Genomic DNA, 55,770 nt, shown 5'->3' with positions numbered 1-55,770 from the left:
GTGGCGGCGGACGCGAGGTGCTGGCAGGCTCGGCGCCGCTGCTGGGCACTACCCGGTTCCTGGCGCTGAGCGTCTCGGACGCAGCCCAGGACGTGGTGTCCGTAATTCGGGCAGGCGCGCGCGGCTATGTCACCAAGACCATTTCCGGGGCGGAGATCAGCGGCGCGGTACGCCGCGTGGCCGGTGGCGACGCCGTCTTCTCGCCCCGGCTGGCAGGTTTCGTCCTGGACGCGTTCGGCACCGCCCCCGCGGACATCGCCGATGACCAGCTGGACAAGCTCTCGGCGCGGGAGCTCGAGGTGATGCGGCTGATCGCCCGGGGCTACAGCTACAAGGAGGTGGCCAAGGAACTGTTCATCTCGATCAAGACTGTCGAAACCCACGTCTCGGCGGTGCTGCGCAAGCTTCAGCTCTCCAGCCGCCACGAACTGACCCGCTGGGCCGCCGAGCGCCGCCTCCTCTAAAAACGCTCCCGCACATCAGGGCCCTTAAACCCGGACGCTCCCGCAGGTGATGCGCCCTTGCGACGGACGCTCCCGCACATGCGTGCGGGAGCGTCCGTAAGTCTTCTGCAGGAGCTGCGGGAGCGTTCGTAAGTCTTCTGCAGGAGCTGCGGGAGCGTTCGTAAGTCTTCTGCAGGAGCTGCGGGAGGGACGGGAAGGGGCGCCTACTTCGCCTTGCCGAGGAAGTCCTGCAGGCGGGCGACGCCCGTGGCCAGGTCCTCGTCACCCAGCGCATAGGACAGGCGCAGGTAGCCGGACGGGCCGAAGGCCTCGCCGGGCACCACGGCAACCTCGACCTCGTCCAGGATCAGCGTGGCCAGGTCGGCGGACGTGGCGGGCCGCACCGGACCGTTCGCGGACGGGAACTCCTTGCCCAGCAGCGCGCGGACGTCCGCGTAAGCGTAGAAGGCGCCCTTCGGCGTCGGGCATTCAACACCGTCGATCGCGTTCAGGCCCGCCACGATCGCCTTGCGGCGGCGGTCAAAGGCCACCTTCATCTCATCAACGGCGGTCAGCGGCCCGGACACGGCGGCGAGGGCCGCAATCTGCATGATGTTGGAGACGTTCGACGTCGCGTGGGACTGCAGGTTGGTCGCAGCCTTGATGACGTCCGCCGGTCCGATCATCCAGCCCACGCGCCAGCCGGTCATGGCGTAGGTCTTGGCCACGCCGTTGAGGATGACCACCTTGTCGCCCAGTTCGGGAACAGCCGTGGCGATCGAGGTGAACGGCACGCCGTCGTAGGTGAGGTGTTCATAGATCTCGTCGGTGACCACCCACAGCCCCTTGGCCGCCGCCCACTGGCCGATCGCCTTGACCTGCTCCGGCGAGTACACGGCGCCGGTGGGGTTGGAGGGGGAAACGAAAAGCAGGATCTTGGTGCGGTCCGTGAGGGCGGCTTCCAGCTGGTCCACGGTGACCAGGTATTCCTGTTCCGGCCCCGCGAAAACCTCCACCGGCACGCCGCCGCCCAGCCGGATGGCCTCGGGGTAGGTGGTCCAGAACGGGGTGGGAACAATAACCTCGTCGCCCGGATCCAGGAGCGTTGCGAAGGTGTTGTAGACGGCCTGCTTGCCGCCGTTGGTCACCAGCACCTGGGATGCCTCGGCCTTGTAGCCGGAGTCCCGGTACGTCTTGTCGGCAATGGCCTGCTTGAGCTCCGGCAGGCCGCCGGCGGGGGAGTAGCGGTGGTACTTCGGCTGGCTGGCGGCCTCGATGGCGGCTTGCACGATGTAGCCGGGGGTCGGGAAATCGGGTTCCCCGGCACCGAAGCCAATGACCGGCCGTCCGGCAGCCTTCAGCGCCTTCGCCTTGGCATCGACGGCCAGAGTGGCGGATTCGGCTATCGCGGAAATGCGCTGGGAAATGCGGGCAGCAGACATGGGCGGGTCCGTTCTTCGCTTGCAGCTGGAAGGCTGGATGTGGGATTCGACGAAATCTACTCTATGCTGTTCAGCGGATCCCCCGGGGTGCCGGAACGCGAATATGACTGACGGCTGTCAGTTCGTTTTCGCAGGCGCGCAGGGGTCCGCAAGAGGGCCGGTTCGACGTAGGCGCAGTTGTTGCGTAGACTGGTTCTCCGGTGTTGAAAACACGATGATGGCCTGCGCCTCAGGGAAGCCTGCGGAATGCAACGGCCGGAGCCGATTTTCACCCCGAAGGGTAGTGGCGCAATTGGTAGCGCAGCGGTCTCCAAAACCGCAGGTTGCAGGTTCGAGTCCTGTCTGCCCTGCGCATGCTGTTCCGGAATATCCGGAACAAGCGCAGCAACCATGGTTCAGTTCAGAGCCGGGTATCCGATCATTGCGAGGATGAGTGAGGACCAGGTGACCGAAACGGCTGCCAGCAGCTCCAAAGGCCGCCCCGCCAAGAACGCCGTCAAGCCCGGCTTCTTCGCTCGTATCGCTATCTTCGTACGCCAGGTCATTGGCGAGCTGAAGAAGGTCGTTGCACCGACCCGCAAAGAACTGATCAACTACACGATCGTGGTGCTGGTGTTCGTGACCATCATGATGGTGATCGTCACCCTGCTTGACCTGGCCTTTGGGACCGCGGTCAGTTGGGTCTTCGGCGGCACCGCCCCCGCGAACCGCTAAGGCGACCAGTCCGCAGACTGCGTGGAAGAGCCGGGAATCCGGACATTCCGTGGGGTGTGCGGAATTGAGTCATTTAAATAGGCATGTTAGGCAATGAGGAAGCAGGAGACCAAGTGTCTGAGCAGGAGCTCGAGGTAACTGAGACTGAGCTGGATAAGAGCCAGGACGCTGCGGCGGAAGCCGTGGAAGAGTCCGAGGCTGTGTCTGCTGCGCCCGATTCCGACGTCGCTGACGAGGCCGACGAGGCCGTAGCCGCGGAAGACGAGGCAGAGGCAGCAGTCGCCGGCGACGCCGATGCTGAAGCCGGCGACGCTGAAGGCGCCGACGCGCTGGCAGCGGCGGCCGCTAAGGCCGACGTCGACCCCGCCGATGAGTTCAAGGCCAAGCTGCGCCGCCAGGAGGGTGACTGGTACGTCATCCACTCCTACGCAGGCTACGAGAACCGCGTCAAGGCCAACCTTGAGACCCGCATCCAGACCCTGGACATGGAAGATTACATCTTCGAAATCCAGGTTCCGATGGAGGAAGTCGTTGAGATCAAGAACGCTCAGCGCAAGGTCATCAACCGCGTCCGCATCCCCGGCTACGTCCTGGTACGCATGGACCTGACGGACGCCTCCTGGGGCGCCGTCCGCCACACCCCCGGTGTCACCGGCTTCGTGGGCAACGCCCACAACCCGGTCCCGCTGCGCCTCGATGAGGTCTTCTCCATGCTGGCCCCGGTCTTCGAAGAAGAACAGGCCGAGAAGGGCAAGCCCGTCAAGCACGCCGCCGCCCAGGTGGACGTCGACTTCGAGGTTGGCGAGTCCGTCATCGTCAAGGAGGGCCCGTTCGAGACACTGCCCGCCACGATCTCCGAGATCAAGATCGATTCCCAGACCCTCGTGGTGCTGGTGTCCATCTTCGAACGCGAGACTCCGGTCACCCTGGCGTTCAACCAGGTCAGCAAGATCTAGCTGAACCGTAAGATCCAGCTGGACTACAAGAATTCGCCCCGGGCTGCCCGCTTAGCAGCCACGGAGCGGCCGGTCGCCTTGCCATGGCGGCCACCAACCTGAGACACGCTCCTGTGTCCCAGGACGCATTTGAGAGAAGGACCTACATTGGCTCCCAAGAAGAAGGTCACCGGCCTCATCAAGCTGCAGATCCAGGCAGGTGCCGCTAACCCGGCCCCGCCGATCGGTCCTGCGCTTGGCCAGCACGGTGTCAACATCATGGAATTCTGCAAGGCGTACAACGCTGCCACGGAAGCCCAGCGCGGCAACGTTATCCCCGTGGAAATCACGGTCTACGAGGACCGTTCCTTCACGTTCATCACCAAGACCCCGCCGGCTGCAGAGCTCATCAAGAAGGCTGCAGGCGTCGCCAAGGGTTCGGCTACCCCGCACACCGTCAAGGTTGCCAAGCTGACCCAGGCCCAGGTCAACGAGATCGCCACCACCAAGATGGAAGACCTCAACGCCACGAGCCTCGAAGGCGCAGCGAAGATCATCGCCGGCACCGCCCGTTCCATGGGTATCACCGTCGAAGGCTAATAGCCTTCCCGCCGGGCAACCGGCACCACCAAAACATTGAGATGTTGGGAACCCGGCACGGCTAAGCCAGCCGGAATCCTGACTGTGGCAGGGCCCAGCGCGGTCCGCAGACCACAACTGCACAAGGAGAAATAAGCAGCATGGCAAAGCGCAGCAAAGCATATGAGGCAGCCGCAGCCAAGATCGACGCGGAGAAGTTCTACGCGCCGGTCGAGGCAGTGACGCTCGCCAAGGACACCAACCCGTCCAAGTTCGACGCCACCGTTGAGGTCGCTTTCCGCCTCGGTGTCGACCCCCGCAAGGCCGACCAGATGGTTCGCGGCACCGTTATCCTGCCCCACGGCACCGGTAAGACCGCCCGCGTTCTCGTCTTCGCGACGGGCGAAAAGGCTGAAGCGGCAATCGCTGCCGGCGCCGACTTCGTTGGTTCCGATGACCTGATCGAAAAGATCGCCGCCGGCTGGACCGACTTCGACGCCGCCGTCGCCACCCCTGATCTCATGGGCAAGGTCGGCCGCCTCGGTAAGGTCCTGGGTCCCCGTAACCTGATGCCGAACCCGAAGACCGGCACCGTGACCGCTGACACCGCCAAGGCTGTCAACGACATCAAGGGCGGCAAGATCGACTTCCGCGTCGACAAGCACTCGAACCTGCACTTCATCATCGGCAAGGTGTCCTTCGACGCCCTGAAGCTGGCCGAGAACTACGCAGCAGCACTGGAAGAGGTCCTGCGCCTCAAGCCGTCCGCTGCCAAGGGCCGCTACATCCAGAAGGCCACCGTGGCCACCACGTTCGGCCCGGGCATCTCGGTTGACCCCAACGTCACCAAGGTCCTGACCGAGGTCTAAGCCTCACCGGATACACGGCGTCACCAGTTTCAAGTGAAAGGCCGTCCCGCACCTGCGGGGCGGCCTTTCCGCATTTAAGGGCCCATCCAATCCGTGGCGGCGGCATTCCCTTCGCCGCGTTCCTTGGCCGCGGGCCGCCCGCCGGTTAGGCTGTCCCGGTGACTACGCCGCCGTACCGCATAGAACCCCTGTGCCTGCCCGACACGCTCGACTCCGCGGACGCCGGTGCCTTCCTGGAATTCGGCGAACTCAGTGATGCCATGGTGCTGCAGACGTGGGGCTCCTTGGATCGTGCCACACCGGCCGAAGCCCGGCTCCGGTACTGGCGGGACACCGAATACCAGAGGACGCGGCTGTTCTATGTACGCGTCGACGGCCGCATGGTGGCGCGGGCGTGGATACGGTTGGAGCTGCAGGAGAACCTGCGCAGGGCCCTCGGCCATGTCCAGGTGCTGCCGGATTTTGCCGGCCGCGGGATCGGCCGGAGCCTCCTGCAGCATGCCGAATCCCTGGCCCTGGCCGACGGCCGCACCGTCCTGCAGAGCTTTACAGAACACCCCGCCGACTACGACCCGGACGGCCCCGGCATGCTCAGGCCCCTTACTGGCACCGGTGCGGTTCCGGCGGATCAGCGCGGCGTGCGGTTCGCGCAGCGCGCCGGCTACCGACTCGAACAGGTCGAACGGTTCAGCAGCCTGGACGTCCGCGCCGCCGCGGGTGCACTGGACGGGCTCGAACGGGAGGCCCGGGCCAAGGCCAGCGGGTATGAACTGCTGTTCTGGGCTGACCGGTGCCCGGACGAACATGTCGGCCAGCTCGCCCGGCTGATGTCCCGGATGAGCACGGACGCACCGACCGGCGGCCTCAGCAGCGAGGCAGAAACCTGGGACGCCGCACGCGTCCGGCATGTCGAAGACACCTGGCGGCGGGCCGGGAACGATGCACTCGTGGTGGCCGCACGTCACCCGGACAGCGGTGAGCTGGCCGCATATACCGTGCTCGAACTGCCCCGCAGCAAACCGTGGCTGGCTGAGCAGGATGACACTCTGGTCGCTGCGGCCCACCGCGGGCACCGGCTGGGCATGCTGGTCAAGATTGCCAACCTCCGGCGCCTCCACGCGCAGTACCCTGCGGTGCAGCGAGTCAACACGTACAACGCCGCCGAAAACGGGCACATGCTGGCCATCAACGTCGCACTGGGGTTCCGGCCCGCCGGCTATGACGGCGAGTGGCAACGGACTGCCCCCGCGGCAGGCGGCCCCGATTCGGCTGCCGGGAACTGACACCTGGAACTGCACCGCGCGTTGCGACCCTGAGAGCGCTGTGCCCCGGGTAATCAGATGGACATGCTCATTGCTCGCCGGCCACCACGAGGGACATGCTCATTGCTCGGCGGCCACCACGAGGGACATGCTCATTGCTCGGCGGCCACCACGAGGGACATGCTCATTTTTTGTCCTGGCCAGGGGGCATAAGGGCATTATGGTCATCGCTGACAATCAGAGGGGGACATGTCTATTCTTCCCTGACTGCCATGAGGGACATGTCCACTCCGCGTCGGGCACCATAAGGGACATGCTCATTCTTCAGCCGGCCACCACGAGGGACATGCTCATTTTTTGTCCTGGCCAGGGGGCATAAAGGCATTATGTCCACCCGTGGCGATCAGGGCTGGACATGTCCCGGGGTGTCTGCCGGCGGGCCCGTCGCTCCACCGGACGGGCTTCATCAATGCCGGCCGCCCCGGAGCCCGCAGCGTCCGGGAGCCGCCGGGGAGCCGGGCCGCGCAAAACCGGGCGGCGTCACCGATGGAACAGCGGCCCAAACCAGCATATGCTGGCGATTGAAGCCCGGTCTGAGCCGGGCCGAACCGATGGCGGGTGGCGGAAACGGCTGGGATGATGCCCTCTATGGCAAACGATGTACGGATTGAGCAGCTGTGGATCCCCGATTCCCTTGACACACCGGATGCCGCCGACTTTCTCGCCGCCGTCGAAGTGGGGCGAAGGGTGCGGATGCAGACCTGGGGCACCGATGACCTCGCGTACGCGCCGCAGGAGAAGCTTCTTGAGATGGCGGACCCCTACGAACGCCAAGTGATCCTCGTGGCCAAGATCGACGGCGTGATTGTGGGGACAGCGGACATCGCCCTGCCGCTCGTGGACAATCTCGACCTCGCCGAATTCACCCTCGACATCCTCCCGGAATACCGGCGCCAGGGTGTGGGCCGGCAGCTGCTGGAAGCCGCGGAGCATTTCGCCCGGGACGAGGGCCGTCATACGATCCTGATCGACACCAACCATCCGGGTTCCACGCTGCGGGACCCGGAAGCAGAGCAGCTCGTGCCCGGCAGCGGCGTCGGGTTCGTTCCGCTGGGAAGCCGCGACGTGGAATTCGCCCGGCACACCGGCTACACCCTGCAGCACATCGAACAGTTCAGTTCCTGCGCCCTGCCGCTGGACAGCAAACTCGTTGCCGAACTTGAGGCCGAAGCCGAGGAAGCCAATGCCGGCCGCTACCGTCTGCACCACTGGACGGACCGGTGTCCGGAACAGTGGCTCGAGGCCGTTGCCGCGCTGGAGAACCGGGCAGGCGAGGACGACGTGCTGGGAGCGGAGGCCGAGGACATGGTGTTCGACGGCGGTATCCTCCGGGAAGCGGAGGACGTGACCATTGCCCAGGGCCGCCGGACGGTGGTCACCGCCGTCGAGCACATAGCCAGCGGAACCCTCGTTGGCCTCACCACCATCAGCGTCCTGGCGCTGCGCCCGGACGTGGTCTTCCAAGACGACACCGTGGTACTCCAGGAACACCGCGGCAACAAACTCGGCCTGCTCATCAAGGTCGCCAATATGGAACGGCTCAGCGAACAGTTCCCGGACGCCCGGGTCCTGTACACATGGAACGCCCCGGAGAACCGCTACCTCCTGAAGGTCAACCTGCAGCTCGGATTCACGACGGCGGGCGTGACGGGCCTGTGGCAGAAGGAACTGCCCGACTTCGGCCCGACGGTCAGCTGACGGCCCGGGGCCGTGCCGGACGGAGGCTGCCCGCCGGAGGCCGGCTGCCGGACGCTGTCTAGGGCGCCCGATTTGGAACACGCGCGCCGCGTCCCGTAAGCTTGGAGGACCAAAGACCGTCGGTTGTTGGAAATCCACTCTCCCAAGCAAGACTCACTTCTGCAGTCGCGCCGGGAGAGCGCAGTGGATTTCCGGACGAAGGACCCTGAACATAGGGCGGCCGGCGCAGGTGAACGAAGCAAAGCTCCGCGGTCATGGACCGCGTCGAGACAAGCCCCGTGCATCTGCGCGGGGCGTTTTTTAGTTTTAGCTCTTTTGAGCGGGGACCCGGACACACCGGCACTATCCCCGGAAGGAGGGTTATGGCAACGCCTAGCAAGGTTTCAGCAGTAGCTGAGATCACTAACGATTTCAAGGAATCGAACGCCGCTGTCCTGACCGAATACCGTGGGCTCACCGTTGCACAGCTCAAGCAGCTGCGTGTTTCTCTCGGCCAGGAAACCAAGTTCTCGGTCGTCAAGAACACCCTGACCGCTATTGCAGCCAAGGAAGCTGGTGTCGAAGCATTCGACGGTCAGCTCGCCGGCCCCACTGCAATCGCGTTCATCAAGGGTGACGCAGTTGCCGCTGCCAAGAGCCTGACGGATTTTGCCAAGGCCAACAAGCAGCTGGTCATCAAGACCGGCTACTTCGAGGGCAAGGCACTGAACGCCAGCGAAGTTGCTGCCTTGGCAGCACTCGAGTCCCGTGAGCTGCAGCTCGCCAAGGTTGCAGGTATCCTCAAGGCTCCTGCTGCCGCTGCTGTACGCATCATCGACGCACTGCGCCTCAAGCTTGAAGAAGAGAACGGTGCACCGGCAGCAGCCGAAGCACCCGCCGCTGAAGAAGCTCCCGCAGCAGATGCAGCAGCCGAGGCCGAAGCACCGGCCGAAGCCGCAGCCCCCGAAGAGAACTAGTCCTCTTCTCCATAAGACTCCGGTGCGACAGCGAGCCTCAGGGCCGCCGCGCACCACTATAGGAAGGACGCCACACCATGGCGAAGCTCACCAACGAAGAGCTCATTGAAGCTTTCAAGGAACTGACCATCATCGAGCTCTCCGAGTTCGTCAAGCTCTTCGAAGAGACCTTCGAAGTTACTGCTGCTGCCGTTGCCGTTGCCGGCCCCGCTGCTGCTGCAGAAGAAGCTGAAGAGAAGACTGACTTCGACGTCATCCTCGAAGCTGCTGGCGACAAGAAGATCGCAGTGATCAAGGAAGTTCGCGCCATCACCTCCCTGGGCCTCAAGGAAGCCAAGGACCTGGTTGACAGCGCACCCAAGGCTGTTCTCGAAGGCGCCACCAAGGAAGCTGCCGAGAAGGCAAAGGCTCAGCTCGAAGAAGCTGGCGCCCGCGTTACCCTCAAGTAACTTCCGGCGTTCGGCCCTTCGGGGCCAGCACGGCTCGCAGGAAACCCTGTCCACTTCGGTGGGCGGGGTTTCTTGCGTTTCCGGACCGGAATCCACGCCAGCTGCAGCACTCCCGTCGCCGTGGTGAACGGCGGCCAAGGATTTGGCAAAGTTTTTCTGATACCCCTGTCGCAGTTGCAAAGGCGCCCCTAGACTGTGGATTTGTGCCCACCGGCCCCTACGTTCAGGAGTTCACCCACCATGCCGAACCCACACGATGCACCCTCCCGCCGCGCGATGCTTACAGCCGCCCTCGTCGGCGGCAGCGCCGCCGCAGCCGCACTGGCGGGAGCCCCCGCAGCCCAGGCCGCCGGCGAACGGGCCGCCACGGGCAGGCCGGACGGCAAGAAGCAGTTCACGCTGACCGTGCTCGGCACCACCGATCTGCACAACAACGTCTTCAACTGGGATTACTTCAAGAACCTGCCCTATGCCGATGCCGCCGGGAACAAGATCGGAATTGCCCAGGCCGCCACCTTGATCAACGCCATGCGGGCCGAGCGCGGAGCGGCGAACACCTTGACCATCGACGCCGGGGATACCATCCAGGGCACGCCCCTGGCCTACTACTTCGCCAAGATCAAGCCCATCTCGGCCACCGTGAAGCACCCCATGGCGCTGGCCTTGAACGCGATCGGCTATGACGCGGCAGGGCTGGGCAACCACGAGTTCAACTACGGCATTCCACTGCTGCACACCTGGGAAAAGCAGCTGGATTTTCCGCTTCTGGGCGCCAACGTGCACGACGCCGTCTCCGGCCAGCGCGCCTTCACCCCGTACGTCCTGAAGCGGGTCAAGACGGGCAACGGCTGGGTCACGGTGGGCCTGGTCGGGTTCGTGACGCCTGGCTGCGCCCTTTGGGACCGCGACAACGTCCAGGGCAGGCTGGATTTCAACGGCATCGTGGAAGAGGCCAAAGTTGTCATCCCGCAGGTGAAGGCCGCCGGCGCGGACATCGTCATAGTCACGAGCCATTCCGGGGCGACGCCGGGATCTTCCTACGGCGACGCCCTGCCGTTCCCGGAGAACGCCTCCACCCAGCTGGCGGAGGAAGTGCCCGGCATTGACGCCATCCTGGTCGGGCACGCCCACCTGGAAATCCCCGAGCGCTTCGTCACCAACAAGGCCACCGGCAGGCAGGTGCTCCTGACCGAGCCGCTCAAGTGGGGCATGCGGGTATCTGTCATGGACCTCGAGCTCGCCAAGGTGCAGGGGCAGTGGACCGTCACGTCGGCGCATTCGCACCTGCTGGACGCCAAGACCGTGGACCCGGATCCCGCCGTCGTCCGGGCCGTGCAGGCCGGGCATGAGGCCACGGTGAACTACGTCAATGAGGTCATCGGAACCTCCACGGCGCCGCTCAGCACGGCCACCGCCTGCTGGGAGGACTCCGCAGCGATCGACGCCATCAACTACGTCCAGGCCAGCACCATCAAGGCTGAGCTGGCCAACGGTCCCGCGGCCGGGCTGCCCGTGCTGTCCATTGCCGCCGCCTTCTCCCGCGCCGTCGATGTCAAGGCCGGCCCGCTCACCATCCGCGACGTCGCAGGGCTCTACATCTTCGACAACACGCTGCTCTCCATCAAGGTCACCGGGGCCCAGGTCAAGGCGTACCTGGAGTGGTCCGCCCAGTACTTCAAGCCGGTGGCCACCACCACGGCGACCGCCCAGGACGTCACCAATGCGGTGACCGCCACGGCGCCGAACGGCACGCCGGACTACAACTACGACGCCGTCTACGGCCTGGACGCGCCGCTGAACTATGAGATCGACCTCGCCCGGCCGGCCGGGGACCGGATCGTCAAGCTGAGCTACGGTGGCGAGCCGCTGCGGCTCGAGCAGGAATTCGCCCTGGCCATCAACAACTACCGGCAGAGCGGGGGCGGCAACTTCCCGGCCGTGAAGAGCGCGCCCGTGCTGTCCAACAGCCAGCAGGAGATCAGGCAGCGCATCATCGACTACGTCGTGGACCGCGGGACCTTGGACGTCGCCGTGTTCAGCCAGGCCAACTGGCGTCTCACCGTCAACGGGGCACCCCTCACGGTTACGGCCTGACGCCCGGTTAAAACAGCATCGCGGGGTCACGTCGCGCCCATCCCGACCATCCGGATGGGCCCGAGGTGACCCCGCGTCGCTTTTAACCCGTGCGGGCTAGTTCGGCTCGGTGATATCGGCGACGACGGCGCCCAGGGCCGCCACCAGGGCGTCCGCATCCACAAACGCGCTGAAACCGTGTTCCCCGGCGCCCATGGAGATCCGCCGGCCCGTGATCGTTCGGTCGGCGTAGACCGGCCAGGGCCGGGTGCTGCCGAGCGGCGTGATGGTCCCGCGTTCGTAGCCGGTGGCCTCGAAGGCCGATTCCGCCGCCGGGAGCGAGAGCTTGTTGACGCCCAGCAGCGCCCGGAGTTTGGGCCAGGAGATCTGCCGGTCGCCGGGGACCAGGGCGAACAGGAAGCTGCCGTCCTTGTGCTTGACCACGAGCGATTTCACGATGTCTGCGGGCCGGATCCCCAAGATTCCGGCCGCTTCCTCGACGCTGCGGGCGGCGAGGCGTTCGACGATTTCGACGTCCAACCCGCGGGCCGCGGCGTCGGCCAGGAACCGCTCGCGGCCCCCGCCGGCCGTTGTCTGCTCTGTCATCCAAAACCTTTCGTGGCGCTCCTGCATTCTCCTGCGTTCTGCTGCGTCCCCCCGGGGGCCTGCGCGGCTGACGGTTCAGTCGCGGTAGAGCAGCAACGCCTCGCCCTGGCCGCCGCCGCCGCACAGCGAAACGGCCGCCTTGCCGGTGCCCCGGCGCTTGAGTTCGTGGGCCGCGTGCAGGGCAAGCCGTGCGCCGGAGGCCCCGATCGGGTGACCCAGGGCGATGGCTCCGCCATGGATGTTGCACCGTTCCAGCGGGTAGTCGAGGTCCTTCAGCGACTGCACCGCCACGGAGCCGAAAGCCTCGTTGATTTCGATGAAGTCGAGGTCGGCAGCGGACCAGCCGGCCTTATCCAGGGCGCTCTTGATGGCGTTGGACGGCTGGGAATGCAGCGAGTTGTCCGGCCCGGCGACTTGGCCCGGCTTGCCGACCACGGCCAGGTAGTCAAGGCCGTGGTCCTCGGCGAACCTCCGGCTGCAGAGCACGAGGGCCGCGGCGCCGTCGGACAGGGGAGAGGAGTTGCCCGCGGTGATGGTTCCGTCCGTGACAAATGCCGCGCGAAGGCCGGCGAGCGATTCGACCGTGGTGTCCGGCCGGATTCCCTCGTCGGAGGTGACGGCAATCGGGTCGCCCTTGCGCTGCTTGACGCTCATCGCGGCGATCTCGCCGTCGAGGACGCCGTCCTTGGCGGCCCGGGCAGCCCGCTGGTGGGACTGGGCCGCGACCTCGTCCTGGGACGTCCGGTCGATGCCGAGGGTCAGGTTCTTGGTTTCCGTGGACAACCCCATGGACTGCCCGTCGAAGGCGTCGGTCAGGCCGTCGTGTGCGGCGACGTCGAGGGCCTGGACCGTGCCGTACGCCCAGCCCTGCCGGGAACCGGGCAGCACGTGCGGGGCGCGGGTCATGGACTCCTGGCCGCCGGCCACCACCACGGTGGCGTCGCCGCTGCGGATCATCCGGGCGGCGTCGATCACCGCGGTGAGGCCCGAGAGGCAGACCTTGTTGAGGGTCACGGTGGGGACGTTCCAGCCGATGCCGGCGCCGATGGCGCTCTGCCGCGCCGGGTTCTGGCCCGCTCCGGCCTGCAGGACCTGGCCCATGATCACGCTGTCAACCTGGTCGGCCTTGACGCCGCTGGCGGCGAGGGCAGCCCGGATGGCGTGGGTGCCGAGTTCGACGGCGGTGAAGCTGGCCAGTTGCCCGTTCAAGCGGCCCTGGGGCGTGCGGGCGGCGGCGAGGATGACAACATCGTTGTTGTCTGCGGGGTTGCTCATAGTCTTCTCTTCCGATCTGGTTTCGTCTTACGTCTACGTTATCGTGAGCCCCGTCACCTATCCATTCTGCAAGGGTCTCAGCGATGGTCTCAGTAGGGGTCCCACGGAGAACTCCCGTGGTCGCCACGGCGCCGCGCCGCGGGACCGCGCCGGGACTCCGCCAATGTTCCGCGAAAATTCCGCCACATCCACGTGCTTGCAATCCCGCCGGAAGTGGGGTAGACAAGTAGGTTGCTTTGCCGTATCGTAGATATTTGCGTCTTCCCTGTTTACCTTCAGCCTTCATATAGCGGTGGGCTTAGCCTGACAGCTGTTCCATCAATGTGCCGTCTACAACGTGCACCAGCATGGGCAGCGCGGGTCCCGGGTCATATAGCGGAACCGGACTGGTAGCGCTGCGGAGTCATTCTGCAGGGTGCACAACGGGGGAGATCTGACAACGCCTGAAGGTCTGTGGAAGGATCCCTCTTGGTCGCCTCGAGCACCTCTAATGTAAACAACGCTACCGCTATCAATGCCGACAGCACCGACGGTGCAACCCGCCGGCTCTCATTCGCAAAGATTCATGAACCTCTTGATGTTCCGAATCTGCTCGCCCTGCAAACGGACAGCTTTGACTGGCTGGTCGGAAACGAACGCTGGCAGGCGCGCGTAGCGAAGGCCGTCGAAGAAGGCGACCTCAGTGTCGCCACCACCTCGGGTCTGTCCGACATCTTCGAAGAGATCTCCCCGATCGAGGACTTCCAGGGCACCATGTCCCTGAGCTTCTCCGAGCCGGAGTTCGCTGACCCCAAATACACCATGGCCGAGTGCAAGGACCGGGACGCAACGTACTCGGCTCCGCTGTACGTCAAGGCCGAATTCATGAACAACAACACGGGCGAAATCAAGCAGCAGACCGTGTTCATGGGTGACTTCCCGCTGATGACCGAGAAGGGCACCTTCGTCGTCAACGGCACCGAGCGTGTCGTCGTCTCCCAGCTGGTCCGTTCGCCGGGCGCCTACTTTGAGCGCACCGCCGACAAGACCAGCGACAAGGACATCTTCACCGCGAAGATCATCCCGTCCCGCGGCGCCTGGTTCGAGCTCGAAATCGACAAGCGTGACCAGGTCGGCGTCCGTCTTGACCGCAAGCGCAAGCAGTCCGTCACCGTGCTGCTGAAGGCCCTCGGCTGGACCGAAGGCCAGATCCTCGAAGAGTTCGGCCAGTACGACTCCATGCGCGCCACGCTGGAGAAGGACGCCACCGAGACCCGCGAAGACGCGTTGCTGGACATCTACCGGAAGCTGCGCCCGGGCGAGCCGCCCACGGTTGAGGCTGCCCAGTCCCTGCTGGACAACCTGTACTTCAACTCCAAGCGCTACGATCTGGCCAAGGTCGGCCGTTACAAGATCAACCGCAAGCTTGGCATCGACCGCTCCCTTGGCGACAAGGAAGCTTCGGTCCTGCACGTTGAAGACATCGTGGCCATGATCAAGTTCCTGGTTGCCCTGCACGCCGGCGAGAAGACCCTCATGGGCAAGCGCGACGGCCAGGACCACGAGCTCCGCGTCGAGATCGATGACATCGACCACTTCGGCAACCGCCGCATCCGCGCCGTCGGCGAGCTCATCGAGAACCAGGTCCGCACCGGCCTGTCCCGCATGGAGCGCGTTGTCCGCGAACGCATGACGACTCAGGACGTCGAGGCCATCACGCCGCAGACCCTGATCAACATCCGCCCCGTTGTGGCAGCCATCAAGGAGTTCTTCGGAACGTCCCAGCTGTCCCAGTTCATGGACCAGAACAACCCGCTCTCGGGCCTCACCCACAAGCGCCGCCTGTCCGCGCTTGGCCCGGGTGGTCTGTCCCGTGACCGTGCCGGCATGGAAGTCCGTGACGTGCACCCGTCCCACTACGGACGTATGTGCCCCATCGAAACTCCTGAAGGCCCGAACATTGGTCTGATTGGTTCGCTGGCATCCTACGGACGCATCAACCCGTTCGGTTTCATCGAGACCCCGTACCGCCTTGTCTCCGAGGGCGTCGTTTCCGATGAGGTCAAGTACCTCACGGCCGACGACGAGGCCGAGGTCCTGATCGCACAGGCCAACGCCCCGCTCGACGAGAACAAGCGTTTCGCCGAGGAGACCGTCCTGGTCCGTGCCCGCGGTGGTGGAGGCGAGCCCGTGCTGGTTCCCGCCGCCGACGTCGAGTTCATGGACGTCTCCCCGCGCCAGATGGTGTCCGTGGCTACCGCCCTGATCCCGTTCCTCGAGCACGACGATGCTAACCGCGCACTCATGGGTGCCAACATGCAGCGCCAGGCCGTGCCGCTGGTCCGTTCCGAGGCGCCGTTCGTCGGTACCGGCATGGAGCGCGCCGCTGCAGTGGACGCCGGCGACGTCACCATCGCCAAGAAGGCCGGTGTGGTCACCGAGGTCTCCGCTGAGCTGGTCATCATGCTCAACGATGACGGTACGGAAACCAACTACCGCATCAACAAGTTCGCCCGCTCCAACCAGGGCAACTGCTACAACAACCGTGTCCTGGTGAACGAAGGCCAGCGCCTGGAAGTCGGCGGCATCATCGCTGACGGCCCGGCAACGGACCAGGGCGAACTCGCCCTCGGTAAGAACCTGCTCGTGGCATTCATGTCATGGGAAGGCCACAACTTCGAGGATGCCATCATCCTGTCCCAGCGCATCGTGGCCGAGGACGTCCTGTCCTCCATCCACATCGAGGAGCACGAGATCGATGCCCGCGACACCAAGCTTGGTGCCGAGGAAATCACCCGTGACATCCCCAACGTGTCTGAGGAAGTCCTGGCAGGCCTGGACGAGCGCGGCATCATCCACATTGGTGCCGAGGTCGAGGCCGGCGACATCCTGGTCGGCAAGGTCACCCCCAAGGGCGAAACCGAGCTGACCCCGGAAGAGCGCCTGCTGCGCGCCATCTTCGGTGAGAAGTCCCGCGAAGTGCGCGACACCTCCCTGAAGGTTCCGCACGGCGAGTCCGGCACCGTGATCGGTGTCCGCGTCTTCGACCGCGACAACGACGACGAGCTGCCCCCGGGCGTCAACCAGCTGGTGCGCGTTTACGTGGCCGCCAAGCGCAAGATCACCGACGGCGACAAGCTCGCCGGCCGTCACGGCAACAAGGGCGTTATCTCCAAGATCCTTCCGATCGAGGACATGCCCTTCCTTGCCGACGGCACCCCCGTTGATATCGTCCTGAACCCGCTGGGTGTTCCGGGCCGTATGAACGTCGGCCAGGTGCTGGAGACGCACCTCGGCTGGGTTGCCAAGACCGGTTGGAAGATCGAGGGCGAGCCCGAGTGGGTCAAGCAGCTGCCGAACCTGCCGCGCGAGAGTGGCCAGACCACTGTTGCAACGCCGGTCTTCGACGGTGCTCGTGAAGAGGAAATCACGGGCCTGCTCGATTCCACCAACGTCACCCGCGACGGCGACCGCCTGATCAACTCCTCGGGCAAGACCCGTCTGTTCGACGGCCGCTCCGGCGAGCCGTTCCCGGATCCGATCTCGGTCGGCTACATGTACATCCTGAAGCTCCACCACCTGGTGGACGACAAGATCCACGCACGCTCCACCGGCCCGTACTCCATGATCACGCAGCAGCCGCTGGGTGGTAAGGCACAGTTCGGTGGCCAGCGCTTCGGTGAAATGGAAGTGTGGGCGCTCGAAGCTTACGGCGCCGCCTACACGCTCCAGGAACTGCTCACGATCAAGTCGGATGATATCCACGGTCGTGTGAAGGTCTACGAAGCCATCGTCAAGGGCGAGAACATCCCCGAGCCGGGCGTTCCTGAGTCCTTCAAGGTCTTGATCAAGGAAATGCAGTCGCTGTGCCTGAACGTGGAAGTGCTTTCCACGGACGGAACCACAATTGAAATGCGTGACTCTGATGACGCAGTCTTCACGGCTGCGGAAGAACTGGGCATCGATCTGTCTCGTGCAGAGCCCAGTTCCGTAGAAGAGGTTTAGCAGGCTTCCGACGGCGGGCGGTTCCCGTCCGTCGTCGGAGTCCTCCCTCTTCCCGTAACCCAAGACTTCAGAATTTAGAGAACAAGAGAGAACAGGGACCATATGTCCAGCGAATCCTCCTTCGGCCTCATGCAGATCGGCCTCGCCACCGCGGAAGACATCCGTGGCTGGTCGTACGGCGAGGTTAAGAAGCCGGAAACCATCAACTACCGCACGCTCAAGCCCGAGAAGGACGGCCTCTTCTGCGAGAAGATCTTCGGCCCCTCCCGCGACTGGGAATGCTACTGCGGCAAGTACAAGCGCGTGCGCTTCAAGGGCATCATCTGCGAGCGGTGTGGCGTTGAGGTCACCCGCGCCAAGGTCCGCCGTGAGCGCATGGGCCACATCGAGCTGGCCGCCCCGGTCACGCACATCTGGTACTTCAAGGGCGTGCCCTCCCGTCTGGGCTACCTCCTTGACCTGGCACCGAAGGACCTCGAAAAGGTCATCTACTTCGCCGCCTACATGATCACGAGCGTCGACGCCGACAGCCGCCACGAAGAACTGCCCAACCTCCAGGTTGAGCACGACATCGAGAAGAAGCAGCTGATCGACAACCGCGACTCCGACATCGCCACGATCGCCCGCGACCTCGAGAACGAGCTTGCCCGTCTCGAAGGCGAAGGCGCGAAGGCTGCCGACAAGAAGAAGGCCCGCGACTCCGCTGACCGCCAGATGGCGAACGTCCGCAAGCGCGCCGACGCCGAAATCGAGCGCCTCGAGCAGGTCTGGGACCGCTTCAAGAACCTCAAGGTCGCAGACCTCGAAGGTGACGAAGGCCTGTACCGCGAACTGCGGGACCGCTACGGCATGTACTTCGAAGGCTCCATGGGTGCCGAAGCCATCAAGAAGCGTCTTGAGAACTTCGACATGCAGGCCGAGTCCGACATGCTGCGCGACATCATCGCCAACGGCAAGGGCCAGCGCAAGACCCGTGCCCTGAAGCGGCTCAAGGTGGTCAACGCCTTCCTTACCACCAACAACAGCCCGCTCGGCATGGTGCTGGACGCCGTCCCGGTGATCCCGCCGGAACTGCGCCCGATGGTCCAGCTGGACGGTGGCCGCTTCGCGACCTCCGACCTCAACGACCTGTACCGCCGCGTGATCAACCGCAACAACCGCCTCAAGCGCCTGCTTGATCTCGGTGCCCCGGAGATCATCGTCAACAACGAGAAGCGCATGCTTCAGGAAGCTGTTGACAGCCTCTTCGACAACGGCCGCCGCGGCCGTCCGGTCACCGGACCGGGCAACCGCCCGCTGAAGTCCCTGAGCGACATGCTCAAGGGCAAGCAGGGTCGTTTCCGCCAGAACCTCCTCGGCAAGCGCGTCGACTACTCCGGCCGTTCGGTCATCGTCGTCGGCCCGCAGCTGAAGTTGCACCAGTGTGGTCTGCCGAAGCAGATGGCTCTGGAGCTCTTCAAGCCGTTCGTGATGAAGCGCCTGGTTGACCTCAACCACGCGCAGAACATCAAGTCGGCCAAGCGCATGGTGGAGCGTTACCGTCCGCAGGTTTGGGACGTGCTCGAAGAGATCATCACCGAGCACCCCGTGCTGCTCAACCGTGCACCTACCCTGCACCGTCTCGGCATCCAGGCGTTCGAGCCGCAGCTCGTCGAAGGTAAGGCAATCCAGCTTCACCCGCTGGTTTGTGGCGCCTTCAACGCCGACTTCGACGGCGACCAGATGGCAGTGCACCTGCCGCTGAGCCCCGAAGCCCAGGCCGAGGCGCGCATCCTGATGCTGTCCTCGAACAACATCCTGAAGCCGTCTGACGGCCGCCCGGTGACCCTGCCGTCGCAGGATATGATCATCGGTCTCTACCACCTGACCACCAAGCGTGTCGGTTCGGCTGGCGAAGGCCGGATCTTCTCCTCGGTTGCGGAAGCCATCATGGCCTACGACCTCCACGAGCTGCACCTGAACTCCAAGGTCAAGATCCGGCTCGAGGGCTTCGTGCCCTACGCCGGCTGGGAAGCCCCGGAGGGCTGGGAGCCCGGTCAGACCGCACTGGTCGAGACCTCCCTCGGCCAGGTCATCTTCAACCAGACGCTGCCCGCGGACTACCCGTGGGTCGAGGATGTTGCCGACAAGGGCGAGCTGTCCCGGATCGTCAACGACCTCGCCGAGCGCTACCCGAAGGTCGTCACGGCGGCAACGCTGGACAACCTGAAGGATGCCGGTTTCTACTGGGCCACCCGCTCGGGTGTCACGGTTGCCATCTCGGACATCGAGGTTCCCAAGGACAAGCCGGTGATCCTCGCCGGTTACGAGACCATGGCTGCCAAGATCCAGGGCCAGTACGACAAGGGCCTGATCGATGACGACGAGCGTCGCCAGGAACTGATCGAAATCTGGAACAAGGCAACGAACGAGATCGCCCAGGCGATGCGTGACAGCCTGTCCCCGATGAACACGATCAACCGCATGGTGTCCTCGGGCGCACGTGGTAACTGGATGCAGGTCCGTCAGATCGCGGGTATCCGTGGCCTGGTGGCCAACCCTAAGGGTGAAATCATCCCGCGTCCGATCAAGTCCTCCTACCGCGAGGGCCTGTCGGTACTGGAATACTTCATCGCCACGCACGGTGCCCGTAAGGGTCTGGCTGACACCGCCCTGCGTACCGCCAACTCGGGTTACCTGACCCGGCGTCTGGTGGACGTTTCGCAGGACGTCATTGTCCGCGAAGAGGACTGCGGTACCGAGCGCGGCCTGATGACCGCCATCGCGGTGGCCGACGCCAACGGCGTCCTCGTCCTGGACGAGAACGTGGAGAACAGCGCCTACGCCCGCACCCTGGCCGTGGACGTCGTCGACTCCTCGGGCAAGGTCCTGGCAGCGGCCGGCACTGACTGCGGCGACGTCGTCATTGCCGAACTGTTCGCAGCCGGCATCACCGAGGTCAAGGTCCGCTCCGTACTCACCTGTGAGTCCAGCGTCGGTACCTGCGCCCTTTGCTACGGCCGTTCGCTGGCCACCGGCAAGACCGTCGACATCGGTGAGGCCGTGGGCATCATCGCCGCACAGTCCATCGGTGAGCCGGGCACCCAGCTGACCATGCGTACGTTCCACACCGGTGGTGCAGTTTCCGCCAGCGGCGGCGACGACATCACCCAGGGTCTGCCCCGTATCCAGGAGCTCTTCGAAGCCCGTACTCCGAAGGGTGTTGCGCCGATTGCTGAAGCAGCCGGCCGCATCACCATCGAAGAGTCCGAGCGCCAGATGCGCCTGGTCATCACCCCGGATGACGGATCTGAAGAGATCGCCTACCCGGTGCTGCGCCGTTCACGTCTTCTCATCGAAGACGGCGATCACGTCAGCGTCGGCCAGAAGCTCATCAACGGCCCGGTCGACCCCAAGCAGGTGCTGCGCATCATGGGTCCCCGTGCCGCGCAGAAGTTCCTGGTGGACGAAGTCCAGGGCGTGTACCGCAGCCAGGGCATCGGTATCCACGACAAGCACGTCGAGGTTATCGTCCGCCAGATGCTGCGCCGCGTCACGGTCATCGAGTCCGGTGAATCGGACCTGCTGCCCGGCGAGCTCGCCGAACGCAGCCGTTTCGAAGACGCCAACCGCCGCGTTGTGTCCGAGGGCAAGACGCCGGCTTCCGGCCGTCCCGAGCTCATGGGCATCACCAAGGCGTCCCTGGCGACCGAGTCCTGGCTGTCCGCAGCTTCCTTCCAGGAAACCACCCGCGTCCTGACGCAGGCGGCCATGGAAGGCAAGAGCGATCCGCTGCTCGGCCTCAAGGAAAACGTCATCATCGGTAAGCTCATCCCGGCCGGCACGGGTCTCCCGCGCTACACCGAGGTCACCGTGGAGCCCACTGAGGAAGCAAAGGCCAACCTGTTCACCGGCCCCAGCGCATTCAGTGACTTCTCCTACGACAGCCTGGGCGGCGACGGCGCTCCCGAGTTCCACGCCATCCCGTTGGATGACTACGATCTCGGCAGCGACTTCCGCTAACCGCTAGTTCGACGTCGGGCCCCGTCACCACTCTGCATTTCAGCGGAGCGGGGGCGGGGCCCTTCCGTTTCACCCCGTTCAACGATCCATTGCTGAGGTGCGGCCCTTTAGACCCCTCAGAAGGGCCGTACCTCAGCAATGGACGGGAATCGGTGCCGATTAAGGGCTGGGACCCGTCCGTGTTAGACTTGAGACTAATTGTTATTGTGGCAGTGGATGAGTGCGCCGGTGTTAGTGAGACAGCTTGCAGCTGTACAGCTAAACCAGGACGACGTTTCCGGTTTGCAGGGTTCTTGTGCAACGTATGCCACATTTTCGCATGCCTAGGGGCAGTTTGGGTCGAGAGATCGTGGACCCCGGCGTGCGGTCCGACTATTAAGGCTTCGCCTCAGCTGCTCTGGAGAGATCTTCAAGGCTCGAGCGGCGAGGCGCAGCGACAAGAGAGCGTCCGCCAACGGCCGCTCCGGATAAAACGGAGAACACGAGAGTGCCTACGATTAACCAGCTGGTCCGCAAGGGCCGCACGCCGAAGGTCAAAAAGACCAAGGCCCCCGCGCTTAACGGCAGCCCGATGCGCCGCGGTGTTTGCACCCGCGTTTACACGACGACCCCGAAGAAGCCGAACTCGGCTCTGCGTAAGGTCGCTCGTGTGCGCCTCAACGGTGGCATTGAAGTCACCGCTTACATCCCCGGTGTAGGCCACAACCTGCAGGAGCACTCCATTGTGCTCGTCCGCGGCGGCCGCGTGAAGGACCTTCCGGGTGTCCGCTACAAGATCGTCCGTGGCGCCCTCGATACCCAGGGTGTCAAGAACCGTAAGCAGGCTCGCAGCCGCTACGGCGCAAAGATGGAGAAGAAGTAATATGCCTCGCAAGGGTCCGGCCCCCAAGCGGCCGCTAGTTCTAGATCCCGTTTACGGCTCCCCGCTGGTCACCCAGCTCATCAACAAGGTGCTGGTTGACGGCAAGAAGTCCACCGCAGAGCGCATCGTTTACGGTGCCCTCGAAGGTGCTCGCGCCAAGTCCGGCGGCGACCCCGTTGCAGCCCTCAAGAAGGCCATGGAGAACGTCAAGCCTTCGCTTGAGGTCCGCTCCCGCCGTGTTGGTGGCGCCACCTACCAGGTTCCGGTTGAGGTCAAGCCGGGTCGTTCGACGGCCCTCGCCCTCCGCTGGCTGGTTGGCTACTCCAAGGCCCGCCGCGAAAAGACCATGACCGAGCGCCTCCAGAACGAGATTCTGGATGCCTCGAACGGTCTCGGTGCCGCTGTGAAGCGTCGCGAAGACACCCACAAGATGGCCGAGTCCAACAAGGCCTTCGCACACTACCGCTGGTAAAACTTCCCGGACGCCGCCGGCTCGACTGAGCCGGCGGCGAACGTGCAGTCCATCCGAAAGGGAGACACCGTGGCACAGGACGTGCTTACCGACCTTAGCAAGGTCCGCAACATCGGCATCATGGCCCACATTGATGCCGGCAAGACCACTACTACCGAGCGCATCCTGTTCTACACGGGTGTGAACCACAAGATCGGCGAAACGCACGACGGCGCTTCGACGACTGACTGGATGGAACAGGAAAAGGAACGCGGCATCACCATCACGTCTGCCGCCGTGACCTGCTTCTGGGAAAACAACCAGATCAACATCATCGACACCCCCGGCCACGTTGACTTCACGGTCGAGGTTGAGCGCTCCCTGCGCGTCCTCGACGGCGCAGTTGCCGTGTTCGATGGCAAGGAAGGCGTGGAGCCGCAGTCTGAGACTGTTTGGCGCCAGGCCGACAAGTACAACGTCCCGCGTATCTGCTTCGTCAACAAGATGGACAAGCTCGGCGCTGACTTCTACTTCACCGTCGACACCATCATCAGCCGCCTCGGTGCCAAGCCGCTCGTCATGCAGCTGCCGATCGGCGCCGAAAACGACTTCATCGGCGTCGTCGACCTCCTGTACATGCGCGCGCTGGTTTGGCCCGGCGACTCCAAGGGTGACGTCACCATGGGTGCGAAGTACGAGATCCGCGAGATCCCGGCTGACCTCCAGGCGAAGGCCGAAGAGTACCGCGCAACTCTCGTCGAGACTGTTGCCGAGTCCTCCGAGGAACTCATGGAGAAGTACCTCGAGGGCGAAGAGATCAGCATCGATGAGCTCAAGGCCGGCATCCGCAAGATGACGATCAACTCCGAGCTGTATCCGGTGTTCTGCGGTTCCGCGTTCAAGAACCGCGGCGTCCAGCCGATGCTCGACGCCGTTGTGGACTACCTGCCGAACCCGCTCGACGTCCCGCCGATGATCGGTCACGATCCCCGCGACGAAGAGAAGGAGCTTACCCGTAAGCCCTCTTCCGAAGAGCCCTTCTCCGCACTGGCCTTCAAGATCGCCGCGCACCCCTTCTTCGGCCAGCTGACCTTCATCCGCGTGTACTCCGGTCACGTGGAAGCAGGCTCGCAGGTGGTCAACTCCACCAAGGGCAAGAAGGAGCGCATCGGCAAGCTGTTCCAGATGCACGCCAACAAGGAAATGCCCGTCGAGGGCGCTACCGCCGGCCACATCTACGCAGCGATCGGCCTCAAGGACACCACCACGGGCGACACCCTGTGCGATCCGGCCAACCAGATTGTCCTCGAGTCCATGAGCTTCCCGGAGCCCGTGATCTCGGTTGCGATCGAGCCGAACACGAAGGGTGACCAGGAGAAGCTCTCCACGGCCATCCAGAAGCTCTCCGCTGAGGACCCGACCTTCCAGGTCTCCCTCAACGAGGACACCGGCCAGACCATCATCGCCGGCATGGGCGAGCTCCACCTGGACATCCTGGTGGACCGCATGCGCCGCGAATTCAAGGTTGAGGCGAACGTTGGCAAGCCGCAGGTTGCTTACCGCGAAACCATCAAGCGTGCTGTAGAGCGTCACGACTACACGCACAAGAAGCAGACCGGTGGTTCCGGCCAGTTCGCAAAGATCCAGATCGCGATCGAGCCGCTGGACACTGCGGAAGGCGAGCTGTACGAGTTCGAGAACAAGGTCACCGGTGGCCGTGTTCCGCGCGAGTACATCCCGTCCGTCGACGCCGGTATCCAGGATGCGCTCAACGACGGCGTCCTGGCCGGTTACCCGGTTGTCGGCATCAAGGCCACGCTGATTGACGGCGCGTACCACGATGTTGACTCCTCGGAAATGGCGTTCAAGATCGCCGGCCGTATGGCTTTCAAGGAAGCCGCACGCAAGGCGAACCCTGTCCTGCTCGAACCGCTGATGGATGTCGAGGTCCGCACCCCTGAGGAATACATGGGTGAAGTTATCGGTGACCTCAACTCCCGCCGTGGCCAGATGCAGTCCATGGAAGATGCCCAGGGCGTCAAGGTTATTCGTGCGCACGTCCCGCTGTCCGGCATGTTCGGCTACATCGGTGACCTGCGGTCGAAGACCCAGGGCCGCGCTGTGTACTCCATGACGTTCAACAGCTACGCCGAGGTCCCGAAGGCAGTCGCCGACGAGATCATCCAGAAGAACCGCGGCGAGTAGTCCCTAGGACTCATCGCAGCAACAAAAACTCGGGTGCGTCTCCGCCAGCGGAGATACATCTGGTGCAGGCGGCCGGACTTCGGTCAGCTGTAGTCCGGCAAGGCCGGAGTTCGGCCGCCTGCACGAACAGGCTCTAGGCACTAGCATTAGTACCTGAATCTGCAATTTCATCAATCCAAAGCCCCCCAAGTAGACTTACTGAAGTTTCTGCCGCGACAAGCGCGGCCGAAGGGTAAGTCAATTTGAAAACGTTCTAGGAGGAACCTGTGGCAAAGGCAAAGTTCGAGCGGACTAAGCCGCACGTTAACATCGGTACCATTGGTCACGTTGACCACGGTAAGACGACGCTGACGGCCGCCATTTCCAAGGTGCTGTACGACAAGTACCCGACTCTCAACGAGAAGCGTGACTTCGCGTCCATTGACTCTGCTCCCGAAGAGCGTCAGCGCGGCATTACCATCAACATCTCCCACGTTGAGTACCAGACCGAGAAGCGCCACTACGCACACGTAGACGCTCCGGGTCACGCTGACTACATCAAGAACATGATCACCGGCGCGGCTCAGATGGACGGTGCAATCCTCGTGGTTGCAGCCACTGACGGCCCGATGGCTCAGACCCGCGAGCACGTTCTGCTTGCCCGCCAGGTTGGCGTTCCCTACCTGCTGGTCGCGCTGAACAAGGCAGACATGGTCGATGACGAAGAGCTCCTCGACCTCGTCGAAATGGAAGTTCGTGAGCTGCTCAGCTCGCAGGGCTTCGATGGCGATGAGGCTCCGGTAGTCCGCGTTTCGGGCCTGAAGGCTCTGGAAGGCGACCCGGTTTGGGTCAAGTCCGTTGAGGACCTCATGGCAGCCGTTGACGAGTCCGTTCCGGACCCGATCCGCGACCGCGACAAGCCCTTCCTGATGCCGATCGAAGATGTCTTCACGATCACCGGCCGTGGCACCGTTGTTACGGGCCGCGCCGAGCGTGGAACCCTCGCCATCAACTCCGAGGTCGAGATCGTCGGCATCCGCCCGGTCCAGAAGACCACGGTTACCGGTATCGAGATGTTCCACAAGCAGCTCGACGAAGCATGGGCCGGCGAGAACTGTGGCCTCCTGCTCCGCGGTCTGAAGCGCGACGATGTCGAGCGTGGCCAGGTTGTCGTCAAGCCGGGTTCCATCACCCCGCACACCGACTTCGAGGCTAACGTCTACATCCTCTCCAAGGACGAAGGCGGACGTCACAACCCGTTCTACTCCAACTACCGCCCGCAGTTCTACTTCCGCACCACGGACGTAACCGGCGTTATCACCCTGCCGGAAGGCACGGAAATGGTTATGCCCGGCGACAACACTGAGATGACCGTTGCGCTCATCCAGCCCATCGCCATGGAAGAGGGCCTCGGCTTCGCTATCCGCGAAGGCGGCCGCACCGTTGGTTCGGGACGCGTCACCAAGATCCTCAAGTAGTACTTGCTGATCACGGTTTTCTTGGCCGCCTGACGGTCACGGACAACTAAGGGAACAGCCCCGCTGCACTTGCAGCGGGGCTGTTCCTTTTAAGTTCCTGATACCTTTGCAGGAGGGGAAAGGAGCTCACCATGGGCTGGTTCATTTTTCTGCTACTCGCCGCGGTAGTCGTCGCGTTCTTCTGGGCGAAGAGGCACTTCCGCCACGAGATCGAGCGCACCAAGCGCATCACGCGGGCGAACCGCAACCAATAGCGTCCTGCCCGGGCGGCACTCAGGCCCGACGGGCCCGGGCTAGGGCCCGGTACCAGTAGTACGAGTCCTTCGGCGTGCGCTGGAGGGTCTCGAAATCCACATGCACCAGGCCGAAGCGCTGCGAGTACCCGGCAGCCCATTCGAAGTTGTCCATCAGCGTCCAGACGTAGTAGCCGAGCAGGTCGACGTCGTCGGCGATGCCTCCGGGGGACGTGGCATCGACCGCCTGGCCCAGGTGCGCGGCCAGGTAGCTGATCCGGGCGGCGTCCGGGATGGGACCGGTGACGTGATCGGGCTCGGGGAAGCTCGCCCCGCTTTCGGTGATATACAGCGGCGGCAACGAGGCACCGTACCTGTCCTTAAGCTCCCGCAGCAGGATGCCCAGGTGGTCGGGCGCGACCGGCCAGCCGAAGCCGGTGAGCTCATATTCCGGGAACCCGGCAAGGTGGAACGGCACCTTCAGCATCGCCTCCGCCGGACCGGAGGGGCTGTCGCCGCCGCGCCCCGTCGCGACCCTCACGGGGTAGTAGTAGTTCAGCCCGTAGAAGTCCAGCGGCTGGTGGATGGCGGCGAGGTCAGCGTCCGGGATGCTCCGCAGCGAACGAAACCACGGCCTGGCCAGCAGCGGCGGCTTGGGAAAGCGGCCCAGGAGGATGGGGTCCGCGTAGAGCCGGTTCAGCATGACGTCGAACACCTTGGCGAGCAGCCGGTCGGTGACCGAGCCGGACGCCGGGCGGACCGGAGAATGCAGGTTCGTGACGCCGACGGCGCCGCTGACGCCCGCCGCCCGCAGCGCCTGCACCGCGAGTCCATGGCCAAGGAGCTGATGGTGCACCGACGGCAGGGCATCGAAGAGCAGGCCATGGCCGGGCGCATGGGTCCCGAGGGCGTAGCCGTTGAGGGTGACGGAGGCGGGCTCGTTCAGCGTCACCCACTGCGCCACGCGGTCGCCGAACCGTGCACCGGCGGCCGCGCTGTACTCGGCGAACCGTTCCGCCGTCGTACGGTTCATCCAGCCGCCCCGCTGCTCAAGGGGCAGCGGCGTGTCCCAGTGATACAGGGTGGCCATGGGGGAGATGCCGGCGGCGAGCAGCTGGTCGATGAGGCGGTCATAGAAGTCCAGGCCGGCGCCGTTGAAGGGGCCGCTGCCGCCGGGCTGGATCCGCGGCCAGGAGATCGAGAACCGGTAGGAGTCGATCCCGAGGTCGCGCATGAGCCCGATGTCTTCCTCCGCCCGGTTGTAGTGGTCGCAGGCGACGGCGGGGGAGTGCCCGTGCAGGATGTTCCCCGGCTTTTCAGCAAAGGCGTCCCAACCCGAGGGCCCGCGGCCGCCGGCCGCGAGGTTTCCCTCGATCTGGAAGGCCGCGGACGCTACTCCCAGCGTGAATTCCGGGCCCAGGCGTGCAGCGAGGGCCTGAACTGCAAGAGAATCCTGCACCGTCATGCCCCCATCATCCATTCGATGGTCTTTGAGGACAATGTCTGACCGGCCCCTTCACGGGCCTGATTCGCTTCTGCCCGTAAATTCCGGCATACTAGATGAGTTGTTCAAGCGCTCTTTCGCGTCCCGATCCGGATAATGCCGGGTGTCAGGGTCCAGGTGAGAGACCAAACATAACCCACTCCCCATGGAATTGCGGACGCGTATGTGTGAAAACGTACGACACGCCCGACCGCGGGGGTCGGTTACGTCGGCAGGCTGAGGAACCCGGATCCTTCCGGATTCAGCTTGTGCGGCGGGTGGTAGTCACGACCTCAAATGCTTCGGCAGCCATACAACGAGTAAGTAAACAGGGCAGCCCCAAACAGGGGAAGCACAGACTGAAAGAGAGTCAGGCGACATGGCGGGACAAAAAATCCGCATCCGGCTGAAGTCATACGACCACGAGGTCATTGACGTTTCAGCACGGAAGATCGTTGAGACGGTCACGCGCGCAGGCGCAACGGTAGTGGGCCCCGTGCCGCTGCCGACGGAGAAGAACGTTTACTGCGTTATCCGCTCTCCTCACAAGTACAAGGACAGCCGCGAGCACTTCGAAATGCGCACGCACAAGCGTCTGATCGACATCATCGACCCCACGCCCAAGGCTGTTGACTCGCTCATGCGTCTCGACCTGCCGGCCGACGTGAACATCGAAATCAAGCTGTAGGGAGGTGCTGAGAGACTATGACCGCAACCCGTAACGTAAAGGGCCTGCTGGGCACGAAGCTCGGCATGACCCAGGTCTGGGACGAGAACAACAAGCTCATCCCCGTCACTGTGGTCCAGGCTGACTCGAACGTCATCACGCAGCTGCGCAATGCAGAAACTGATGGCTATGTCGCCGTTCAGATCGGCTACGGCCAGATCGATCCCCGCAAGGTCACCAAGCCGCTGGCTGGTCACTTTGAAAAGGCAGGCGTCACGCCTCGCCGCCACGTCGTAGAACTGCGCACTGCAGATGCTGACTCTTACGAGCTGGGCCAGGAGCTCTCCGTAGAGCTCTTCGAAGCCGGCCAGAAGATCGACGTCGTTGGCACCACCAAGGGTAAGGGCTTCGCCGGTGTTATGAAGCGTCACGGCTTCCACGGCGTTGGAGCTTCCCACGGTGCCCACAAGAACCACCGCAAGCCCGGTTCAATCGGTGGCGCATCCACCCCGAGCCGCGTCTTCAAGGGCATGAAAATGGCCGGCCGCATGGGCGCCGTTCGTCACACCACGCTGAACCTCACGGTCCACGCGGTTGACGTCGAGAAGTCGCTGCTCCTGATCAAGGGCGCCGTCCCCGGCSCCCGCGGCCAGGTCGTACTCGTACGCACCGCCGTGAAGGGAGCCTAGTTCAATGACTAGCACTGTCAAGGTTGACCTGCCTGCAGAGATCTTCGACGTACAGACCAACGTGCCGCTGCTGCACCAGGTCGTCGTTGCCCAGCTCGCTGCTGCTCGCCAGGGTACCCACAAGACCAAGACCCGCGCCGAGGTTTCCGGTGCAGGTCGCAAGCCGTTCAAGCAGAAGGGCACCGGCCGCGCCCGTCAGGGTTCCATCCGTGCTCCTCACATGACCGGTGGTGGCGTTGTCCACGGCCCCACGCCGCGTGACTACAGCCAGCGCACCCCCAAGAAGATGATTGCTGCTGCACTGCGCGGCGCACTCTCGGACCGCGCCCGCAACGGCCGCGTCCACGTCGTTGCTGACCTGGTTGCCGGCTCCAAGCCGTCCTCCAAGGAAGCACTGGCAACCCTGCGCGGAGTTTCCGAGCGCAAGAACCTGCTCGTTGTCATTGAGCGCGCCAACGATGTTGCTGCACTGTCCGTGCGCAACCTCGAGGAAGTTCACGTTCTGTACGCAGACCAGCTGAACACCTACGACGTTCTCGTTTCCGACGACGTAGTCTTCACCAAGGCTGCCTACGAAGCATTCGTTGCTGACAAGGTTGCAAAGAACGAGGAGGATGCCAAGTGAGTGCAGCCACCATCAAAGACCCGCGCGACGTCGTGCTTGCACCCGTTGTCTCGGAAAAGAGCTACGGCCTGATCGATGAGGGCAAGTACACCTTCCTGGTGGACCCCCGCTCGAACAAGACCGAGATCAAGCTGGCTGTGGAGAAGATTTTCTCCGTCAAGGTCGACTCGATCAACACCATCAACCGTGCCGGTAAGCGCAAGCGCACCAAATTCGGCTGGGGTACCCGCAAGAACACCAAGCGTGCCATTGTGAGCCTCAAAGAAGGCACTATCGACATCTTCGGCGGTCCGCTTTCATAGCGGAGACCACTTTAACGAGGAAATAAATTATGGGAATCCGTAAATACAAGCCGACTACCCCGGGCCGTCGTGGCTCGAGCGTAGCGGACTTCACTGAAATCACGCGGTCGACGCCGGAAAAGTCGTTGGTACGTCCCCTCCCGAAAAAGGGTGGCCGTAACAACTCCGGTAAGATCACGACCCGTCACAAGGGTGGTGGACACAAGCGCCAGTACCGTCTGATCGACTTCCGTCGCCACGACAAGGACGGCGTCAACGCCCGCGTTGCCGAAATCGAGTACGACCCGAACCGTACGGCTCGGATCGCCCTCCTGCACTACGTTGATGGCACCAAGCGTTACATCATCGCCCCGAACAAGCTGTCCCAGGGCGACTTCGTAGAGGCTGGCGCCGACGCTGACATCAAGCCCGGCAACAACCTTCCGCTGCGCAACATCCCGGTCGGTACCGTAATCCACGCAGTCGAACTGCGTCCGGGTGGCGGCGCCAAGATGGGCCGCTCCGCCGGCGCATCGATCCAGCTCGTTGCAAAGGAAGGCCGTTTCGCCCAGCTGCGTCTGCCTTCCGGCGAAATCCGCAACGTTGACGTGCGCTGCCGCGCAACCGTCGGCGAGGTCGGCAACGCCGAGCAGTCGAACATCAACTGGGGTAAGGCCGGCCGTATGCGCTGGAAGGGCGTTCGCCCGACCGTCCGTGGTGTCGCCATGAACCCGGTTGACCACCCCCACGGTGGTGGCGAGGGTAAGACGTCCGGTGGACGTCACCCCGTCAACCCGAACGGTAAGCGCGAAGGCCGCACCCGCCGTCCCAACAAAGAGAGCGACAAGCTTATTGTTCGTCGCCGTCGTACTGGCAAGAACAAGCGATAGGAGCCTGGACACATGCCACGCAGCCTGAAAAAAGGTCCTTTCGTTGACCAGCACCTCTTTGTAAAGGTAGCCAGGGAAAACGAAAAGGGCACCAAGAACGTCATCAAGACCTGGTCCCGCCGTTCGATGATCGTCCCCGACATGCTCGGCCACACGATCGCCGTACACGACGGACGCAAGCACATCCCCGTGTTTGTCACTGAGTCGATGGTCGGGCACAAGCTCGGCGAATTCGCTCCCACGCGGACATTCCGCGGCCATGTCAAGGACGACCGTAAGGGCAAGCGCCGCTAGGCGCCTGCACTTACGTCAAAGACGAGAGAAGGAAAGCAATGGAAGCCAAGGCAATTGCGCGTCACATCCGCGTAACGCCTATGAAGGCCCGGCGCGTCGTCAACCTTGTTCGTGGTAAGCAAGCGAATGAGGCTCTGGCAATTCTGAAGTTTGCCCCCCAGGCAGCTTCGGAGCCGGTATTCAAGGTAGTTCAGTCGGCAATCTCCAACGCCCGGGTCCTCGCGGACCGCGACGGCGTGGCGTTTGACGAAGGTGACCTCATCATCAGCGAAGCGTTTGTTGATGAAGGCCCGACCATGAAGCGGTTCCAGCCGCGAGCCCAGGGTCGTGCATTTCAGATCAAGAAGCGCACGAGCCACATCACCGTGGTAGTCGCTACCCCGGAGAAAGAGGAGGCTCGCTAAGTGGGACAGAAAGTTAACCCGCACGGGTTCCGACTCGGCATCACCACCGATCACGTATCGCACTGGTTTGCTGACAGCACCAAGGCCGGCCAGCGGTACAAGGACTTCGTTCGCGAAGACATCCGTATCCGCCAGCTCATGTCCACGGGCATGGAGCGGGCCGGCATCGCCAAGGTCGAAATCGAGCGCACCCGCGACCGTGTCCGCGTGGATATCCACACGGCACGTCCGGGCATCGTTATCGGCCGCCGCGGCGCCGAAGCAGACCGCATCCGCGGCGAGCTTGAGAAGCTCACCGGCAAGCAGGTTCAGCTGAACATCCTCGAGGTCAAGAACCCCGAGATGGAAGCTCAGCTTGTTGCCCAGGGCGTTGCTGAGCAGCTGACTTCCCGCGTGGCTTTCCGCCGTGCGATGAAGAAGGCCATGCAGTCCGCGCAGCGTGCCGGTGCCAAGGGCATCCGTATTGCCTGCTCGGGTCGACTGGGCGGCGCTGAAATGTCCCGCTCGGAGTTCTACCGCGAAGGCCGTGTGCCCCTGCACACCCTGCGTGCGAACATCGACTACGGCTTCTACGAGGCCAAGACCACCTTCGGCCGCATCGGCGTGAAGGTCTGGATCTACAAGGGCGACGTCACCGCCAAGGAACTGGCTCAGCAGGCAGCTGCTGCTCCGTCCCGCGGCCGTGGTGCCAGCGACCGTCCGGGCCGCCCGGGTGGCGCTGACCGTGGTGACCGCCGTCGTCGTACCGACCGCCCGGCAGCCGAGGCAGCACCCGCTGCTGAAGCTCCGGCAGTTGAGGCCGGTGCCGCAGGCACGGCGCAGTCAGTAGAAGGAGGACAGGCTTAAATGCTTATCCCACGTCGAGTCAAGCACCGTAAGCAGCACCACCCGGGTCGTTCCGGCGCTGCTACGGGCGGCACCCAGGTCTCCTTCGGTGAGTGGGGCATCCAGGCTCTGAGCCCGGCTTATGTCACGAACCGTCAGATCGAATCTGCCCGTATCGCGATGACCCGCCACATCAAGCGTGGCGGAAAGGTCTGGATCAACATTTACCCGGACCGTCCGCTGACGAAGAAGCCGGCCGAAACCCGCATGGGTTCCGGTAAGGGTTCTCCGGAATGGTGGGTCTCAAACGTCAAGCCGGGCCGGGTTCTCTTCGAACTCTCCGGTGTCAGTGAAGAGGTAGCTCGCGAGGCCCTGCGCCTGGCAATCCACAAGCTGCCGTTGAAGGCACGCATTGTGCGTCGCGAAGGTGGTGAGTAGAAATGGCAGTAGGATCCAAGGAACTTGCATCCGCACAGCTGGACGGTTTCGACAACGAGCGTCTCGTTGAAGAACTCCGCAAGGCCAAGGAAGAGCTGTTCAACCTGCGTTTCCAGTCCGCCACCGGTCAGCTGGAGAACCACGGTCGTCTGCGCGCGGTAAAGAAGGACATCGCCCGCATCTACACCGTGCTCCGTGAGCGCGAGCTGGGCATTCGTGCCGAGGTTGCCGCACCGGTTGTGGAGGCCAAGGAAGAGAAGAAGTCCAAGAAGGCTGCAACCAAGAAGGCTGAAAAGGCTGAAACGGTTGAAACCGAGGAGGATGCCAAGTGAGTGAAAAGGACGAGAACGTGACGGAAACTGTTTCCGACGCAGCCAAGGCTGACGAGCGCGGTTACCGTAAGACGAAGCGCGGCTACGTCGTCTCGGACAAGATGGAAAAGACCATCGTTGTCCAGGTCGAAGACCGCGTGAAGCACGCCCTCTACGGCAAGGTCATCCGCCGCAACGCCAAGATCAAGGCCCACGACGAAGAGAACAGCGCCGGCATCGGCGACCTCGTGCTCCTCGCCGAGACCCGCCCGCTGTCCGCTACCAAGCGGTGGCGTCTGGTCGAGATCCTCGAGAAGGCCAAGTAACACCTGCACCTAGGTGCCTGGTGATACAGCAGAAGCCCTCGTTCCCCTTTGGGGAGCGGGGGCTTCTGCGTTGCCGGCGTGCCCGCGGGCTGGCGCGTGCAGGCGGCCGGGCTGTGATATGGGGATACGCCCAAAACGTGCTAAGATTTTGAGTTTGTATGGCGCATTTTGCGCGCCGTCATCAACCTCGTAAACAATCGTGCCACGGCATAGTGCCCCCTTGCGCCCCGATCCGTCGGAATGCGCCTGGGAAGCAAATGTTTTTGGCACGGGCGTTTAGGCCTGGTCTGGCAAAATCCAGGCAGGTCAAGAGACACCCCGATCAACCGTTCCGCAAGGCTCATTCCGTAGGAAGATTTTCGGTCTGAGAACCAGCGCGACGCAAGGAGTAAATAGTGATTCAGCAGGAGTCGCGACTCAAGGTCGCCGACAACACGGGTGCTAAGGAAATCCTTACCATTCGCGTTCTCGGTGGATCTGGCCGTCGCTACGCAGGCATTGGCGACGTAATCGTCGCTACCGTCAAGGACGCAATTCCGGGCGGCAACGTAAAGAAGGGCGACGTCGTCAAGGCTGTCATCGTCCGTACCAAGAAGGAACGCCGCCGTGCGGATGGTTCCTACATCAAGTTTGACGAGAACGCAGCCGTCATCCTGAAGAACGACGGTGACCCCCGCGGTACCCGTATCTTCGGACCGGTTGGTCGTGAACTTCGCGACAAGAAGTTCATGAAGATCGTTTCTCTGGCTCCGGAGGTGCTCTAGTCCATGGCTAAGATCAAAAAGGGTGACCTCGTTCAGGTCATCACTGGCGCCAAGGCTGAGCGCGGCGGCGACCGTGGCAAGCAGGGCAAGGTTCTGCGCGTATTCCCGGAGTCCAACCGCGTGTTGGTCGAAGGCATTAACCGCGTAACCAAGCACACCAAGGTCGGTCAGTCGCAGCGCGGCACCAAGACCGGTGGCATCGAGGTCGTCGAGGCTTCGATCCACATCTCCAACGTGGCCCTGGTTGACCCGTCCACCAAGAAGCCCACCCGCGTCGGTTTCCGCACCGAGACCGTTGAGCGCGATGGCGTGAAGCGTGAAGTGCGCGTCCGCGTGGCCAAGAGCTCAGGGAAGGACATCTAATGACTGAGACTCTCGAGACTCCGGCAAGCAAGATGGTTCCCCGCCTGAAGACCAAGTACGCCGATTCCATCAAGAACTCGCTGACTGAGGAATTCAAGTACCAGAACGTCAACCAGGTTCCCCGCCTGGTCAAGGTCGTTGTGAACATGGGTGTTGGAGATGCCGCCAAGGACTCCAAGCTGATCGACGGCGCCGTCCGCGATCTGACCCTGATCACCGGCCAGAAGCCGCAGGTAACCAAGGCCCGCAAGTCGATCGCACAGTTCAAGCTGCGCGAAGGCATGCCGATCGGTGCACACGCAACTCTGCGTGGGGACCGCATGTGGGAATTCCTGGATCGTCTGGTCACGCTGGCTCTGCCGCGTATCCGTGACTTCCGTGGCCTCAGCGGCAAGCAGTTCGACGGCAACGGCAACTACACCTTCGGTCTGACCGAGCAGGTTATGTTCCACGAGATCGACCAGGATTCCATCGACCGCGTTCGCGGCATGGACATCACCGTCGTGACCACTGCCAAGACCGACGACGAAGGCCGCGCGCTGCTCAAGGCGCTTGGCTTCCCGTTCAAGACCGAAGACTAATCTAGCTACGTAAAAGGTCCGCCCGCTGGTCCCGAAATTTTTCGGGACGACAGCATGGCGGAAACCGTTATGAGGAAGGGCAAGAGCCCACATGACAATGACAGATCCCGTCGCAGACATGCTTACGCGTCTGCGCAACGCTAACTCGGCATACCACGACTCCGTGACCATGCCGTACAGCAAGCTCAAGGCACGCGTTGCCGACATCCTGAAGGCTGAAGGTTACATCGCCTCCTGGAAAGAAGAAGACGCTGAGGTTGGCAAGAAGCTGACCCTCGAGCTCAAGTTCGGTCCGAACCGCGAGCGTTCCATCGCTGGCGTTCGTCGTATTTCCAAGCCGGGACTGCGCGTTTACGCAAAGTCCACCAACCTGCCGCACGTGCTCGGTGGCCTGGGTGTCGCAATCCTGTCCACCTCTTCCGGCCTCTTGACTGACAAGCAGGCCGGCAAGAAGGGCGTGGGCGGCGAAGTCCTCGCTTACGTCTGGTAACGGGAAAGGAAGAGAATAATGTCACGTATTGGACGTCTCCCCATCACCGTTCCTGCCGGCGTTGAGGTCAAGGTTGACGGCTCTGTCGTCAGCGTCAAGGGTTCCAAAGGCGAGCTGAGCCACACTGTGCCCAGCCCGATCGAGGTTTCCCTGGAAGAAGGCACCCTGACTGTCGCCCGCCCGAACGACGAGCGCGCCTCACGTTCGCTGCACGGCCTGACCCGCACCCTGATCGCCAACATGATCCAGGGTGTCACCGCAGGCTACGAGAAGAAGCTTGAGATTGTCGGTACTGGTTACCGCGTCCAGGCCAAGGGTTCTGACCTGGAGTTCGCTCTGGGCTACAGCCACCCGGTCAACGTCTCGGCACCGAACGGCATCACCTTTGCAGTTGAGACCCCGACCAAGCTCTCTGTTTCAGGTATCTCCAAGCAGCAGGTCGGCGAGGTTGCTGCCAACATTCGCAAGCTGCGGAAGCCGGACCCCTACAAGGGCAAGGGCATCCGTTACGCAGGCGAAGTCATCCGCCGCAAGGTCGGAAAGGCTGGTAAGTAACCATGGCGATCGCAATTAACAAGAAGCGTACGAACAAGAGCAAGTCTGCCCAGCGCAGCCGCCGCCAGCTTCGTATCCGCAAGCGCATCTCCGGTACGGCTGTACGCCCGCGTCTGGTCGTCAACCGTTCCGCACGTCACGTATTCGTCCAGGTTGTCGACGACACCAAGGGCCTGACCGTGGCTAGCGCCTCCACATTGGAAGCCGACCTTCGTGCATTCGACGGTGACAAGACCGCCAAGGCCAAGCGCGTTGGCGAACTGGTCGCCGAGCGTGCCAAGGCTGCCGGTATCGAAGCAGTTGTCTTCGACCGCGGTGGTAACAAGTACCACGGCCGGATCGCCGCCGTCGCTGACGGCGCACGTGAAGGTGGGCTGGCACTGTGACCGAAAATAACGAAAAGGACATTCAGGTGACTGAAGCTGTAGCTGCTCCGGCAACTGAGACCGCTGCGCCTGCTACCACCGACGACCGCCGTGGTGGCGCCCGTCGTGGCGAGCGTGGCGACCGCGGCCAGGGCCGTGGCGACCGTGGCGGCCGTGGTGGCCGCGACGGCGGCCGCGAAGCCGAGAAGAGCCAGTTCGTAGAGCGCGTTGTAACCATCAACCGTGTTTCCAAGGTCGTCAAGGGTGGTCGTCGCTTCAGCTTCACCGCCCTCGTCGTCGTCGGTGACGGCAACGGCATGGTCGGCGTCGGCTACGGCAAGGCCAAGGAAGTTCCCGCCGCCATCGCGAAGGGCGTTGAAGAGGCCAAGAAGTCCTTCTTCCGCGTTCCCCGCATCGGCAGCACCATCCCGCACCGCGTTCAGGGTGAAGCCGCCGCAGGCGTCGTCATGCTGCGTCCGGCTTCCGCCGGTACCGGTGTTATCGCCGGTGGCCCGGTCCGTGCAGTACTGGAGTGCGTGGGCATCCACGACATCCTCTCCAAGTCGCTCGGTTCCTCCAACGCCATCAACATCGTTCACGCGACCGTTGATGCCCTGAAGCGCCTCGAAGAGCCGGCAGCAGTGGCGGCACGCCGCGGCCTCCCGCTCGACGAGATCGCTCCGCCGGCAATGGTGAAGGCGCTCCTGAACCAGAAGGCAGGTGTCTGAGTCATGGCTAAGAACGTGCTTGTCTCCGATGCAAAGTTGGAGATCACTCAGATCAAGTCCGCCATTGGCGGCAAGCAGAACCAGCGCGACACCCTTCGGTCCCTCGGCCTCAAGCGGATCGGACACACCGTTGTCCGCACCGCCGATGCCGTGACCGTTGGAATGCTCAACACGGTTCCGCACCTGGTAAAGGTAGAGGAGGCGAAGTAAATGGCAGAGAAGAACACCGCCGAAAAGGCACAGGGCGCCGCTGAGAAGCAGAACGCACTGAAGGTTCACCACCTGCGTCCCGCCCCGGGTGCCAAGACCGCCAAGACCCGCGTTGGTCGTGGTGAAGGTTCCAAGGGTAAGACCGCCGGTCGCGGTACCAAGGGTACGAAGGCCCGCTACCAGATCAAGGCTGGCTTTGCCGGCGGCCAGCTGCCGCTGCACATGCGCCTGCCGAAGCTGCGCGGCTTCAAGAACCCGTTCCGGGTCGAGTACCAGGTTGTAAACCTGGACAAGCTCAACGAGCTGTTCCCGGAAGGTGGCGCAGTCACCGTGGAGAACCTGGTCGAGAAGGGTGCCGTTCGCAAGAACCAGCCCGTCAAGGTGCTGGGCACCGGCGACATCACCGTCAAGGTTGACGTCACCGTCCACGCATTCTCGGCCAGCGCCGCAGAAAAGATTGCCGCAGCAGGCGGAAGCACCACCGCCCTCTAACCGAGGCGGCGGGGCAGTTGCCCGTTGTTAAAACTCCCGGCACGTGGGGCTCAGGCCCCCGGTGCCGGGAGTTTTTTCATTTTTCGGGCCCCGCCGATTCTTCGCCGGACGCATCCACCCGTTAGACTCGGTTGTTGGGTTTATTTGACCTGCCTCACACAACTTTACTTATTACTCAGGAGGACGCTTGCTTAGCGCATTTGGCCGGGCCTTTCGCACGCCTGATCTGCGACGCAAGTTGTTGTTCACGCTGGGAATCATCACAATCTTCCGCTTGGGTGCCTTCATCCCCTCGCCTGGTGTGAGCTACCAGAATGTCCAGCAATGCTTGCAGAACGGTCAGACCTCGGGCGGTATCTACCAGCTCGTCAACCTGTTCAGCGGCGGTGCATTGCTGCAGGTGTCCATTTTTGCCCTCGGCATCATGCCCTACATCACGGCGAGCATCATCGTCCAGCTGCTCCGGGTGGTCATTCCCCGCTTCCAGCAGCTGTACGACGAGGGCGCATCGGGCCAGTCCAAGCTGACCCAGTACACCCGCTACCTCACGATCGCTCTGGGCTTGCTCAACGCCACGACGCTGGTGTCGCTGGCCCGGTCCGGCCAGCTGTTGCCGAACTGCCAGCTGCCGATCATCCCGGACGACTCCATTGTCACCACCGTCCTCATTGTCATCACGCTGACGGCCGGCACCGGCCTGATCATGTGGATGGGCGAGCTCGTGACGGAGAAGGGCGTCGGCAACGGCATGTCCTTGCTGATCTTCACGTCCATTGCTGCGGGCTTCCCAGGCTCGCTCGGAGCGATCTGGAAGGCCCAGGGTCCCGGTACCTTCTTCCTGGTCCTGATCATCGGCCTGCTCACCGTGGCCCTCGTGGTCTTCGTGGAGCAGTCCCAGCGCCGGATCCCGGTGCAGTATGCCAAGCGCATGATCGGCCGCCGCACCGTCGGCGGAACCAGCACGTACATCCCCATCAAGGTGAACATGGCCGGCGTCGTGCCCGTCATCTTTGCCTCCTCCATGCTGTACCTGCCGGGGCTAATCGCACAGTTCAACCAGCCCAAGGCCGGCGAGCAGATGCAGCCCTGGGTTGAGTGGATCAACAACAACCTGACCAAGGGTGACCACCCGATCTATATGTTGTTGTATTTCGCCATGATTGTGTTTTTCACCTACTTCTATGTTGCGATTACTTTCAACCCTGAAGAGGTCTCGGACAACATGAAGAAGTACGGTGGCTTCATTCCGGGCATCCGCGCCGGCAGGCCGACGGCGGATTATCTTCAGTACGTCCTATCCCGGATCACGCTGGCCGGAGCCTTCTACCTGGGCTTCGTGGCACTGATCCCGCTGGTTGCACTCGTTCTGATCAACGCGAACCAGAACTTCCCGTTCGGCGGCACCTCGATCCTGATCATGGTGGGCGTCGGTCTGGAGACCGTGAAGCAGATTGATGCGCAACTACAGCAACGTCACTACGAAGGGCTTTTGCGATGACGAGAATGTTGATCATCGGACCTCCCGGGTCCGGCAAGGGAACGCAGGCAGAACGAATTTCGGAACGCCTCGGCGTCGTTGCAATCTCCACCGGGGACATCTTCCGCGCCAACGTCAAGGGTGAGACGCCGCTGGGCGTCGAGGCCAAGAAGTACATGGACGCCGGCGACTTCGTTCCGGACAGCGTCACCAACAAGATGGTGCGCGACCGCCTCAGCGAGGACGACGTCGAGCCCGGCTTCCTGCTGGACGGTTACCCCCGCACCACCGCGCAGGTGGACTATCTCGACGCGATCCTCGCCGACACCGACCAGAAGCTCGACGTCGTCCTGCAGCTGACCGCGGACGACGAGGAACTGGTCAAGCGACTGCTGGGCCGGGCGAAGGAGACAGGCCGCAGTGACGACAACGAAGGCGTTATCCGTCACCGGCTGGACCTGTACCACGAGCAGACCGAACCTGTTGTGGCGAAGTACGCCGAGCGCGGCATCCTGACCCAGGTGGACGGCATCGGCGGCATCGACGAAGTCACCGAGCGCGTCATGGAAGCGATCAAGTCGGCCCAGGCCGCCTGATCCACCAAGGCTGACGCACCAGGCTGATGCACCAAGGAAGGGCGCGTTTCGTACCATCGGTACGGGACGCGCCCTTCGCTGTTAAGGGGCATGCCCGCGCGCCGGGCAGGGGGTCCGTTCCGGGCAGACGTGCCGGTACGGGAGAATAGAGCTGAAGACGTGGGTCGATGACCCGAAGCGGAGGCCCGGGAAGGATCAGCCCGGACCGCGAGATGAGAACACTGAGGTAGAGATGGCATTCGGCCAGCCCCGCATTGAATACAAGACCAACGCCCAGATGCGCACCATGCATGAAGCCGGGCTTGTCCTGAGCAGGGCCCTGGATGCGGCCGTTGCCGCCGCAGCCCCGGGTGTCACCACCGCGCAGCTGGACGAGGTGTTCGCCGCGGTGCTGCAGGACGCCGGCGCCAAGTCCAACTTCCTCGGCTACCACGGCTTCCCGGCCACCATCTGCACGTCCGTCAACGAGGAAGTGGTGCACGGCATCCCCGGCGGCCGGGTCCTCGCCGACGGCGACATCATCTCGATCGACGGCGGCGCGATCGTGGACGGCTGGCATTCAGACTCCGCCCGGACCGTGATCGTGGGCACCGCCGATCCTGAAGACGTGCGCCTGTCCGAGGTCACGGAGCAGGCCATGTGGCGGGGCATCGCGGCCCTGGCCACCGGCAAGTTCGTGGGCGATATCGGAGCCGCCGTGGACGACTACGTCTCGTCGGTGCCCGGCAAGCCCCTGGGCATCCTGGAGGACTACGTGGGCCACGGCATCGGCTCGGAGATGCACATGGCCCCGGACGTGCTGAACTACCGCACCAGCCCCCGCGGACCCAAGATCCGGCCCGGGCTGTGCCTGGCCATCGAGCCCATGCTGGTCCGCGGCAGCATCGACACCGCCACCCTCGACGACGACTGGACCGTAGTCACTACGGACGGCAAGCGGTCCTGCCAGTGGGAACACTCCGTCGCCGTGCATGAGAAGGGGATCTGGGTGCTCTCGGCGCCCGACGGCGGCGCCGCGAAACTGGCGCCCCTCGGCGTCGTGCCCGTCCCGATTCCCTAAGTCCCGTCCGCAGCGGTCCAGCGATGCGCTTAACCGCCCGAGATACGAGAAATCCCTGGCGACGCTGGTATTCCAGCGTCGCCAGGGATTCGTCGTATCGTCAGGCAGGGAGCGCAGCCTTAGCTCTTCAGCTTCGGCTTCACGTCCTTGGTGTAGATCCCTTCGAGGGTCGTCTTCAGCCCGGCCATGGTGGCCTTGACGTCGCCCTGCTGGGTGAGGATTGCCGCGGCGGCCTTGGCCATCTCCTGGTCCGCTCCGGGCAGGAACACGCGCGCATTGTCCTGGACGCGGGTCACGGCGACCTGGTCCATGGCGGTCTTGATCTGCGGGGTCTTGGCCAGCACGGCGCCCATGTCAGCCGACCTGCGGGTGGGCATATAGCCGGTGGCCGCGGAGAAGGCCGCCGTGTTTTCCGGTTCGGTGATGAACTTCAGGAACGTCGCGGCCGCGAGCTGGACCTCCCTGCTCACCCCGCTGGGAATGCCGAGCCCGGCACCGCCGGTGGGGCAGACGTCCGTGTCCTTCTTGGGCCCGCCTGGCAGGTAGCCGACGCCGACGTTGAACTTGGCGGACTTGAGCACGCCCAGCAGGTCACCGGTTGAGGAAATGGTCGTGGACGCAATGCCGGCGGCGAAGTCGTCCGCGGCGTTCTTGGAGGAGACGCCGGCCCACTTGTCCTTGTAGACAGAGTCCTGGGCCCACTGCAGGGCCGCCACCGAGTCGGCGGAATCGCAGGTGATGTCCCAGCCGTTGGACCAGCTGCCGCCCCAGCCCCACAGGTTGTTCTGCAGCGTCCAGCCGGCGTAGCCGGCGAGGGCCGGGTACATGTAGGCGTACTGGGCGCCGGAACTGGTCTTGAGCTTCGGAGCCCACTGGCCGAACTCCTGCCAGGTCTTCGGCGCCCGGTCCGGCAGTCCCGCGGCCTTGAAGTGGTCCTTGTTGTAGAAGAAGAGCGGAGTGGAGCGGCCGTAGGGGAGGGCCCACTGCTTGCCGGCGTACTTGTAGTCGGCCACGAGGGACTTCTGGAAGTCGCCGATCTTGAAATCCAGCTGCTTAATCAGTCCGTCAAGCGGGGTGATGCTGCCGTTGGTGTAGTACCGGAACCACCAAACATCTGAGAGCACCACGAGGCCCGGGAGGGTGGACTTCGCTGCTTGCGAGGTCTGGAACTTCTGCGCGATTTCCTCGTAGTTGGCCCCGGCGGTCACGAGGTTCACCTTGATGTCCGGGTACTTCGCCTGGAACTTGTCAATGATCGCCTTTTCCACGTCCTGGGATTTGCCCGGGTGGCTGGTCCAGAAGTCGAAGGAACCGGCGGGCTTCACGCCGGTGAAGTCGACATCGGACGCGCCGCTGGTGGCGTCACCTCCGCTGGTGGACGGTCCGCCGCAGGCAGCAAGTGCCGCTGCGCCGGCGCTGGCGCCAGCCAGTCCAAGGAAGTTTCTGCGGTCAAGATTCATGGCCACGGTGGGTCCTCTCAAAAGAAGTTTTGACTCGGGTTGATGCGGTGGTGGAGGTGCGTTGGAAAGAGTGGGCTTTGCGGGATCAGCGGTTATCCGGTGACGCTGCCCTGGGTGAGGCCGGCCACGATGTAGCGCTGCAGGGCCGCGAAGACGAGGAGAATCGGAACTATCACGAGCATCGCCCCGGCCATGAGGATGCCCCAGCCGGCGCCGTTTCCTTCGGAGTTTTGCAGCAGCGTCAGGCCGACCGGCAGGGTCATCGTCTCGGGACGGTCGGTGATGATGAGCGGCCAGATGTAGTCGTTCCACTCGCTGACCACCGTCACGAGGGCCACGGTGGCTATGGACGGCATCGACACCGGCGCGACCACCTGCCAGAGTCGCCGCCAGTGCCCGGCGCCGTCGATCTCGGCGGCTTCCAGGATGGAGGCGGGCAGGGTCATAAAGTGCTGTCGCAGCAGGAAGGTGCCGAAGGCCGTGCCCAAGCCCGGAAGAATGATTCCCCAGAGGGTGTTTTTTCCGCCCATGCCGGCGATCAGGATGTAGTTCGGCAGGATCGATACCTGCGGCGGCACCATAAGGGCCACCAGGATCAGCACGAAGATGACGTTCTTGAACGGGAAGCGCACAAAGACCAGGGCATAGGCCGTCAGGATGGCCAGGATCACCTTGATGGTGGAACCCACGACGGTGACGATCAGGCTGTTGAGGAAGAACTGACCGAACGGCACGGTGGTCATGGCGGTGCGGTAATTGTCCAGGTTGAGGCTTTCCGGCAGGATCTTGAGGTCCGTGGTGACGATCTCGCCGGGCTGCTTGAAGGAACTGAGCAGCATCCACAGCAGCGGCACGACGACCACGAGGGTTGCCAGGATCAGCGGGACGTAGCCTCCGGCGATCGTCTGGATCAGGTTGGCGCGGGAGAACGGACGGCTGCGCTGCAGGGGGACCTCCGGACCGCCGTCGGGGGTGTACCCGGCACTAGCGGCGGAGTCGGGACTGATTGCGGCGGAGTCGGGACTCACTGCGGCGTCGGGACTGACAGGAGAGAACGTGCTCACGAGTAGTGCACCTTCCGTTCGACGAACCGCAGCTGGAGGACGGTGATGATGAGCAGGATGGCGAAGAGGACCACGGAGATGGCCGCCGAGTAGCCGGCCCGGTTGAAGGCGCCGAAGGCCTGCAGGTAGGCCTCGTAGATCAGCGTGCTGGTGCCGTTGCCCAGCGGCGTCATGATCCTGATCAGGTCAAAGGCCTGCAGCGAGCTCAGCATGGTGGTGATGAGGAGGAAGAACGTGGTGGGGGAGAGCAGCGGCACAGACATGCTGATGAAGCGGCGGAAACCATTGGCGCCGTCCAGCGAGGCGGCCTCCAGCACGTCTTTTGGGAGCGACTGGAGCCCGGCGAGGTAGACGACGGCGCAGTAGCCGAGGTTCTTCCAGACGTAGACGACGATCACCATGACCAGGGACAGTTGGGGATCGTTGATCCACTGCGGGCTCTGCTGGCCGAGGCCGCGGAGCAGCCACGAGAGCACCCCGTAGCCGGGGTCGAAGATGAACAGCCAGACCAGCCCGACGCCAACTCCGCTGAGCACGTAGGGGGCGAAGACGGCGGACCGGGCAAAGGTGGTGCCGCGGACTTTCGAGTTCAGCGCGAGGGCCACCAGCAGCCCGAGGACCATGGAGCCGCCCACCGTGACGATCGTGAAGAGTGCCGTGGTTCCCAGCACAGTGGGGGCGTCGGCGCTGGTGAAGAAGTTGATGTAATTGTCGAGGCCGACGACCGTGGCGGAGGCGGAACCGAGCGTCCAGTCCAGCGTGGAGTAGTAGACGTTGTTGATGAGCGGCAGGTAGGTAAACACCGCGATCAGCGCGAGGTTCGGCAGCGCCAAAGCCAGGAAGACGAAGAAGTCCCGGCGGGTTCGGCCAGACCAGCGGGACCGGCGCGGGGCGGCGTCGCCAGCCTTAGCGACGGCGGGCGGCCGGTCAGTCATTTGTGTGGTCATTCGGGTCTCTAACGGGGCCGGGCCGGCCGATGGCAGGCGTGTGGGCGGGGGACCTAAGCCACTTCAGCACATGCCTAGGCGCGGAAATCCCGCTTCCGGGACTTCCCGGAGTTTGTTGCCCGAGGCTTCCATGTGTGTTCACGCGGTGTTCGCCGAAGAATTCCATAACATTTGTTTTGGACGCCGGTTCAACCCAACTGACTAGCAGTTGGGTGGGGGCGCACAATGGAGCCATGGAAGCAACGGGAGCGATCACGGATGTCGCTGGGGTCCGCGTGGGTCATGTCCAGAGGACCGGCGACGGCTGGCTGAGCGGGGTGACGGTGGTTCTCCCGCCGCCCGGCACAGTGGGCTCGGTCGACGTCCGCGGCGGCGGCCCTGGAACGCATGAGACTGACGCGCTGGATCCCACCACACTGTCCTCGACGGTAGACGCCGTGGTCCTCACCGGCGGGAGTGCCTACGGCCTCGCTGCGGCGCAGGGTGCCCAGCGCTGGTGCGAGGAAAACGGCAGGGGCTTTGCCGTTCCCGGCGGCATCGTTCCGATCGTCCCGGCCGCCGCGATCTTCGACCTCGGCCGCGGCGGCGATTTCTCTGCCCGCCCCGGCGACGCGATGGGCTACGCGGCCACGGCCGCCGCTGCCGCGAATTCGAACGGGCACGACGTCGAGCGAGGCAACGTCGGCGCCGGCACAGGAGCAGCAATCGGCCGCGGCAAGTACAAAGGGGGAGTAGGAACAGCCTCCATCACCCTAGAAAACATCTCAAAAGACGGGCCGGTCGTTGTAGCGGCGCTAGCGGTAGTCAACGCGCTGGGACTGCCCTGGGGCTGGGGCACATCGAGCGAGTGGACGGAAGCCGGCAGCGTGCGTCTAAGCGAGGAACGAGCGAGCACGCAGAGGGTTTCGGCCGCTCGCTCGGAGGGCGAGCCGGAAGCAGGAGGTGACGGGGCGCGCGCTGCGGTGGTCCAGCCGCTCAACACCACGCTCGTCGTCGTCGCCACCGATGCCGTCCTGGACAAGGCCGAGTGCAAACGCACGGCCTCGGCCGCCCATGCCGGGCTGGCCCGGGCCTTGAATCCAAGCCACACGCTCGCCGACGGCGACACCGTCTTCGCGCTGGCGACGGGCGCCGTCGCGCTGGACCGCAGCACCCCGGCGGCCCGGCAGCTAGGGCTTATCACGCTGCAAAGCGCGGCAGCCGACGTCGTCCGGCTGGCCATCCTGGACGGGATATCGCGCGCCGAGGCGGTGACGACGGCGGCGGGGACGCTAGGTGCGTACGGACGCTGAGTGCGCTACGATGGCTGGATTTAACTCCGGATTTAACAATCGGGCCGCAATGGCGTAGTGTTGACTGTTGGTTGTCTGCCCCGTTGTGCCCTTTTGTGGTCTGGTGGCACCAGCCAATCAATCAAAAACGTCCGCGGTCATGGCCGGTGCAAACCGGGAGGCTGCGGCAACAACAGTTAGCGGAGGGTATGGCCAAGAAGGACGGGGTCATTGAGATCGAGGGCGTTGTGACCGAGGCGCTGCCTAACGCGATGTTTCGCGTTGAGCTCACCAACAAGCACATCGTTCTGGCACACATCTCTGGAAAGATGCGCCAGCACTACATCAGGATCCTCCCCGAGGACCGCGTAGTGGTGGAGCTGAGCCCTTACGACCTGACACGTGGTCGTATCGTCTACCGCTACAAGTAAACACTGGGCGGCCAGAGCAACAGCCGAGGGCCGTGTCAGCTGACCAACTGCAACACGCAAAGGAACGCCATGAAGGTCAAGCCGAGCGTCAAGCAGATCTGCGAAAAGTGCAAAGTGATCCGCCGTAATGGCCGGGTCATGGTGATCTGCGAGAACCCGCGCCACAAGCAGCGCCAGGGCTAATTTCCCTCACGGGAAACCCTGGGTTGCTAACCCACGCAAGTAAATAGAAAAGGCAGCACAAGCTGAACTGGGACGTAATGGGCCCGGACAGCTAACCCCCGGTCGGAGGCTGGGGCCGCACTGAACGTGCGGGTGTACTGCCTACGACCTCCGGTTTATACAAGGAGCACTGCCACTATGGCTCGTCTCGCTGGCGTAGACATTCCCCGCGAAAAGCGGTTGGAAATTGCGCTTACTTACATCTATGGCGTGGGCAAGACCCGTGCACACGAAACCCTGACTGCCACCGGCATCAGCGCTGACGTTCGGGTCAAGGACCTGACCGATGCGCAGCTGGTCGAGCTGCGTGACTACATTGAAGGCAACTACAAGGTTGAGGGTGACCTTCGCCGCGAAGTGGCCGCTGACATCCGCCGCAAGGTTGAAATCGGCAGCTACGAAGGTATTCGCCACCGCAAGGGCCTGCCCGTACGCGGGCAGCGTACGAAGACCAACGCCCGTACCCGCAAGGGCCCGAAGCGCACCGTCGCAGGCAAGAAGAAGGCCCGCTAAACCCCGTTTGCCCCCTGGAGTCGCTGACGCGGCTCAAGGAAACCGGCAAATGTGGGCCCAAGCGTAGGCTTTCCCCCAATAACTTTCTGTAGGAGAAAAAATGCCCCCGAAGACTCGTGGCGCGGTTCGCAAGCCGCGTAAGAAGGACAAGAAGAATATCGCGCTGGGCCAAGCGCACATCAAGAGCACCTTTAACAACACCATCGTTTCCATCACGGATCCGAACGGTGCTGTCATCTCCTGGGCTTCGTCCGGTGAGGTTGGCTTCAAGGGCTCGCGTAAGTCCACCCCGTTCGCTGCCCAGATGGCTGCCGAAGCCGCCGCAAAGCGTGCACAGGAGCACGGTATGCGCAAGGTTGACGTGTTCGTCAAGGGACCGGGTTCCGGACGCGAAACGGCCATCCGCTCGCTGCAGGCCGCTGGCCTCGAGGTTGGCTCCATCCAGGACGTCACCCCCAGCGCCCACAACGGCTGCCGTCCGCCGAAGCGCCGCCGCGTCTAAGGCTTTCCAACGCCCAGGAGCTTGCCCGGACCCTCACCGGTCCGGGCAGGCCCGGCCGCGTTAAGTCTTCAGACCGATCTTTCCACCACCTGTGTTGCGTCATATAGCGGATGCTCGCCGAAAGGAAACCTAAGTGCTCATTGCACAGCGCCCCACCCTCTCCGAAGAGGTCGTCTCCGATAACCGCTCCCGGTTCATCATCGAACCGCTCGAACCCGGTTTCGGTTACACCCTCGGAAACTCCCTCCGCCGTACCCTGCTCTCCTCGATCCCCGGTGCCTCAGTCACGAGCATTCGGATCGACGGCGTGCTGCACGAGTTCACCACGGTTCCGGGTGTCAAGGAAGATGTCACTGAGATCATCCTGAACATCAAGAACCTGTCGGTTTCCTCCGAGCACGACGAGCCGGTTGTTGCTTACCTGCGCAAGCAGGGCCCGGGAGTCGTCACCGCCGCGGACATCGCTCCGCCGGCCGGCGTCGAATTCCACAACCCGGATCTGCACATTGCCACGCTGAACTCGAAGGGCAAGTTCGAACTCGAACTGACCATCGAGCGCGGTCGCGGCTACGTTTCGGCAGCTCAGAACAAGTCCGGCGACTCCGAGATCGGCCGTATTCCGGTCGACTCGATCTACTCGCCGGTCCTGAAGGTTACTTTCCGCGTGGAAGCTACCCGTGTTGAGCAGCGCACTGACTTCGACAAGCTCATTGTCGACGTCGAGACCAAGCAGGCCATCGCCCCGCGCGATGCCGTTGCTTCGGCAGGTACCACCCTGGTGGAACTGTTCGGTCTGGCCCGCGAGCTGAACACCGCAGCTGAAGGTATCGAGATCGGCCCGTCGCCGACGGACGCTGCCCTGGCAGCCGACATGGCTCTGCCGATCGAGGATCTGGACCTGACGGTCCGTTCCTACAACTGCCTCAAGCGTGAGGGCATCCACACCGTGGGTGAACTCGTTGCCCGCTCCGAGGCTGACCTCATGGACATCCGCAACTTCGGCGCGAAGTCCATCGATGAGGTCAAGGCCAAGCTGGTCGAACTGGGTCTGTCCCTCAAGGACTCCCCTCCCGGTTTCGATCTCGCAGCACGTGCCGCAGCCATCGAAGAGGACGACGCCGCGTTCAGCGACGACGAGCTCTAACCAACAGATCTTGGCCGGCTGGCTGGATGCACCCTGGCGTGCACAGCCCAACGGCTTCCTATGAGGAGAAATTATTATGCCTACCCCCGCTAAGGGTCCGCGCCTCGGAGGCGGAGCGGCTCACGAGCGTCTTATGCTCGCGAACCTGTCCGCCGCACTGTTCGAGCACAAGCGGATCACCACCACGGTGACCAAGGCCAAGCGCCTGAAGCCGTACGCCGAGCGCCTGGTGACCTTCGCCAAGCGCGGCGACCTGGCTTCCCGCCGCCGTGTACTCGGCCTGATCAGCAACAAGGGCGTCGTCCACGAGCTGTTCACCGACATTGCACAGGCAGTGGAGAACCGCGACGGCGGCTACACCCGCATCACCAAGATCGGCAACCGCAAGGGCGACAATGCTCCCATGGCTGTCATCGAGCTGGTCCTCGAGCCGGTTTCCGCCAAGCAGGCTGTGGTGGCCGAGGCTACCTCCGCCGCGCAGCGCGATGCCGACAAGAAGGACGCCGAGAAGGCCGAAGCCGCTCCGGTTGCTGAGACCGAGGCTGCTGAGACCGAAGAGGCTCCGGCCGCTGAGGTTGCTCCTGAAGCTGCAGCTACCGAAGAGGCTCCGGCCGCTGAGGAAGCAGCCGCTGAGTCCGAGAAGGACGCGAAGTAATTCGCTAAAACCTTCTTATAGACTTAAGTCTATGAACGAGCTCAAACCCGCTGCCCCCGTCTTGGGGGGCGGCGGGTTTTTGCGTATCCGGTTGGATGTGGCGTACGACGGCGGGCCCTTCAGCGGATGGGGAGTGCAGCCGGGCCTGCGCACGGTGCAGGGCGTCCTGGAGGAGGCCCTTGAGCTGCTGATCCGTCGCCCGGTGCGGGTGACCGTGGCTGGCCGGACCGACGCCGGGGTGCACGCCCGGGGACAGGTCGTCCACCTGGATCTGACCGAAGCCGAGTGGCTGGGGCTGAACCGCGGTGCTGAGCTCGATCCCGCCGTCGCCCTGCTCCGGCGGGTGCGCGGCGCCTTGAGCCGAGGCCTGGGGGACCTCAGCGGGTCGATCGAGGTGCACCGGGTCGCCGTCGCGCCCGCAGGCTTCGATGCCCGGTTTTCCGCCCTCTGGCGCCGCTACTCGTATCGGATCGCGGATGGCCCCGCGTTGTGGGACCCGCTGGGCCGTACGTCGACGCTGTGGCACAAGGCCCCGCTCGACGTCGGGCTCCTCAACGAGGGCGCCGCACTGCTGCTCGGGCTGCAGGACTTCCGCTCCTACTGCAAGCCGCGCGAGGGAGCCACCACCATCCGGGAACTGCAGCGCTTCGAGTTCGCCCGGGGGGCCGACGGCGTCATTGTTGCTACGGTGCAGGCCGACGCGTTCTGCCACAACATGGTCCGCTCCCTCGTGGGTTCGGCGTTGTACGTGGGGGAGGGCGTCGAGGCCCCGGGCTGGCTCTACGAGCGGCTGCTCGCGAAGCAGCGCGATGCCCGCTCCGTGCTGGCTGCCCCGCACCCGCTGGTGCTGGAGGAAGTCGTCTACCCCACGGACAGCGGCCTGCTGGCCCGAGCCGAACTGACCCGGGCGCTTCGGGCGTAGATTTCTCCGCAGGCTTTCCCCGCGTTCGCCGGCACGAACCTCCTGGACGCCGGCGGTTCTGCGCAACGCGCCGGCGGGGGCAGCCGAAGATGGGGAAACCCCGACGCGGCCGTCGGCCCGTGAGCCTGGAACTCGGGAGCCTAGAAGGCGGCCGGGGGGCCGTCCGCGGGAAGCTCCAGGGTGAAGGTGCTGCCTTGGCCCGGGCGCGTGCAGCAAGAGATGGAGCCGCCGTGCCGCTCCACGATGGCCTTCGTGATGGACAGCCCCAGTCCCGCTCCCGGAATCGAGCCGTCACGGACCGCGGGGCTGCGGAAGAAGCGGGTGAAGACCCGGCCGGCGTCGGCGGCGGTCATGCCCATGCCGGTATCTTCGACGTGAAGGCGCACCAGCCCGCCGTCCGTGCTGGCGGAGATCCGCACCGACCCGCCATCGGGCGAGTACTTGATCGCGTTGGAAACAAGGTTGTCCAACGCCTGGCTGATCCGCAGCGGATCCACGTTGGCCCAGAGCGGGCCCGGGACGTCCATGGCGAGGCAAACACGGGACGCCTGTGCGTGTGCCTGGGCCGAGCCAAGGCTGGCCTCCACGAGGCCGGCGAGATCCGTGCGGCGGGGGTGGACATGGACCGCGGAGCTGGCGGACATGAGCAGGTCCGACACGAGGGCCAGCAGCCGCTCCGCGTTGCGCTGTGCCACTTCGACGCGGCGTACCGCCGGGCTGTCCAGGCCGTCCGAATCGGCGAGGACCAGGTCCAGGTTGCCGATGATGGACGTGAGCGGTGTGCGGAATTCGTGGGAGACCGTGGAGACGACCTCGTCCTTCGCGGCGAGGGCATCCACCAGGCCAGTGACCTCGTTGAACACCACCACGGCCCCGCGGAAGTCGCCGGCGTCGTTCTTCAGGGGCCGGGCTCCGGTGGAGAGGACCCGGCTGGCTGCCGCTTCGCCGAAACGGACGAGGTAGTCGGCAAAGGACTCACCGGCCAGCGCCCGCCGGATGGGTCGGCGCTCCAGGGGCAGCGGCGTGCTTCGGTCCTGTCCGGTCAGCACGAGCCGGCCTTCCTCCGCCGGCGGCTGCGCCGGCTGTTCCCCCGAACGGGGGGCGGACGCCGCGGATGCTGATTCTTCCAGCTGCGCCTGCCAGCTGTTGGTTAGCAGGCGCCGGCCGCCGGCGTCGACTGCCACGATCCCGACGTCGACAGTGTCAAGAATGGTGTTCAGGAGCCGTTCGCGTTCCCGGCTGTCCTCGAGCAGGGCCTGCAGCTCGGCTTCCTTGGACTCGATCCGCCACTGCTCATGCCGCAGGCGGGCCCGTGCGAAGCGCATGGCCAGGGAGACGGCGAGCATCATCAGCGGGACCAGCACGGCCCCGGCGGCGCGGGCCGCAGGCGGTGCCGTCCGGTCGGTGAGGAGCCACGGCATGGCGGCCAGCAGCGGCACGATGAAGCTGACCGAAAGGCTGGCGGCGGCGGACAGCGTTGAGGCGGAAATCCACACCACGGGAAGGACGGAGAGCACGCCGGGATCCGGCAGGCCTGCTGAGCTGCCCTCCCGGAGGAGTCCGATGGCGACCAGGTCCAGGACGGGGATGACGAGCGGGGCCAGCGGCCCGAAGCGTTGCCAGGGAACCAGGACGCAAGCTGCGAGGACCGCGGCCTGCAGCCCGAGTGCGTACCGGCAGAAGAGGCTGTCGGGCAAGGCCGGCCACGCCGCCGGAGTTGCAAGCACGACTCCGACCATCATGAGGGCCAGCGGCAGCTGGCAGATGAGGACCCGCGCGCGCGGCCCCAACGCCTCGACGTATCGATCCGCGATCCGGATCAGCCGCTGTCTAGCCAAAGACGCCGCGCCCCTTTCTCTTTGCTCCAGTTTTACATCCCGTGTCACGCAAACTTGACACAAATCGAAGTTTTACGATTTCTGTCACTGAGCCGTCGAGATATTGCCCCCCGCGGTGGGTATTCTGACAATGCCGGTGGGGGCCGGCGAGTTCAGTGTTGCGGCCGCAACCGCGGCCGGCAGCGTAGCGTGCCACATGAGGGGGGCCATGACCGACCTGGGAGTCGCCGTCGTAGTAGAAGACGACGAAGATGTTCGGAACCTTGTCGAAGCGGTATTGAGCCAGGCAGGCTTCGAAGTGCATTCGGCGGCCGGCGGTCGGGAAGGGGTCGACGTCGTCCGCGATCTGGAGGCGAGCGTGGTCACCCTCGATGTCGGGCTTCCGGACATCGACGGCTTCGAGGTGCTGCGCCGGATCCGGCAGTTCAGCGACGCCTACGTGGTCATGTTGACGGCACGGACCGACGAGCTTGACACCCTCACGGCGTTTCACACCGGCGCCGATGACTTCCTGGCCAAGCCGTTCCGGCCGCGTGAGCTGCGCGCCCGGGTTGGCGCCATGATGCGCCGGCCCCGGCAGGACATCCAGGCCGCGCTGGCGCCCGTGACGGTTCCCGGAGCGGCTGCGGTCCCGGCCGCGTCCCAGAGCCCGGTGCTGCGCCACCGCGGGCTGGAGCTCAACCCGGAGACCCGAACCGTCAGCGTCGACGGCGCGCCCGTCAGCCTGACCCGCAGCGAGTTTGATCTGCTGCAGGCCCTCCTCAAGGGCGCCGGCGCCGTGCGTTCCAAGGTTGACCTCGTCCGGGTGGTGCGGGGGGATTACTACCGCGCGGACGCCTACATCAGCGAGTCGGATGAACGCGCCGTCGAGGTGCACATCGGAAACCTGCGGCGGAAACTCGGCGAGGACCCGGTGCAGCCGCGCTGGCTGCAGACCGTCCGTGGCGTGGGCTACCGGCTGGCGCCGGAGCAGTAGTCGCGCCGCCGCCCGGCGGCAGTGTGCCCGGCGCGTGCCTGCCCGGCGCGCGGCGCCCGGTTCGCGTGGAGGTGCCAACGGGTCCGGCGCGCCTAGCTTTCCCACAGGACGTAGCTGAACTGCAGCTCGTCAACGGTCTCGCCGCCGCGTTCGGCAACGTCGCACAGGAGTGACAGGGCGTGGTCCACGTCGCCTGCCCTGATGGCGGCCTCGAGTTCGCCGGCGAGCTGGGCCAGGCGCAGGCCGCCGACCATGGCGGAGGAGGTCTTGAGGCTCAGCACCGCATCCATCGAGCCTGCAAGGTCCCTGCGCTCGAGGGCTGAGGCCAGCGAACGGTAGCGCTGGTCCCACATCTTGGTGTAGTCCCTGGCGAAGCCCTTCGCCACCGCCGGACTGTCCAGCTGGGCGCCCAGGTCCTGGAGCGCCGCGGGGTCCACGAGAGGTGCCGTGGCACACGATGCCGGCGGAGCGGACGCGATCAGGTCCTGCGCCGGCAGCCCGGTGGAAGCGGTGGATGCGAGGCCAATGCTGGCATTTCCGTCATCGGGGCAAACGCTGGGGAGGGACATGTGACCACGGTACTTGGTGAGCAGGCCGATACCCCGTAGCCCGGCCTATCCTGCGGAAACCTTGAGGCTATCCCGAGCGGAACCAGTCACGGCCACTATTGCCTCAACCCTTACCGGGCCTATTTTCCTCGACTTCAGTCGGTCCGCACTGCCGTGCGCGACTGGATCGTCGGGCACGCTGCTACTGGCCGCTGAACGTGTCGATGGCGTTGATGACGGCCGGGCCCAGGATGGCGATGAAGAGCACCGGGAAGATGAAGAACAGCAGGGGGAAGAGGATGGTGACCGGCAGCTTCATGGCCTTTTCCTCGGCCCGCTGCCGCCGCTTGACGCGCATCACCTTGGCCTGGATCCGGAGCACCCGGCTGATGGCAATGCCGTAGGTGTCGGCCTGGACCACGGCCTGGACGAAGCTGCGCAGCTCCGGGATGTTGGTCCGTCCCGCAAGGGCCACGTAGGACTCCCGCCGGCTGCGGCCCACCTGCATGTCCTGCAGGGTCCTGATCAGTTCCTCCGCCAACGGACCCTTGCCGTTCTCGCCGGCCCGGGCCATGGCGCCTTCGAAGCCCAGGCCCGCTTCCACGGAGATGAGCATCTGGTCCAGCGTATTGGCCAGTTCCAGCTGCATGGCCTTCTGGCGTTCCTGGCCTTTGCTGTAGAGCAGGAGGTCGGGGATGAAGTAGCCCAGCAGGAACACGAAGATCCCCACGAGCTTGAGGATCGGCGTCGTGCCGTTGGCGCTGATCCAGAAGCCCAGCAGGGCGCCGAGCAGCCCAAGGAGCGGCTTGGCCGAGAGCACGCGTCCGAGCGGCAGCGAGGCGGGGCGCCCGGCCAGGGCGAGCAACCTGTCCAGTTTGCGGACGTAGGCTGCTGGCGTCAGCCGGCGGCCGGCCCGTTCCAGCAGGTTGCTGCGCGTCCGCCGGGTGAGTTCGGCAGGGTCCGTACCCAGCGCGAGTATCTCCCGCGTGGCTCGCTGGGACTTCCGGTCGACGGATAGCAGGGACCACACGAGATAGCCGAGCGGCAGCGCCACCAGCCACATGGCCACGACTACAGCAGGTGCCATGAGTGCCTCAGAACTTCAGGTCGATGATCTTGCGCATCCACAGACCGCCGATGGTCATGAGGATCACGGACGCGGCAATCATGCCCCAGCCCAGCGGGTGGGTGAACATGACGTTCATGTAGCCGGGGTTGACCAGCATCAGCATCAGCACAATCCCGATCGGCATGGCCATGAGGATGTAGGCGGAGAATTTGCCTTCCGCGGCGAGGGATTTGATGTGCCCCTTGATCTCGCTGCGCTCGCGGATGGTCTCGTTGACCTGGTCCAGGACTTCGGCCAGGTTGCCGCCCACCTCCCGGTTGATCTGGATGGCCTGGGCGATCCAGGCGAAGTCCTCGTTCCGCATCCGGTCCGCGGTGTCGCTGAGGGAGGCCAGGAGGTCCCGGCCCAGGCTGGTCTCGGTGACCACGCGGCGCATCTCCTCCGACGTCGGGCTCTGCGATTCGGTGGCCGCGGCGTCGATGGCACGCAGGATGCTGTGCCCGGCGCGGAGGCCGCCGGAGAGCAGCTGAAGGGTGTCGCCGAGCTGCTGGTCGAACTTGGTGCGCCGCTTGCCGGTCAGGAACCCGACCACCAGGTGCCCCACCACCGGGGCCAGGAGTACCAGCACGACCGCCAGCAGCGGGCCCGCGACGATGAAACCGGCGACGGCTCCCGCAACAGCCCCGGCCAGGAGCAGGACGTAGAAGTCCGCCTGGCTCAGGCGCAACCCGGCCTGTTC

The 55,770-nt window shown here is 64.1% G+C and carries 60 protein-coding genes and 1 tRNA gene (2 of these 61 running past the window's edge); 50 read left to right on the top strand and 11 right to left on the bottom strand.

The features are described from left to right. Window positions 1-464, top strand: the 3' portion of a protein-coding gene (locus AB4Y72_RS05255) for a LuxR C-terminal-related transcriptional regulator (RefSeq protein ID WP_441425229.1). It extends 169 nt beyond the left edge of the window; the window shows 464 of its 633 coding nt (coding positions 170-633); its start codon lies off the left edge, out of view; its stop codon occupies window positions 462-464. A gap of 203 nt (window positions 465-667) precedes the next feature. Here AB4Y72_RS05255 and AB4Y72_RS05250 read toward each other — a convergent pair whose 3' ends face one another. Next, on the bottom strand, window positions 668-1,885 hold the full coding sequence (locus AB4Y72_RS05250) for a pyridoxal phosphate-dependent aminotransferase (protein ID WP_441425091.1): 1,218 nt from the start codon (window positions 1,883-1,885) through the stop codon (window positions 668-670). A gap of 277 nt (window positions 1,886-2,162) precedes the next feature. Here AB4Y72_RS05250 and AB4Y72_RS05245 point away from each other — a divergent pair. The 10 genes from AB4Y72_RS05245 (at window position 2,163) to AB4Y72_RS05200 (ending at window position 11,501) form a co-directional block, all read left to right on the top strand. Further along, window positions 2,163-2,235: transfer RNA gene (locus tag AB4Y72_RS05245), tRNA-Trp, on the top strand. Between the two features lie 79 nt (window positions 2,236-2,314). Beyond that, window positions 2,315-2,599, top strand: coding sequence for a preprotein translocase subunit SecE (gene secE / locus AB4Y72_RS05240; RefSeq protein WP_441425090.1), 285 nt, complete (start codon window positions 2,315-2,317; stop codon window positions 2,597-2,599). 113 nt (window positions 2,600-2,712) lie between these two features. Next, window positions 2,713-3,555 carry a transcription termination/antitermination protein NusG gene (nusG, locus tag AB4Y72_RS05235; RefSeq protein ID WP_441425089.1) on the top strand — a complete coding sequence of 281 codons (843 nt, stop codon included), beginning with the start codon at window positions 2,713-2,715 and terminating at the stop codon, window positions 3,553-3,555. Between the two features lie 147 nt (window positions 3,556-3,702). Continuing rightward, window positions 3,703-4,134: a 50S ribosomal protein L11 gene (rplK, locus tag AB4Y72_RS05230; RefSeq protein ID WP_018773647.1), complete on the top strand. Its 432-nt coding sequence runs from the start codon at window positions 3,703-3,705 to the stop codon at window positions 4,132-4,134. 140 nt (window positions 4,135-4,274) lie between these two features. Next, on the top strand, window positions 4,275-4,982 hold the full coding sequence (gene rplA, locus AB4Y72_RS05225; protein ID WP_120951180.1) for a 50S ribosomal protein L1: 708 nt from the start codon (window positions 4,275-4,277) through the stop codon (window positions 4,980-4,982). Between the two features lie 158 nt (window positions 4,983-5,140). After that, complete coding sequence (locus AB4Y72_RS05220) at window positions 5,141-6,265, top strand: GNAT family N-acetyltransferase (RefSeq protein WP_441425088.1); 1,125 nt, start codon at window positions 5,141-5,143, stop codon at window positions 6,263-6,265. Between the two features lie 627 nt (window positions 6,266-6,892). After that, entirely contained in the window at window positions 6,893-8,002 is a 1,110-nt protein-coding gene (locus tag AB4Y72_RS05215; RefSeq protein ID WP_441425087.1) for a GNAT family N-acetyltransferase, read from the top strand. 362 nt (window positions 8,003-8,364) lie between these two features. Beyond that, window positions 8,365-8,958 (top strand): 50S ribosomal protein L10, encoded by a 594-nt coding sequence (rplJ, locus tag AB4Y72_RS05210; protein WP_028276542.1) that lies wholly within the window; start codon window positions 8,365-8,367, stop codon window positions 8,956-8,958. 77 nt (window positions 8,959-9,035) lie between these two features. Next, window positions 9,036-9,407, top strand: a complete 372-nt coding sequence (gene rplL, locus AB4Y72_RS05205) for a 50S ribosomal protein L7/L12 (RefSeq protein WP_028276543.1) — start codon at window positions 9,036-9,038, stop codon at window positions 9,405-9,407. Between the two features lie 240 nt (window positions 9,408-9,647). Then, the gene (locus AB4Y72_RS05200; protein ID WP_441425086.1) at window positions 9,648-11,501 is read left to right on the top strand and encodes a bifunctional metallophosphatase/5'-nucleotidase; all 1,854 of its coding nucleotides are present in this window, start codon (window positions 9,648-9,650) and stop codon (window positions 11,499-11,501) included. A gap of 96 nt (window positions 11,502-11,597) precedes the next feature. On the opposite strand, the gene AB4Y72_RS05195 is transcribed toward AB4Y72_RS05200, so the two are convergent. Both AB4Y72_RS05195 and AB4Y72_RS05190 read right to left on the bottom strand, forming a co-directional pair. Further along, window positions 11,598-12,086, bottom strand: coding sequence for an aminoacyl-tRNA deacylase (locus tag AB4Y72_RS05195; protein WP_441425085.1), 489 nt, complete (start codon window positions 12,084-12,086; stop codon window positions 11,598-11,600). Between the two features lie 75 nt (window positions 12,087-12,161). Beyond that, a complete protein-coding gene (locus AB4Y72_RS05190) occupies window positions 12,162-13,361 on the bottom strand; it encodes an acetyl-CoA C-acetyltransferase (RefSeq protein WP_441425084.1) in 1,200 nt (399 codons plus the stop codon). 468 nt (window positions 13,362-13,829) lie between these two features. Here AB4Y72_RS05190 and rpoB point away from each other — a divergent pair, with 468 nt between their 5' ends. The 7 genes from rpoB to AB4Y72_RS05155 all read left to right on the top strand — a co-directional run bounded on the left by rpoB (window position 13,830) and on the right by AB4Y72_RS05155 (window position 26,576). Beyond that, window positions 13,830-17,345 carry a DNA-directed RNA polymerase subunit beta gene (gene rpoB, locus AB4Y72_RS05185; protein ID WP_116765102.1) on the top strand — a complete coding sequence of 1,172 codons (3,516 nt, stop codon included), beginning with the start codon at window positions 13,830-13,832 and terminating at the stop codon, window positions 17,343-17,345. 102 nt (window positions 17,346-17,447) lie between these two features. Next, a complete protein-coding gene (locus AB4Y72_RS05180; protein ID WP_441425083.1) occupies window positions 17,448-21,347 on the top strand; it encodes a DNA-directed RNA polymerase subunit beta' in 3,900 nt (1,299 codons plus the stop codon). A gap of 487 nt (window positions 21,348-21,834) precedes the next feature. After that, window positions 21,835-22,209 carry a 30S ribosomal protein S12 gene (gene rpsL, locus AB4Y72_RS05175; protein ID WP_018773658.1) on the top strand — a complete coding sequence of 125 codons (375 nt, stop codon included), beginning with the start codon at window positions 21,835-21,837 and terminating at the stop codon, window positions 22,207-22,209. A 1-nt stretch (window position 22,210) separates the two neighbouring features. Beyond that, window positions 22,211-22,681, top strand: a complete 471-nt coding sequence (gene rpsG / locus AB4Y72_RS05170; RefSeq protein ID WP_011692813.1) for a 30S ribosomal protein S7 — start codon at window positions 22,211-22,213, stop codon at window positions 22,679-22,681. Window positions 22,682-22,750: 69 nt separating this feature from the next. After that, complete coding sequence (fusA, locus tag AB4Y72_RS05165) at window positions 22,751-24,865, top strand: elongation factor G (RefSeq protein WP_441425082.1); 2,115 nt, start codon at window positions 22,751-22,753, stop codon at window positions 24,863-24,865. Between the two features lie 266 nt (window positions 24,866-25,131). Continuing rightward, window positions 25,132-26,322, top strand: coding sequence for an elongation factor Tu (gene tuf / locus AB4Y72_RS05160; protein ID WP_116765100.1), 1,191 nt, complete (start codon window positions 25,132-25,134; stop codon window positions 26,320-26,322). A gap of 131 nt (window positions 26,323-26,453) precedes the next feature. After that, window positions 26,454-26,576: a hypothetical protein gene (locus tag AB4Y72_RS05155; RefSeq protein WP_441425081.1), complete on the top strand. Its 123-nt coding sequence runs from the start codon at window positions 26,454-26,456 to the stop codon at window positions 26,574-26,576. A gap of 19 nt (window positions 26,577-26,595) precedes the next feature. On the opposite strand, the gene AB4Y72_RS05150 is transcribed toward AB4Y72_RS05155, so the two are convergent. Then, window positions 26,596-28,020, bottom strand: a complete 1,425-nt coding sequence (locus tag AB4Y72_RS05150) for a GH1 family beta-glucosidase (RefSeq protein WP_441425080.1) — start codon at window positions 28,018-28,020, stop codon at window positions 26,596-26,598. Between the two features lie 397 nt (window positions 28,021-28,417). Here AB4Y72_RS05150 and rpsJ point away from each other — a divergent pair, with 397 nt between their 5' ends. The 23 genes from rpsJ to map all read left to right on the top strand — a co-directional run bounded on the left by rpsJ (window position 28,418) and on the right by map (window position 41,469). Next, window positions 28,418-28,726, top strand: a complete 309-nt coding sequence (gene rpsJ / locus AB4Y72_RS05145; RefSeq protein WP_003803825.1) for a 30S ribosomal protein S10 — start codon at window positions 28,418-28,420, stop codon at window positions 28,724-28,726. A 17-nt stretch (window positions 28,727-28,743) separates the two neighbouring features. Continuing rightward, a complete protein-coding gene (rplC, locus tag AB4Y72_RS05140) occupies window positions 28,744-29,394 on the top strand; it encodes a 50S ribosomal protein L3 (RefSeq protein WP_441425079.1) in 651 nt (216 codons plus the stop codon). A 4-nt stretch (window positions 29,395-29,398) separates the two neighbouring features. Further along, entirely contained in the window at window positions 29,399-30,019 is a 621-nt protein-coding gene (rplD, locus tag AB4Y72_RS05135; protein ID WP_026537568.1) for a 50S ribosomal protein L4, read from the top strand. Further along, the gene (rplW, locus tag AB4Y72_RS05130) at window positions 30,016-30,321 is read left to right on the top strand and encodes a 50S ribosomal protein L23 (RefSeq protein ID WP_024366132.1); all 306 of its coding nucleotides are present in this window, start codon (window positions 30,016-30,018) and stop codon (window positions 30,319-30,321) included. Before rplD ends, rplW begins: the two co-directional genes overlap by 4 nt. Window positions 30,322-30,350: 29 nt before the next feature. Then, the gene (gene rplB / locus AB4Y72_RS05125) at window positions 30,351-31,190 is read left to right on the top strand and encodes a 50S ribosomal protein L2 (RefSeq protein WP_026266473.1); all 840 of its coding nucleotides are present in this window, start codon (window positions 30,351-30,353) and stop codon (window positions 31,188-31,190) included. A 12-nt stretch (window positions 31,191-31,202) separates the two neighbouring features. After that, window positions 31,203-31,484, top strand: coding sequence for a 30S ribosomal protein S19 (gene rpsS, locus AB4Y72_RS05120; protein WP_018773666.1), 282 nt, complete (start codon window positions 31,203-31,205; stop codon window positions 31,482-31,484). Between the two features lie 38 nt (window positions 31,485-31,522). Beyond that, window positions 31,523-31,888, top strand: a complete 366-nt coding sequence (gene rplV, locus AB4Y72_RS05115; RefSeq protein ID WP_003803798.1) for a 50S ribosomal protein L22 — start codon at window positions 31,523-31,525, stop codon at window positions 31,886-31,888. Further along, the gene (rpsC, locus tag AB4Y72_RS05110; RefSeq protein ID WP_441425078.1) at window positions 31,889-32,734 is read left to right on the top strand and encodes a 30S ribosomal protein S3; all 846 of its coding nucleotides are present in this window, start codon (window positions 31,889-31,891) and stop codon (window positions 32,732-32,734) included. Further along, window positions 32,735-33,151, top strand: coding sequence for a 50S ribosomal protein L16 (gene rplP / locus AB4Y72_RS05105; RefSeq protein ID WP_018773668.1), 417 nt, complete (start codon window positions 32,735-32,737; stop codon window positions 33,149-33,151). Window positions 33,152-33,153: 2 nt separating this feature from the next. After that, window positions 33,154-33,483, top strand: coding sequence for a 50S ribosomal protein L29 (rpmC, locus tag AB4Y72_RS05100; RefSeq protein WP_066436863.1), 330 nt, complete (start codon window positions 33,154-33,156; stop codon window positions 33,481-33,483). Then, on the top strand, window positions 33,480-33,788 hold the full coding sequence (gene rpsQ / locus AB4Y72_RS05095; protein ID WP_051628707.1) for a 30S ribosomal protein S17: 309 nt from the start codon (window positions 33,480-33,482) through the stop codon (window positions 33,786-33,788). The genes rpmC and rpsQ overlap by 4 nt, the downstream gene beginning before the upstream one ends. A 395-nt stretch (window positions 33,789-34,183) precedes the next feature. Then, the gene (gene rplN, locus AB4Y72_RS05090) at window positions 34,184-34,552 is read left to right on the top strand and encodes a 50S ribosomal protein L14 (RefSeq protein WP_003803789.1); all 369 of its coding nucleotides are present in this window, start codon (window positions 34,184-34,186) and stop codon (window positions 34,550-34,552) included. A 3-nt stretch (window positions 34,553-34,555) separates the two neighbouring features. Beyond that, window positions 34,556-34,915, top strand: coding sequence for a 50S ribosomal protein L24 (gene rplX / locus AB4Y72_RS05085; RefSeq protein ID WP_441425077.1), 360 nt, complete (start codon window positions 34,556-34,558; stop codon window positions 34,913-34,915). Beyond that, a complete protein-coding gene (gene rplE, locus AB4Y72_RS05080; RefSeq protein ID WP_441425076.1) occupies window positions 34,915-35,496 on the top strand; it encodes a 50S ribosomal protein L5 in 582 nt (193 codons plus the stop codon). The genes rplX and rplE overlap by 1 nt, the downstream gene beginning before the upstream one ends. Window positions 35,497-35,587: 91 nt before the next feature. Further along, window positions 35,588-35,986, top strand: coding sequence for a 30S ribosomal protein S8 (rpsH, locus tag AB4Y72_RS05075; RefSeq protein WP_018773673.1), 399 nt, complete (start codon window positions 35,588-35,590; stop codon window positions 35,984-35,986). 18 nt (window positions 35,987-36,004) lie between these two features. After that, window positions 36,005-36,541 (top strand): 50S ribosomal protein L6, encoded by a 537-nt coding sequence (rplF, locus tag AB4Y72_RS05070; protein WP_120951143.1) that lies wholly within the window; start codon window positions 36,005-36,007, stop codon window positions 36,539-36,541. 2 nt (window positions 36,542-36,543) lie between these two features. Then, window positions 36,544-36,927: a 50S ribosomal protein L18 gene (rplR, locus tag AB4Y72_RS05065; protein ID WP_018773674.1), complete on the top strand. Its 384-nt coding sequence runs from the start codon at window positions 36,544-36,546 to the stop codon at window positions 36,925-36,927. A gap of 26 nt (window positions 36,928-36,953) precedes the next feature. Continuing rightward, on the top strand, window positions 36,954-37,634 hold the full coding sequence (rpsE, locus tag AB4Y72_RS05060) for a 30S ribosomal protein S5 (RefSeq protein WP_173403037.1): 681 nt from the start codon (window positions 36,954-36,956) through the stop codon (window positions 37,632-37,634). Between the two features lie 3 nt (window positions 37,635-37,637). Further along, window positions 37,638-37,844: a 50S ribosomal protein L30 gene (gene rpmD / locus AB4Y72_RS05055; protein ID WP_018773676.1), complete on the top strand. Its 207-nt coding sequence runs from the start codon at window positions 37,638-37,640 to the stop codon at window positions 37,842-37,844. Next, entirely contained in the window at window positions 37,845-38,336 is a 492-nt protein-coding gene (gene rplO, locus AB4Y72_RS05050) for a 50S ribosomal protein L15 (protein ID WP_091563112.1), read from the top strand. It abuts the gene before it with no gap. A 187-nt stretch (window positions 38,337-38,523) separates the two neighbouring features. Beyond that, window positions 38,524-39,834, top strand: coding sequence for a preprotein translocase subunit SecY (gene secY, locus AB4Y72_RS05045; protein WP_441425075.1), 1,311 nt, complete (start codon window positions 38,524-38,526; stop codon window positions 39,832-39,834). 5 nt (window positions 39,835-39,839) lie between these two features. Further along, window positions 39,840-40,409: an adenylate kinase gene (locus AB4Y72_RS05040; protein ID WP_441425228.1), complete on the top strand. Its 570-nt coding sequence runs from the start codon at window positions 39,840-39,842 to the stop codon at window positions 40,407-40,409. A gap of 232 nt (window positions 40,410-40,641) precedes the next feature. Beyond that, window positions 40,642-41,469, top strand: a complete 828-nt coding sequence (map, locus tag AB4Y72_RS05035; protein ID WP_441425074.1) for a type I methionyl aminopeptidase — start codon at window positions 40,642-40,644, stop codon at window positions 41,467-41,469. A 119-nt stretch (window positions 41,470-41,588) separates the two neighbouring features. On the opposite strand, the gene AB4Y72_RS05030 is transcribed toward map, so the two are convergent. The 3 genes from AB4Y72_RS05030 to AB4Y72_RS05020 form a co-directional block, all read right to left on the bottom strand. Continuing rightward, the gene (locus AB4Y72_RS05030) at window positions 41,589-42,935 is read right to left on the bottom strand and encodes an ABC transporter substrate-binding protein (protein ID WP_441425073.1); all 1,347 of its coding nucleotides are present in this window, start codon (window positions 42,933-42,935) and stop codon (window positions 41,589-41,591) included. A gap of 86 nt (window positions 42,936-43,021) precedes the next feature. After that, entirely contained in the window at window positions 43,022-43,957 is a 936-nt protein-coding gene (locus AB4Y72_RS05025; RefSeq protein ID WP_441425227.1) for a carbohydrate ABC transporter permease, read from the bottom strand. A 32-nt stretch (window positions 43,958-43,989) separates the two neighbouring features. Further along, on the bottom strand, window positions 43,990-44,928 hold the full coding sequence (locus tag AB4Y72_RS05020; protein WP_441425072.1) for a carbohydrate ABC transporter permease: 939 nt from the start codon (window positions 44,926-44,928) through the stop codon (window positions 43,990-43,992). 245 nt (window positions 44,929-45,173) lie between these two features. Between AB4Y72_RS05020 and AB4Y72_RS05015 the strand changes: the two genes are divergently transcribed. The 8 genes from AB4Y72_RS05015 (at window position 45,174) to AB4Y72_RS04980 (ending at window position 50,600) form a co-directional block, all read left to right on the top strand. After that, entirely contained in the window at window positions 45,174-46,232 is a 1,059-nt protein-coding gene (locus tag AB4Y72_RS05015; RefSeq protein ID WP_441425071.1) for a P1 family peptidase, read from the top strand. Between the two features lie 188 nt (window positions 46,233-46,420). Further along, window positions 46,421-46,642, top strand: coding sequence for a translation initiation factor IF-1 (gene infA / locus AB4Y72_RS05010; protein ID WP_009358723.1), 222 nt, complete (start codon window positions 46,421-46,423; stop codon window positions 46,640-46,642). Window positions 46,643-46,711: 69 nt separating this feature from the next. Next, window positions 46,712-46,825 (top strand): 50S ribosomal protein L36, encoded by a 114-nt coding sequence (gene rpmJ, locus AB4Y72_RS05005; protein WP_009358722.1) that lies wholly within the window; start codon window positions 46,712-46,714, stop codon window positions 46,823-46,825. 177 nt (window positions 46,826-47,002) lie between these two features. Then, a complete protein-coding gene (gene rpsM / locus AB4Y72_RS05000; RefSeq protein ID WP_229992794.1) occupies window positions 47,003-47,377 on the top strand; it encodes a 30S ribosomal protein S13 in 375 nt (124 codons plus the stop codon). Between the two features lie 100 nt (window positions 47,378-47,477). Further along, on the top strand, window positions 47,478-47,879 hold the full coding sequence (rpsK, locus tag AB4Y72_RS04995; RefSeq protein ID WP_018773682.1) for a 30S ribosomal protein S11: 402 nt from the start codon (window positions 47,478-47,480) through the stop codon (window positions 47,877-47,879). A 133-nt stretch (window positions 47,880-48,012) separates the two neighbouring features. Continuing rightward, window positions 48,013-49,023 carry a DNA-directed RNA polymerase subunit alpha gene (locus AB4Y72_RS04990; protein WP_024366109.1) on the top strand — a complete coding sequence of 337 codons (1,011 nt, stop codon included), beginning with the start codon at window positions 48,013-48,015 and terminating at the stop codon, window positions 49,021-49,023. A gap of 76 nt (window positions 49,024-49,099) precedes the next feature. Continuing rightward, the gene (rplQ, locus tag AB4Y72_RS04985; protein ID WP_441425070.1) at window positions 49,100-49,678 is read left to right on the top strand and encodes a 50S ribosomal protein L17; all 579 of its coding nucleotides are present in this window, start codon (window positions 49,100-49,102) and stop codon (window positions 49,676-49,678) included. Window positions 49,679-49,709: 31 nt separating this feature from the next. Then, window positions 49,710-50,600, top strand: a complete 891-nt coding sequence (locus tag AB4Y72_RS04980) for a tRNA pseudouridine synthase A (RefSeq protein ID WP_441425069.1) — start codon at window positions 49,710-49,712, stop codon at window positions 50,598-50,600. 140 nt (window positions 50,601-50,740) lie between these two features. Here AB4Y72_RS04980 and AB4Y72_RS04975 read toward each other — a convergent pair whose 3' ends face one another. After that, the gene (locus tag AB4Y72_RS04975; RefSeq protein WP_441425068.1) at window positions 50,741-52,438 is read right to left on the bottom strand and encodes a sensor histidine kinase; all 1,698 of its coding nucleotides are present in this window, start codon (window positions 52,436-52,438) and stop codon (window positions 50,741-50,743) included. A gap of 208 nt (window positions 52,439-52,646) precedes the next feature. On the opposite strand from AB4Y72_RS04975, the gene AB4Y72_RS04970 reads away from it, so the two are divergent. Further along, window positions 52,647-53,414: a response regulator transcription factor gene (locus AB4Y72_RS04970; RefSeq protein ID WP_441425067.1), complete on the top strand. Its 768-nt coding sequence runs from the start codon at window positions 52,647-52,649 to the stop codon at window positions 53,412-53,414. Window positions 53,415-53,506: 92 nt separating this feature from the next. Here AB4Y72_RS04970 and AB4Y72_RS04965 read toward each other — a convergent pair whose 3' ends face one another. The 3 genes from AB4Y72_RS04965 to AB4Y72_RS04955 all read right to left on the bottom strand — a co-directional run. Beyond that, window positions 53,507-53,983, bottom strand: coding sequence for an Hpt domain-containing protein (locus tag AB4Y72_RS04965; RefSeq protein ID WP_441425066.1), 477 nt, complete (start codon window positions 53,981-53,983; stop codon window positions 53,507-53,509). A gap of 181 nt (window positions 53,984-54,164) precedes the next feature. Continuing rightward, window positions 54,165-55,049 carry a type II secretion system F family protein gene (locus tag AB4Y72_RS04960; RefSeq protein ID WP_441425065.1) on the bottom strand — a complete coding sequence of 295 codons (885 nt, stop codon included), beginning with the start codon at window positions 55,047-55,049 and terminating at the stop codon, window positions 54,165-54,167. Between the two features lie 7 nt (window positions 55,050-55,056). Then, window positions 55,057-55,770: the 3' portion of a type II secretion system F family protein gene (locus tag AB4Y72_RS04955; protein WP_441425064.1), read on the bottom strand. It continues 222 nt past the right edge of the window; the window shows 714 of its 936 coding nt (coding positions 223-936); its start codon lies off the right edge, out of view; its stop codon occupies window positions 55,057-55,059.

The sequence above is a fragment of the Arthrobacter sp. YAF34 genome (assembly GCF_052113245.1).
Classification (GTDB): Bacteria; Actinomycetota; Actinomycetes; order Actinomycetales; family Micrococcaceae; genus Arthrobacter.
This window is presented reverse-complemented; position numbering and strand designations above follow the sequence as displayed.

What these genes read in the sequence shown, in the direction of transcription:
- rplD (WP_026537568.1), top strand. Translation starts at nt 29,399, where the DNA reads ATGACTAGCACTGTCAAGGTTGACCTGCCTGCAGAGATCTTCGACGTA.
- AB4Y72_RS05040 (WP_441425228.1), top strand. Translation starts at nt 39,840, where the DNA reads ATGTTGATCATCGGACCTCCCGGGTCCGGCAAGGGAACGCAGGCAGAA.
- rplF (WP_120951143.1), top strand. Translation starts at nt 36,005, where the DNA reads ATGTCACGTATTGGACGTCTCCCCATCACCGTTCCTGCCGGCGTTGAG.
- AB4Y72_RS05195 (WP_441425085.1), bottom strand. Translation starts at nt 12,086, where the DNA reads ATGACAGAGCAGACAACGGCCGGCGGGGGCCGCGAGCGGTTCCTGGCC.
- rpsG (WP_011692813.1), top strand. Translation starts at nt 22,211, where the DNA reads ATGCCTCGCAAGGGTCCGGCCCCCAAGCGGCCGCTAGTTCTAGATCCC.
- AB4Y72_RS05200 (WP_441425086.1), top strand. Translation starts at nt 9,648, where the DNA reads ATGCCGAACCCACACGATGCACCCTCCCGCCGCGCGATGCTTACAGCC.
- rplQ (WP_441425070.1), top strand. Translation starts at nt 49,100, where the DNA reads ATGCCTACCCCCGCTAAGGGTCCGCGCCTCGGAGGCGGAGCGGCTCAC.
- AB4Y72_RS05015 (WP_441425071.1), top strand. Translation starts at nt 45,174, where the DNA reads ATGGAAGCAACGGGAGCGATCACGGATGTCGCTGGGGTCCGCGTGGGT.
- AB4Y72_RS05190 (WP_441425084.1), bottom strand. Translation starts at nt 13,361, where the DNA reads ATGAGCAACCCCGCAGACAACAACGATGTTGTCATCCTCGCCGCCGCC.
- AB4Y72_RS05150 (WP_441425080.1), bottom strand. Translation starts at nt 28,020, where the DNA reads ATGACGGTGCAGGATTCTCTTGCAGTTCAGGCCCTCGCTGCACGCCTG.
- AB4Y72_RS04960 (WP_441425065.1), bottom strand. Translation starts at nt 55,049, where the DNA reads ATGGCACCTGCTGTAGTCGTGGCCATGTGGCTGGTGGCGCTGCCGCTC.
- AB4Y72_RS05250 (WP_441425091.1), bottom strand. Translation starts at nt 1,885, where the DNA reads ATGTCTGCTGCCCGCATTTCCCAGCGCATTTCCGCGATAGCCGAATCC.
- rpmJ (WP_009358722.1), top strand. Translation starts at nt 46,712, where the DNA reads ATGAAGGTCAAGCCGAGCGTCAAGCAGATCTGCGAAAAGTGCAAAGTG.
- rplO (WP_091563112.1), top strand. Translation starts at nt 37,845, where the DNA reads ATGGCAGAGAAGAACACCGCCGAAAAGGCACAGGGCGCCGCTGAGAAG.
- rplX (WP_441425077.1), top strand. Translation starts at nt 34,556, where the DNA reads ATGGCTAAGATCAAAAAGGGTGACCTCGTTCAGGTCATCACTGGCGCC.
- secE (WP_441425090.1), top strand. Translation starts at nt 2,315, where the DNA reads ATGAGTGAGGACCAGGTGACCGAAACGGCTGCCAGCAGCTCCAAAGGC.
- AB4Y72_RS05155 (WP_441425081.1), top strand. Translation starts at nt 26,454, where the DNA reads ATGGGCTGGTTCATTTTTCTGCTACTCGCCGCGGTAGTCGTCGCGTTC.
- rpsS (WP_018773666.1), top strand. Translation starts at nt 31,203, where the DNA reads ATGCCACGCAGCCTGAAAAAAGGTCCTTTCGTTGACCAGCACCTCTTT.
- rpmC (WP_066436863.1), top strand. Translation starts at nt 33,154, where the DNA reads ATGGCAGTAGGATCCAAGGAACTTGCATCCGCACAGCTGGACGGTTTC.
- rplE (WP_441425076.1), top strand. Translation starts at nt 34,915, where the DNA reads ATGACTGAGACTCTCGAGACTCCGGCAAGCAAGATGGTTCCCCGCCTG.
- rplL (WP_028276543.1), top strand. Translation starts at nt 9,036, where the DNA reads ATGGCGAAGCTCACCAACGAAGAGCTCATTGAAGCTTTCAAGGAACTG.
- rpsJ (WP_003803825.1), top strand. Translation starts at nt 28,418, where the DNA reads ATGGCGGGACAAAAAATCCGCATCCGGCTGAAGTCATACGACCACGAG.
- map (WP_441425074.1), top strand. Translation starts at nt 40,642, where the DNA reads ATGGCATTCGGCCAGCCCCGCATTGAATACAAGACCAACGCCCAGATG.
- rpsK (WP_018773682.1), top strand. Translation starts at nt 47,478, where the DNA reads ATGCCCCCGAAGACTCGTGGCGCGGTTCGCAAGCCGCGTAAGAAGGAC.
- AB4Y72_RS04980 (WP_441425069.1), top strand. Translation starts at nt 49,710, where the DNA reads ATGAACGAGCTCAAACCCGCTGCCCCCGTCTTGGGGGGCGGCGGGTTT.
- infA (WP_009358723.1), top strand. Translation starts at nt 46,421, where the DNA reads ATGGCCAAGAAGGACGGGGTCATTGAGATCGAGGGCGTTGTGACCGAG.
- rplJ (WP_028276542.1), top strand. Translation starts at nt 8,365, where the DNA reads ATGGCAACGCCTAGCAAGGTTTCAGCAGTAGCTGAGATCACTAACGAT.
- rplV (WP_003803798.1), top strand. Translation starts at nt 31,523, where the DNA reads ATGGAAGCCAAGGCAATTGCGCGTCACATCCGCGTAACGCCTATGAAG.
- rplB (WP_026266473.1), top strand. Translation starts at nt 30,351, where the DNA reads ATGGGAATCCGTAAATACAAGCCGACTACCCCGGGCCGTCGTGGCTCG.
- rpsM (WP_229992794.1), top strand. Translation starts at nt 47,003, where the DNA reads ATGGCTCGTCTCGCTGGCGTAGACATTCCCCGCGAAAAGCGGTTGGAA.
- rpsH (WP_018773673.1), top strand. Translation starts at nt 35,588, where the DNA reads ATGACAATGACAGATCCCGTCGCAGACATGCTTACGCGTCTGCGCAAC.
- AB4Y72_RS04965 (WP_441425066.1), bottom strand. Translation starts at nt 53,983, where the DNA reads ATGTCCCTCCCCAGCGTTTGCCCCGATGACGGAAATGCCAGCATTGGC.
- rplA (WP_120951180.1), top strand. Translation starts at nt 4,275, where the DNA reads ATGGCAAAGCGCAGCAAAGCATATGAGGCAGCCGCAGCCAAGATCGAC.
- AB4Y72_RS05180 (WP_441425083.1), top strand. Translation starts at nt 17,448, where the DNA reads ATGTCCAGCGAATCCTCCTTCGGCCTCATGCAGATCGGCCTCGCCACC.
- rplP (WP_018773668.1), top strand. Translation starts at nt 32,735, where the DNA reads ATGCTTATCCCACGTCGAGTCAAGCACCGTAAGCAGCACCACCCGGGT.
- AB4Y72_RS05020 (WP_441425072.1), bottom strand. Translation starts at nt 44,928, where the DNA reads ATGACTGACCGGCCGCCCGCCGTCGCTAAGGCTGGCGACGCCGCCCCG.
- rplR (WP_018773674.1), top strand. Translation starts at nt 36,544, where the DNA reads ATGGCGATCGCAATTAACAAGAAGCGTACGAACAAGAGCAAGTCTGCC.
- AB4Y72_RS04970 (WP_441425067.1), top strand. Translation starts at nt 52,647, where the DNA reads ATGACCGACCTGGGAGTCGCCGTCGTAGTAGAAGACGACGAAGATGTT.
- rpmD (WP_018773676.1), top strand. Translation starts at nt 37,638, where the DNA reads ATGGCTAAGAACGTGCTTGTCTCCGATGCAAAGTTGGAGATCACTCAG.
- AB4Y72_RS05215 (WP_441425087.1), top strand. Translation starts at nt 6,893, where the DNA reads ATGGCAAACGATGTACGGATTGAGCAGCTGTGGATCCCCGATTCCCTT.